47 protein-coding genes, 9 tRNA genes, 1 rRNA gene and 1 other RNA gene (2 of these 58 only partly in view) are annotated in these 57,671 nt (G+C 46.3%); 7 read left to right on the top strand and 51 right to left on the bottom strand.

The features are described 5' to 3' along the window. Both BS614_RS04000 and BS614_RS03995 read left to right on the top strand, forming a co-directional pair. A protein-coding gene (locus BS614_RS04000) for a hypothetical protein (RefSeq protein WP_074092974.1) crosses the window boundary here: on the top strand, nucleotides 1-16 show its final stretch. The gene continues 704 nt to the left of window position 1, outside the view; only the last 16 of its 720 coding nucleotides appear in the window; its start codon lies off the left edge, out of view; it ends in the stop codon at nucleotides 14-16. Between the two features lie 81 nt (nucleotides 17-97). Then, on the top strand, nucleotides 98-1,543 hold the full coding sequence (locus tag BS614_RS03995) for a recombinase family protein (RefSeq protein WP_074092973.1): 1,446 nt from the start codon (nucleotides 98-100) through the stop codon (nucleotides 1,541-1,543). A 63-nt stretch (nucleotides 1,544-1,606) separates the two neighbouring features. Here BS614_RS03995 and ssrA read toward each other — a convergent pair. The 4 genes from ssrA to secG all read right to left on the bottom strand — a co-directional run bounded on the left by ssrA (nucleotide 1,607) and on the right by secG (nucleotide 6,885). Beyond that, nucleotides 1,607-1,969: a transfer-messenger RNA gene (gene ssrA / locus BS614_RS03990) on the bottom strand. A 586-nt stretch (nucleotides 1,970-2,555) separates the two neighbouring features. Next, a complete protein-coding gene (gene smpB, locus BS614_RS03985) occupies nucleotides 2,556-3,038 on the bottom strand; it encodes an SsrA-binding protein SmpB (protein ID WP_036674736.1) in 483 nt (160 codons plus the stop codon). A gap of 261 nt (nucleotides 3,039-3,299) precedes the next feature. Continuing rightward, nucleotides 3,300-6,089 carry a ribonuclease R gene (rnr, locus tag BS614_RS03980; RefSeq protein WP_074092972.1) on the bottom strand — a complete coding sequence of 930 codons (2,790 nt, stop codon included), beginning with the start codon at nucleotides 6,087-6,089 and terminating at the stop codon, nucleotides 3,300-3,302. A gap of 562 nt (nucleotides 6,090-6,651) precedes the next feature. Then, nucleotides 6,652-6,885: a preprotein translocase subunit SecG gene (gene secG / locus BS614_RS03975; protein ID WP_036616231.1), complete on the bottom strand. Its 234-nt coding sequence runs from the start codon at nucleotides 6,883-6,885 to the stop codon at nucleotides 6,652-6,654. A 220-nt stretch (nucleotides 6,886-7,105) separates the two neighbouring features. Here secG and BS614_RS03970 point away from each other — a divergent pair, with 220 nt between their 5' ends. Both BS614_RS03970 and BS614_RS03965 read left to right on the top strand, forming a co-directional pair. Beyond that, on the top strand, nucleotides 7,106-7,906 hold the full coding sequence (locus BS614_RS03970; protein WP_074092971.1) for a helix-turn-helix domain-containing protein: 801 nt from the start codon (nucleotides 7,106-7,108) through the stop codon (nucleotides 7,904-7,906). A 98-nt stretch (nucleotides 7,907-8,004) separates the two neighbouring features. Then, on the top strand, nucleotides 8,005-8,373 hold the full coding sequence (locus BS614_RS03965; protein WP_167544375.1) for a DUF8051 family protein: 369 nt from the start codon (nucleotides 8,005-8,007) through the stop codon (nucleotides 8,371-8,373). Nucleotides 8,374-8,498: 125 nt separating this feature from the next. Here BS614_RS03965 and eno read toward each other — a convergent pair whose 3' ends face one another. From eno to BS614_RS03935, 6 genes are all read right to left on the bottom strand, one after another. Further along, entirely contained in the window at nucleotides 8,499-9,785 is a 1,287-nt protein-coding gene (eno, locus tag BS614_RS03960) for a phosphopyruvate hydratase (RefSeq protein WP_062837741.1), read from the bottom strand. A 240-nt stretch (nucleotides 9,786-10,025) separates the two neighbouring features. Further along, nucleotides 10,026-11,570: a 2,3-bisphosphoglycerate-independent phosphoglycerate mutase gene (gene gpmI / locus BS614_RS03955; protein ID WP_074092969.1), complete on the bottom strand. Its 1,545-nt coding sequence runs from the start codon at nucleotides 11,568-11,570 to the stop codon at nucleotides 10,026-10,028. A gap of 1 nt (nucleotide 11,571) precedes the next feature. Then, a complete protein-coding gene (tpiA, locus tag BS614_RS03950; RefSeq protein ID WP_036616221.1) occupies nucleotides 11,572-12,324 on the bottom strand; it encodes a triose-phosphate isomerase in 753 nt (250 codons plus the stop codon). Between the two features lie 36 nt (nucleotides 12,325-12,360). Further along, nucleotides 12,361-13,542 (bottom strand): phosphoglycerate kinase, encoded by a 1,182-nt coding sequence (locus tag BS614_RS03945; protein WP_036616219.1) that lies wholly within the window; start codon nucleotides 13,540-13,542, stop codon nucleotides 12,361-12,363. Between the two features lie 151 nt (nucleotides 13,543-13,693). Beyond that, on the bottom strand, nucleotides 13,694-14,701 hold the full coding sequence (gene gap, locus BS614_RS03940) for a type I glyceraldehyde-3-phosphate dehydrogenase (RefSeq protein ID WP_017691243.1): 1,008 nt from the start codon (nucleotides 14,699-14,701) through the stop codon (nucleotides 13,694-13,696). 106 nt (nucleotides 14,702-14,807) lie between these two features. Continuing rightward, nucleotides 14,808-15,833, bottom strand: coding sequence for a sugar-binding transcriptional regulator (locus BS614_RS03935; RefSeq protein ID WP_036616216.1), 1,026 nt, complete (start codon nucleotides 15,831-15,833; stop codon nucleotides 14,808-14,810). A gap of 459 nt (nucleotides 15,834-16,292) precedes the next feature. Here BS614_RS03935 and BS614_RS03930 point away from each other — a divergent pair. Next, a tRNA-Arg gene (locus tag BS614_RS03930) sits at nucleotides 16,293-16,367 on the top strand. 176 nt (nucleotides 16,368-16,543) lie between these two features. Then, on the top strand, nucleotides 16,544-17,140 hold the full coding sequence (clpP, locus tag BS614_RS03925; RefSeq protein WP_017691245.1) for an ATP-dependent Clp endopeptidase proteolytic subunit ClpP: 597 nt from the start codon (nucleotides 16,544-16,546) through the stop codon (nucleotides 17,138-17,140). Nucleotides 17,141-17,310: 170 nt separating this feature from the next. Here clpP and BS614_RS03920 read toward each other — a convergent pair whose 3' ends face one another. The 10 genes from BS614_RS03920 to BS614_RS03875 form a co-directional block, all read right to left on the bottom strand. Next, nucleotides 17,311-18,408, bottom strand: coding sequence for a stalk domain-containing protein (locus tag BS614_RS03920; protein WP_074092968.1), 1,098 nt, complete (start codon nucleotides 18,406-18,408; stop codon nucleotides 17,311-17,313). A 386-nt stretch (nucleotides 18,409-18,794) separates the two neighbouring features. Further along, on the bottom strand, nucleotides 18,795-19,547 hold the full coding sequence (locus tag BS614_RS03915; protein ID WP_074092967.1) for an SIMPL domain-containing protein: 753 nt from the start codon (nucleotides 19,545-19,547) through the stop codon (nucleotides 18,795-18,797). A gap of 156 nt (nucleotides 19,548-19,703) precedes the next feature. Then, nucleotides 19,704-19,973, bottom strand: a complete 270-nt coding sequence (locus BS614_RS03910) for an HPr family phosphocarrier protein (RefSeq protein WP_017691248.1) — start codon at nucleotides 19,971-19,973, stop codon at nucleotides 19,704-19,706. A 255-nt stretch (nucleotides 19,974-20,228) separates the two neighbouring features. Next, nucleotides 20,229-21,167 (bottom strand): DNA-binding protein WhiA, encoded by a 939-nt coding sequence (gene whiA, locus BS614_RS03905; RefSeq protein ID WP_036616210.1) that lies wholly within the window; start codon nucleotides 21,165-21,167, stop codon nucleotides 20,229-20,231. Between the two features lie 6 nt (nucleotides 21,168-21,173). Next, on the bottom strand, nucleotides 21,174-22,160 hold the full coding sequence (locus tag BS614_RS03900; protein ID WP_017691250.1) for a gluconeogenesis factor YvcK family protein: 987 nt from the start codon (nucleotides 22,158-22,160) through the stop codon (nucleotides 21,174-21,176). Nucleotides 22,161-22,173: 13 nt separating this feature from the next. Then, nucleotides 22,174-23,073 (bottom strand): RNase adapter RapZ, encoded by a 900-nt coding sequence (rapZ, locus tag BS614_RS03895; protein WP_017691251.1) that lies wholly within the window; start codon nucleotides 23,071-23,073, stop codon nucleotides 22,174-22,176. Between the two features lie 51 nt (nucleotides 23,074-23,124). Next, nucleotides 23,125-24,075 carry an ROK family glucokinase gene (locus BS614_RS03890; RefSeq protein WP_017691252.1) on the bottom strand — a complete coding sequence of 317 codons (951 nt, stop codon included), beginning with the start codon at nucleotides 24,073-24,075 and terminating at the stop codon, nucleotides 23,125-23,127. Nucleotides 24,076-24,520: 445 nt separating this feature from the next. Further along, nucleotides 24,521-25,456, bottom strand: a complete 936-nt coding sequence (locus BS614_RS03885; RefSeq protein WP_017691254.1) for an AI-2E family transporter — start codon at nucleotides 25,454-25,456, stop codon at nucleotides 24,521-24,523. Nucleotides 25,457-25,714: 258 nt separating this feature from the next. Beyond that, nucleotides 25,715-26,674: a thioredoxin-disulfide reductase gene (gene trxB / locus BS614_RS03880; protein WP_036674745.1), complete on the bottom strand. Its 960-nt coding sequence runs from the start codon at nucleotides 26,672-26,674 to the stop codon at nucleotides 25,715-25,717. Nucleotides 26,675-26,845: 171 nt separating this feature from the next. Further along, the gene (locus BS614_RS03875) at nucleotides 26,846-28,579 is read right to left on the bottom strand and encodes a tetratricopeptide repeat protein (protein WP_074092966.1); all 1,734 of its coding nucleotides are present in this window, start codon (nucleotides 28,577-28,579) and stop codon (nucleotides 26,846-26,848) included. Between the two features lie 432 nt (nucleotides 28,580-29,011). Between BS614_RS03875 and BS614_RS03870 the strand changes: the two genes are divergently transcribed. Further along, entirely contained in the window at nucleotides 29,012-29,464 is a 453-nt protein-coding gene (locus BS614_RS03870; RefSeq protein ID WP_074092965.1) for a hypothetical protein, read from the top strand. Nucleotides 29,465-29,610: 146 nt separating this feature from the next. Here BS614_RS03870 and BS614_RS03865 read toward each other — a convergent pair whose 3' ends face one another. From BS614_RS03865 to BS614_RS03715, 31 genes are all read right to left on the bottom strand, one after another. Then, nucleotides 29,611-31,362 carry a hypothetical protein gene (locus tag BS614_RS03865; RefSeq protein WP_074092964.1) on the bottom strand — a complete coding sequence of 584 codons (1,752 nt, stop codon included), beginning with the start codon at nucleotides 31,360-31,362 and terminating at the stop codon, nucleotides 29,611-29,613. Nucleotides 31,363-31,618: 256 nt separating this feature from the next. Continuing rightward, nucleotides 31,619-32,569, bottom strand: coding sequence for a sugar phosphate isomerase/epimerase family protein (locus BS614_RS03860; RefSeq protein WP_074092963.1), 951 nt, complete (start codon nucleotides 32,567-32,569; stop codon nucleotides 31,619-31,621). A 59-nt stretch (nucleotides 32,570-32,628) separates the two neighbouring features. Further along, on the bottom strand, nucleotides 32,629-33,501 hold the full coding sequence (locus BS614_RS03855; RefSeq protein WP_074092962.1) for a carbohydrate ABC transporter permease: 873 nt from the start codon (nucleotides 33,499-33,501) through the stop codon (nucleotides 32,629-32,631). A gap of 75 nt (nucleotides 33,502-33,576) precedes the next feature. Then, nucleotides 33,577-34,473, bottom strand: a complete 897-nt coding sequence (locus BS614_RS03850) for an ABC transporter permease (RefSeq protein ID WP_074092961.1) — start codon at nucleotides 34,471-34,473, stop codon at nucleotides 33,577-33,579. Nucleotides 34,474-34,575: 102 nt separating this feature from the next. Continuing rightward, on the bottom strand, nucleotides 34,576-36,162 hold the full coding sequence (locus BS614_RS03845; RefSeq protein ID WP_074092960.1) for an extracellular solute-binding protein: 1,587 nt from the start codon (nucleotides 36,160-36,162) through the stop codon (nucleotides 34,576-34,578). A gap of 425 nt (nucleotides 36,163-36,587) precedes the next feature. After that, on the bottom strand, nucleotides 36,588-38,846 hold the full coding sequence (locus tag BS614_RS03840; RefSeq protein WP_074092959.1) for an AraC family transcriptional regulator: 2,259 nt from the start codon (nucleotides 38,844-38,846) through the stop codon (nucleotides 36,588-36,590). 254 nt (nucleotides 38,847-39,100) lie between these two features. Beyond that, a complete protein-coding gene (locus BS614_RS03835) occupies nucleotides 39,101-40,048 on the bottom strand; it encodes a ribose-phosphate diphosphokinase (RefSeq protein WP_036616184.1) in 948 nt (315 codons plus the stop codon). Nucleotides 40,049-40,350: 302 nt separating this feature from the next. Continuing rightward, a complete protein-coding gene (hisJ, locus tag BS614_RS03830; RefSeq protein WP_074092958.1) occupies nucleotides 40,351-41,175 on the bottom strand; it encodes a histidinol-phosphatase HisJ in 825 nt (274 codons plus the stop codon). Between the two features lie 12 nt (nucleotides 41,176-41,187). Then, nucleotides 41,188-41,922 (bottom strand): bifunctional phosphoribosyl-AMP cyclohydrolase/phosphoribosyl-ATP diphosphatase HisIE, encoded by a 735-nt coding sequence (gene hisIE, locus BS614_RS03825; protein ID WP_074092957.1) that lies wholly within the window; start codon nucleotides 41,920-41,922, stop codon nucleotides 41,188-41,190. Then, on the bottom strand, nucleotides 41,915-42,676 hold the full coding sequence (gene hisF, locus BS614_RS03820) for an imidazole glycerol phosphate synthase subunit HisF (protein WP_017691268.1): 762 nt from the start codon (nucleotides 42,674-42,676) through the stop codon (nucleotides 41,915-41,917). The genes hisIE and hisF overlap by 8 nt, the downstream gene beginning before the upstream one ends. A 30-nt stretch (nucleotides 42,677-42,706) precedes the next feature. After that, nucleotides 42,707-43,441: a 1-(5-phosphoribosyl)-5-[(5-phosphoribosylamino)methylideneamino]imidazole-4-carboxamide isomerase gene (gene hisA / locus BS614_RS03815; RefSeq protein ID WP_047841450.1), complete on the bottom strand. Its 735-nt coding sequence runs from the start codon at nucleotides 43,439-43,441 to the stop codon at nucleotides 42,707-42,709. Between the two features lie 63 nt (nucleotides 43,442-43,504). Then, nucleotides 43,505-44,131 (bottom strand): imidazole glycerol phosphate synthase subunit HisH, encoded by a 627-nt coding sequence (gene hisH, locus BS614_RS03810; RefSeq protein ID WP_074092956.1) that lies wholly within the window; start codon nucleotides 44,129-44,131, stop codon nucleotides 43,505-43,507. A gap of 3 nt (nucleotides 44,132-44,134) precedes the next feature. Further along, complete coding sequence (hisB, locus tag BS614_RS03805) at nucleotides 44,135-44,764, bottom strand: imidazoleglycerol-phosphate dehydratase HisB (protein ID WP_036674766.1); 630 nt, start codon at nucleotides 44,762-44,764, stop codon at nucleotides 44,135-44,137. Beyond that, the gene (hisD, locus tag BS614_RS03800) at nucleotides 44,757-46,061 is read right to left on the bottom strand and encodes a histidinol dehydrogenase (protein WP_074092955.1); all 1,305 of its coding nucleotides are present in this window, start codon (nucleotides 46,059-46,061) and stop codon (nucleotides 44,757-44,759) included. Before hisD ends, hisB begins: the two co-directional genes overlap by 8 nt. Before the next feature lie 127 nt (nucleotides 46,062-46,188). After that, complete coding sequence (hisG, locus tag BS614_RS03795; RefSeq protein ID WP_036674770.1) at nucleotides 46,189-46,848, bottom strand: ATP phosphoribosyltransferase; 660 nt, start codon at nucleotides 46,846-46,848, stop codon at nucleotides 46,189-46,191. 1 nt (nucleotide 46,849) lies between these two features. Continuing rightward, on the bottom strand, nucleotides 46,850-48,049 hold the full coding sequence (locus tag BS614_RS03790; protein ID WP_036616165.1) for an ATP phosphoribosyltransferase regulatory subunit: 1,200 nt from the start codon (nucleotides 48,047-48,049) through the stop codon (nucleotides 46,850-46,852). Nucleotides 48,050-48,438: 389 nt separating this feature from the next. After that, the gene (locus tag BS614_RS03785) at nucleotides 48,439-48,981 is read right to left on the bottom strand and encodes an acyltransferase (protein WP_074092954.1); all 543 of its coding nucleotides are present in this window, start codon (nucleotides 48,979-48,981) and stop codon (nucleotides 48,439-48,441) included. Continuing rightward, nucleotides 48,978-49,634, bottom strand: coding sequence for a pyrophosphatase PpaX (gene ppaX, locus BS614_RS03780; protein WP_074092953.1), 657 nt, complete (start codon nucleotides 49,632-49,634; stop codon nucleotides 48,978-48,980). The genes BS614_RS03785 and ppaX overlap by 4 nt, the downstream gene beginning before the upstream one ends. 6 nt (nucleotides 49,635-49,640) lie before the next feature. Beyond that, nucleotides 49,641-50,666 carry a prolipoprotein diacylglyceryl transferase gene (lgt, locus tag BS614_RS03775; protein ID WP_036616160.1) on the bottom strand — a complete coding sequence of 342 codons (1,026 nt, stop codon included), beginning with the start codon at nucleotides 50,664-50,666 and terminating at the stop codon, nucleotides 49,641-49,643. A 121-nt stretch (nucleotides 50,667-50,787) separates the two neighbouring features. Continuing rightward, entirely contained in the window at nucleotides 50,788-51,726 is a 939-nt protein-coding gene (gene hprK, locus BS614_RS03770; RefSeq protein ID WP_017691278.1) for an HPr(Ser) kinase/phosphatase, read from the bottom strand. A gap of 418 nt (nucleotides 51,727-52,144) precedes the next feature. Further along, entirely contained in the window at nucleotides 52,145-53,272 is a 1,128-nt protein-coding gene (locus BS614_RS03765; protein WP_017691279.1) for an ABC transporter ATP-binding protein, read from the bottom strand. Nucleotides 53,273-53,375: 103 nt separating this feature from the next. Then, nucleotides 53,376-54,569 (bottom strand): PucR family transcriptional regulator, encoded by a 1,194-nt coding sequence (locus tag BS614_RS03760; RefSeq protein WP_167544374.1) that lies wholly within the window; start codon nucleotides 54,567-54,569, stop codon nucleotides 53,376-53,378. Nucleotides 54,570-54,712: 143 nt separating this feature from the next. Further along, a tRNA-Lys gene (locus BS614_RS03755) sits at nucleotides 54,713-54,785 on the bottom strand. 7 nt (nucleotides 54,786-54,792) lie between these two features. Then, nucleotides 54,793-54,878 (bottom strand) — tRNA-Tyr (locus BS614_RS03750). Between the two features lie 12 nt (nucleotides 54,879-54,890). Continuing rightward, nucleotides 54,891-54,963: transfer RNA gene (locus BS614_RS03745), tRNA-Phe, on the bottom strand. A 21-nt stretch (nucleotides 54,964-54,984) separates the two neighbouring features. Continuing rightward, a tRNA-Asp gene (locus BS614_RS03740) sits at nucleotides 54,985-55,062 on the bottom strand. Nucleotides 55,063-55,071: 9 nt separating this feature from the next. Further along, nucleotides 55,072-55,147: transfer RNA gene (locus tag BS614_RS03735), tRNA-Thr, on the bottom strand. 5 nt (nucleotides 55,148-55,152) lie between these two features. Beyond that, a tRNA-Val gene (locus tag BS614_RS03730) sits at nucleotides 55,153-55,228 on the bottom strand. Between the two features lie 9 nt (nucleotides 55,229-55,237). After that, nucleotides 55,238-55,314 (bottom strand) — tRNA-Met (locus BS614_RS03725). Between the two features lie 43 nt (nucleotides 55,315-55,357). Continuing rightward, nucleotides 55,358-55,449: transfer RNA gene (locus tag BS614_RS03720), tRNA-Ser, on the bottom strand. 81 nt (nucleotides 55,450-55,530) lie between these two features. Continuing rightward, nucleotides 55,531-57,671 (bottom strand): 23S ribosomal RNA (locus BS614_RS03715); it runs 785 nt beyond the window's last position.

Raw genomic sequence — 57,671 nt, 5'->3', positions numbered from 1 at the left:
TCAAAAAGTCCAATAATTAACTAACAACAGATAAGCCCTTCGGGGCTTTTCTTCACCGTAAATAACCGAACATACATTCTCAAAAGGAGCGAATAAGATGAAAGCAGCCCTATACATCCGCGTAAGTACAGACAGACAGAATGAAGAAGGGTTCTCCATGGAAGCTCAGCATGATTTACTTATGGAGCTGCTGGAGAAGAAAGGAATGGAGTTATACCGTGTCTATTCCGATCCAGGAATCAGTGGTAGAACAATTAAAAAGCGGCCAGGTATTCAAAGACTAATTGAAGATATGAAAGCTGGAAAGTTCGATGCTGTATTGATTCATAAGTTAGATCGACTCAGCCGCAACCTAGGAGACTTGTATGACTTTATTGCCATGATCAATAAGCTGAATAAGCGGTTCGTTGTAGCGTCTCTGGGGAGCGAGGAAATCGATACACAATCGCCAATGGGTAAAGCCTTCCTATATTTCAATGGGATATTCGCCGAAATCTACTCAGATAACCTCCGAGAAGAAACCCTGAAGGGCCTCACGAAGAAAATGGAGAATGGTGGACTGCACATGTCCAAGGCTCCGCTTGGATACGACATAGAGGTCATTGATGAAAAACGCCAGTTAGTCGTAAATGAATATGAGTCGGAGTTAATCAAAGAGGTATTCCGGCTGTACCTTGCTGGCAAAGGGGTTGTGTCCATAGCGAAACATATGAATGGGCACAGTCGCGGAAAAGAAGGTGGAGTATGGGACAGCAAGTATGTAAGGATCGTACTGCAGAACCATACTTACACCGGTCATAATCACTTCAAGCCGGTACTGTGGGAAGAATCCAAAAGGATCATCAAACCTGGGGAACATGAAGCAATTATTTCTATGGAGGATTTCCTTAAGGTACGTAAGATGATGGAGCGTCGCGGAGAGAATCACATGAGCAAACATAGTTATGATTATCCTTATGGAGGAATTGTTAAGTGTGGTTTGTGTGGAGCTACTTACATCGGTAATGCATCGAGACAGACACTTGCTGATAAAACAGTTCGAGTATATAGAAGCTATCGTTGCCGAAATCAATATTCTAATAAAACTTGTGACGCTCCTGGAATCTCAGAACCTCACCTGCAGCAACTCATTTTCGAACGATTGCAGATTACCAATAAAAAGCTTCAGGACAAAAAAACGAACGCTCAGGCCAAGAGTGACCAGCGCATGTTACAGAAAGAAATTGAGGTTTCCAATCGACGCCGGAAAAACTGGATGCTCGCCCTAGGTGATGGAAAACTGTCTCCTGATGATTATGCCAACTTGATTGACGACGAAGAAGCACGAATGAAGGCAATCACTGCTCAGTACGAAGAAAAAGAAGATTATTACATTAACGAGCTGTCCACAGAAGAGATTAAAGACATGATGGCCAACTTGAAAGATAACTGGGTACTGATCGAACCTGAGACGCAAAAGCTACTTGTGCAATCCATGTTCCGTCAGATTGTAATAAAAAAAGAATCAGATCGGTGGAACATCATTCAGATGCTCACCGTCTGATTCTTTTTTCTTGGAGATTTTCTCTAAACGCCTTCAACATGATACTTTTCATTAAGTACCATCTTGGAGGCGAGGGGAGTCGAACCCCTGTCCGAAGATAACGGCACATAAGCTTCTACGGGTGTAGTCACAGTTTTGATGTCACCCGAGTATCGCCCCGTAACCGGCTATACGTTGGGTCAGCCTGATTGTCTTCTTCAGCACACCACAGGCGGAGATGTGACAGCGTATCCCACTACTAGTTAGCCCCTATCCCTGTCACATGGGCGATGCAGGGTAGAAGCACGCACACAGTTTCTTAGGCTGCGAAAGCGTAGTTTGTTTGTTGTTTGCCGTTTAATAGGCTTTAGCGTTGATAAAGCGGACGCGTCCCCACTACCCGCTACCCATGCTCGAACTATCCCCGTCGAATCCATAAACGCCCCCTCATATAAGAAGGGCTCCAGGATTAATCCGTGAATACGGAGCAAAGGTGCTGCACATCTTTTTCCTCCAAGGTAAAAAGATGCTTCTTTCAAACTCGGCATTCCTGTCTGCTACATGAATAATCATAACACAGGACACATCACCGAAATAGTACAGATTGCTGGAAGACATTCCAGCAGGATGAGCATGTGTACAAGGTTACCCAATACAACAAGCTCAATCGTCTACATATTATACCGCGTCACCAATCGGAAGTAAAGTTTACCCAGATCGGCTCACGAACAACGGTACCTAAGTATCTTACCCACGTTTCAGGCAAACTACGCAAAGGCTACAAATTTAGATTCATCAACGCGCCAAGCTCCATGTTCCTACCGAATTCCCTTCAACACATATCAAAGGAAATCACCACACAATACACTTCACAGCAACTCACACCAAATCACCTTCCCCAAATACAAAAGCCTCAATCTTGCCCATTACAGGACAAACCTTGAGACTCCTTAACTCATACATCAATCTTCCTAGCTTCATCACAAAACTATCTTATACACCTAAACTAAAGCATTTACGCCCAGCGCTCCACTTAACGCGCAACCTTCTGCTTCTCGCGCAGTACCCGTTGGATATCACGTTGAGCATCGCGCTTCGCGGCAGTTTCACGTTTGTCGTATTGCTTCTTACCTTTACCCAGTCCAAGCAAGAGCTTTGCGTAACCGTTGCGGATATAAATTTTCAGCGGCACAATGCTGTACCCATCCTGTTTCGACAAACCGAGCAACTTGTGAATCTGCACTTTATGCATCAGCAACTTGCGCGTACGTGTTGGATCGAGCGGATTATTTCGGTTCCCTTGTTCAAAAGGACTAATATGCATATTGTGAATATGAATCTCACCGTTTCGAATCGTGGCAAATGCATCACCAATATTCGCACGGCCGTTACGAAGAGATTTGATCTCCGTTCCGGTAAGCACCATGCCCGCTTCATACGTATCTTCAATGAAGTAGTCATGGGAAGCCTTTTTATTCTGTGCGAGCACTTTACTCTGTCCATCATTCTTGCCCATGTCCTCACTCCTTCTCCGTAAAATAAGCCGGTACCATGCTCTATAGCAGCGCACCCAATGTTGCACCAAGGTACCACGTGCCAGACCCTAATTGTAGCAAGTACGGCTGTTAAAATCAAGAAAGAGGCGACCTCTGCCGCCCCTCCTCATTACATCACTTTCAGACTGTGCGAAACAACACACCAGCTGAAGTGACTATTTTCTCCAACGCTTGACCTGGAGGAACGAATTGTAATCCATCTCTCCAAAGTTACGTTAGCTTTATTTTTTCTTTTTCCGTACAAAAGCTGCCGTGCCGTTACCAGCTGCACCTTTGCTCTTCTTCCGCTTGCGTCGTGGTGCTCCGCCTTCCTGAGCGCCACCAGGAGTTGCATTCTCTCCAATAAATACGCCGCTTGGCGAAGTGTTTTTGCGTCCACTTCCGCCTTTGCCACCTTTACTGCCGCCCTTGCCAGACTTAAAGCTTCCTTCACCGCGACCGCTGCCGCTGTTCAGACCACTTCCTTGTCCACCGGTTGAACTACTATCCGAACCACCCGATGTAGAGCTATATCCGCCTTTACCTGAGCCAAAACCAAAGCTCACTGCGCCTTTACCCCGGCCAGTTGATCCACCAGCATCACTAGCACGACGCTCACCTTTTGGTTTGCCGCCGCCTTTACCTGCGTAGCCACCAGATGAACCTGCGCCCGCGCCTGCACTTGCTGCTCCACCGCCACGTCCACCTTTGCTGCTTTCTTCCGTTGATCTGCCACCACGGCTGACTCCAGCAGCGGATGAGCTGCCTTTGCCGCCACGCGAACCGCTGAATCCACCTGGTCCACCCTTGGCACCACCGCGTCCGCCGCCGCTACTAGGACGTCCACCTTTACCGCCACGTCCGCCACCGAAGCCGCCAGGACGTTCACCGCGAGGTTTCATATCGACCATTTCAAAATCAATCGTATACTCTTCCATGCTTACACGTGCCACACGGATCTTCACTTCATCACCGATGCGGAAGACTTTCGAGGTACGTTCACCAATCAGAGCCATATGCTGATCGTCAAAATGGTAATAGTCGTCCGTGAGTGCGCTCAGGCGAATCAGACCTTCAACCGTGTTCTCCAGTTCAATGAACATACCAAAGCTGGTCACACTGCTGATCATGCCTTCGAACTCTTCGCCTACTTTGTCGAGCATGTACTCGGCTTTTTTCATTTTCTCCGTATCCCGCTCAGCTTCTACCGCCACACGTTCACGTTCAGAAGACTGCTGCGCAATATCGGACATACGTGCTGCCAAATACTCCTGACGGTTCTCCGGCAAAGCACCATTATTTTCAATGACTTCGCGAATCACCCGGTGAATGACAAGATCGGGATAACGACGAATTGGAGACGTAAAGTGACTATAGAATTCTGCCGCGAGGCCAAAGTGACCCGACATTTCAGAATCATACTTCGCCTGTTTCATCGAACGGAGCATCATCGTACTAATCACGGTTTGTTCTTTCGTTTCTTTGATATCCTCAAGCAACGATTGAAGCGCACGTGGATGAATCGCATTGCCACGTCCTTTGACCTGGTGTCCAAAATTCGCCGCAAAGGCGAGGAAATTTTGCAGTTTTTCCTGATCGGGATCTTCGTGCACACGATAGATGAACGGAACCTTCAACCAGTGGAAATGCTCTGCCACTGTTTCGTTCGCTGCCAACATGAATTCCTCAATGATTTGCTCGGCAATCGAACGCTCCCGTTTCACGATATCTACCGGTTTGCATTCTGCGTCCACAATGATTTTGGATTCTTCAAAATCAAAGTCAACCGCACCACGGCGCATACGCATAGCACGCAGCTTCAAGGCAATCTCTTTCATCAAATGGAAATCATCTACCAGATCCTTATATCGCTCGAGCAATTCCGGCTCTTCACCTTCAAGGATTTTACGGACGTTGGAATACGTCATCCGCTCTTTGGTTTTGATTACACTTGTGAAAATGTCATGTTTTACAACCTTCATCTGGTCGTTAAACTCCATTTCACATGACAGGGTCAGGCGATCTACCTGTGGGTTTAAACTACAGATCCCGTTGGACAGACGCTGTGGCAACATCGGAATAACCCGATCCACCAGATACACACTGCATCCACGGTTGTAAGCTTCCTGATCAAGCTTGGAATTCTCCTGTACATAATAGCCAACGTCGGCAATATGAACACCCAGACGATAGTTACCATTAGGCAGCTTCTCTACGTTAACAGCATCATCCAGATCCTTGGCATCTTCGCCATCAATCGTGACAATGTTAAGTCCGCGCAGATCACGGCGACCCTGTTGTACAATCTCTTCATCCGTGATGGATTCAGGTGCTTTTTCCGCCTCTTCTACCACTTCATCGGGGAAAGCTTCAGGCAACTGATGCTTGCGAATGACGGACAAAATATCAATACCCGGCTCATCCTTATGACCGAGAATCTCGATCACTTCACCCTCGGCTGCCGCACGGCCCTCCGGATAGCTGACGATCTTTGCTACGACCTTTTGTCCATCAACCGCCCCAGCAAAGTTGGTACGTGGGATGAAAATATCGCGATTAATCCGTTTATCATCCGGAATGACAAATCCGTACACCTCATGGCTTTGGAACACACCAACGACTTGTGTCACAGCACGAGTAACAATACGGACAATCTCACCCTCCAGTCGACCACCTGAAGGTCCTTGAGATGTGACTTTAACCAATACCGTGTCACCATTCATCGCACTCTTCATATCATTGGCGTGAATGTACACATCCGGGTGCTCCCGATCCTCAGGGATAAGGAAAGCAAAACCTTTGGCGTGAGCCTGTAAACGTCCACGTACCAAATCCATGCGCTCTGGCATGCCATAGCGATTGTTACGGGTCAGCAAAACTTTACCGGATTCCTCCAGCGTATTAAGCATAATCAAAAAGGCTTTGAAATCAGCTGCATCTTCAATAGCGAAGTGCTGTTCCAACTCCTGATAAGTCATAGGTTTATAAGCGGTTTCCCGCATGAAGTCGAGCAATTGTTGTTCTGTTATCATTAATATATTCACCTCGGGAAACATAAAAGTGTAAGCAAGTCTCATCTCTTTATGTATCGGAATTCTTACCATTTTCATGCAATACAATATCACTGCTGTGAAGAGTGTAGTAGTGCAACCATACTATCTCATACCCTAGTATACACGAATTCAATCCGGCCCATCCGTACCTCGCAAAAAAACCGCGGTTGCCGGGCGCTCCTCTAAAATCACGCTTTCACGTATCTCTACAGACATTTTATGCGATACACGTGCTGTGCGCATCTGGAAAAGGACTACATCCGAAAATTTTCTGTACACATGACATTCATTATAGGGAGTGAGTTCGCGTAACGAATAAGCGAGGGACATACCATACATGATAGGGGTGTGTTGCATGTTAAGGAAGGAAAACCAAAACAGAAGTGAGAAGAAGACCAAAAATCATGGAGTCTATAGATTAGATTGTTGGAAAAGTTTGGACTCGTAAGAATTTATTAAAAAACCCCCGTTTCTTCACGAAACGAAGGTTCATCAATTAAGCCATTAGCTCAAGCTATTCATTGCTCAGCAATTCCAAGTCTTACTTGGAAACAACCGTAACAACAATAGACAAAATCATAAATCCTGCACCCAGTACCACCGTTGCACGTTGCAGGAAGAGATCCAATCCGCGCGCTTTCGTTTTACCGAAAAGATGTTCCGCACCACCGGAGATGGCACCCGCCAAACCAGCGCTTTTCCCGTGCTGCAGCAATACTACAGTGATTAGACCGATCGAGAAAACAACGAGCAGCAATTTCAAAGCAATATCCATTCTTTCCACCTCCTACCCATGTGGGCATACATCTCACCATAAAAACAGTTACTTTAATTGTAACATAGCTATGGTTGTACTACAAGTAGTGATACAAATGATAAGGAGCTACTAATCTCATCTGTAAGTCATGATAATATGGGCATATGGTTTTAATCACATTATGTTCTCATCCAAGATAAGGACTTACTTTAGAAGCATATGATTTAGGGAGGGCAAAATGATTCAAAGATTTCAAGCCACAGACGCCCTTAAAGGCATCATAGATTATATATGGATTGTAGAACAAGACAACCTCACCCCAATGAACAGACAAGACATCATTATGCCGTTAGGTCATATTAATATTATTTTCAATTATAGATCCCCCTACTACCTCATCGAGAGAAAAAAACGAATTCTCATACCCAATTCATCGGTCATCGGTCAGATTAAAAGAGCGAAGCATGTCAAGTATGGAAAAAACTTGTACCAAATTGGCATTTCATTAACTCCTGTGGGGTACATTCAATCTTTTGAGTACCCCATTTCTCGGCTCACCGAACAAATATGCTCAGTAGTCGACGTATCCTCTGGGCTAGATCAATTACGTACCCAACTCACCAATACCAGAGATAACGAATCGATCATTACAGCGATCAACGATTATTTCATTGAGAGAATCAAGTTGAACCCTTTGGATACGCAGCGTGCTGATCATATGCTTTCTTATGCGGAACAGCAATGCGGAAACCTCAATGTCTCCCACATGGCAGCATATTTTGGATTTTCCATCAGTACGCTGGAGCGTACATTTAAGCGATATACAGGACTTACCCCCAAAGTGTATGGAGATATCGTGAAGTTCCAAAAAGGTATTGTGAATGCAAATTGGCACACTGAAATATATGAACAATACTACGACCAGTCTCACTTCATTAAGACATGCAGAAAATTTGCCGGTAAAACTGTAAGTGAACTTGAGAAGTCGGCTGACGAACTAACCCTTCGTTATCTATGGCAAGCCAAAAACAAATTTTAAGCCCTTATTTGCATGCTTATTTTTTACAATACAGTCAGCCTTATGACCTGATATACTTTAGCCACAACGACGATGGAGAGAGGATGGCGTTCGTAACAATGATGCTTATAGCAAGTATAATCGTACTTTTAAATGTCACTTTACTGGCGATTTTGGTTCCGGGTGGCCCCATTGAAAATCGGGATTTCTCCAAGCTTAAGGGAATTGTATTCTGGGGATTTAATCTGTTTTTGATTTTGCTTGGAGCTGGATCTTATATTGCCAGTTATCTTCTGTTGATTTCTTCCCCTCATGCTTTGTGGATTGCTCAAGTAATTGCCATTCTGTACTTTATCGTGTATGCTGTTGATCTCGCTGGCATATTTCCAAAATCCCCAACAAAAATGAGCAAGCCATTACTGTTACTCGAAATTATCAATATCTCTATGGCTATTTATCTATTTCTCTTTGTCACAGCTATCAGTTAAGGTGCAATATACATCCCTCGAACAAGTCCAATTACAGCAACCAGTCAGGTTGCTGTTTTTCTATTTATCTATAACACAAAAAGACAGACCGATTTCGCGGTCTGTCTAAAATTTGTAAAAACAACTTATTTTTTAAGGTTGTAGAATCCTTTAAGACCATTGTATTGAGCCAGTTCACCCAGTTGATCCTCAATGCGGAGCAATTGGTTGTACTTCGCGATACGGTCTGTACGGGAAGGAGCACCCGTTTTGATTTGACCAGCGTTAGTTGCAACAGCGATGTCAGCGATTGTGCTGTCTTCGGACTCACCGGAACGGTGAGAGATTACAGCTGTGTATCCTGCGCGTTTAGCCATTTCAATAGCATCAAATGTTTCAGTCAATGTACCGATTTGGTTAACTTTGATCAGGATGGAGTTACCGATACCTTCGTCGATACCTCTGCCCAGACGCTCAGTGTTTGTTACGAACAGGTCATCACCAACGAGTTGTACTTTGTCTCCCAATTTCTCAGTGAGCAATTTCCAACCATCCCAGTCATCTTCGGACATACCGTCTTCGATTGTGATGATTGGGTATTTCTCAACCCATGAAGCCAGAAGGTCAACATACTCAGCGGAAGTGTAAGATTTACCTTCGCCAGCAAGTGTGTACTTACCATCTTTGTAGAACTCAGTGGAAGCTACGTCCATACCCAAGAATACGTCAACGCCTGGTTTGTAACCAGCTTTTTCAATAGCTTCGATGATTGTAGTGATTGCTTCTTCGTTCGAACCAAGGTTCGGTGCGAAACCACCTTCGTCACCTACAGCTGTGTTCAAGCCTTTTGAGCTCAATACGGATTTCAAGTTGTGGAAGATCTCTGCACCTACGCGAAGAGCTTCTTTGAAGCTTGGTGCTCCAACTGGAAGAACCATGAACTCTTGAACGTCGATGTTGTTGTCAGCATGCTCACCACCGTTGATGATGTTCATCATTGGTACTGGCAATGCTTTAGCGTTGAATCCGCCCAGGTAAACGTACAATGGCAGGTCCAGAGCGTCAGCAGCTGCGCGAGCTACTGCCATGGATACAGCCAGGATTGCGTTAGCACCCAGTTTACCTTTGTTTGGCGTACCATCCAAAGTGATCATCAATTTGTCGATACCCAGTTGATCCAATGCATCCATACCGATAACTTCTGGAGCGATTGTTTCGTTTACGTTTTTAACAGCTTGCAGAACGCCTTTACCGAGGTAACGGGATTTGTCACCATCGCGAAGCTCAACTGCTTCGTGGGCACCAGTGGATGCACCAGATGGAACGATTGCGCGTCCGATTGCGCCGGACTCCAGGTATACTTCAACTTCTACTGTAGGGTTACCGCGGGAGTCGAGGACTTCGCGAGCGTACACGTCAGAAATAATAGTCATTTGTGATAATCTCCTTTAAATTTAAATTTATTATAAATTAGGACCACTTGTGTTTTCCCTTTTCCACTACGTCAGCAGAATTGTCCTCTGATCGCTGTTATCCATGATTCCTTTGAACTTATTTTCATAAGTTGGAATCATGTGATAAAGGCGAACGCGTTGCTTCTTCGGACAATTTCTGCTTCCTTCGTTCTGGGGTAAACTCCAAACTTCCCAATTTCATATATGTTGTTGCGTAACTTATTTACGGGTAGCGATGACGGATGTACCTGTCATCTCAGCCGGTTTAGGCAATTGCATCAGGTCAAGGATCGTTGGCGCGATATCTGCCAGGATTCCGCCTTCACGCAAGGTTACATTGGCATCCGTAACGATGAATGGAACCGGGTTCGTTGTATGAGCTGTGAACGGACGTCCTTTCTCATCGAACACCATATCCGCGTTACCATGATCCGCAGTGATCAGTACAACGCCGCCTTTGGCAAGTACTGCATCCACAACACGGCCCATGCACTCATCTGTTACTTCAACCGCTTTGATGGTAGGCTCCAGCATGCCGGAGTGTCCAACCATGTCAGGATTAGCAAAGTTCAGAATGATGGCGTCATGTTTGTCTGCTTTGATCTCGCGAACACAAGCATCAGCTACTTCATACGCACTCATCTCCGGTTGCAGGTCATACGTTGCAACTTTTGGTGAGTTGATCAGTACGCGAGTTTCGCCCGGAAGCTCCACATCACGACCGCCGCTGAAGAAGAAGGTAACGTGCGGGTATTTCTCAGTTTCTGCAATACGCAGTTGTTTTTTATTGTTCTGTACCAGAACTTCACCCAGCGTGTTGTCGAGGTTCTTCGGCGAGTAAGCCACATAACCTTCAACTGTCTCGCTGAACAAAGTCAAGCATACAAAGTGCAAGCCCACAGGGAACTTCGGACCACGATCGAAACCGCGGAAATCCTGGTTTGTGAATACTTGCGACAACTGGATCGCACGGTCAGGACGGAAGTTGAGGAAGATAACGGAATCGCCGCTCTCAACCAAACCTACCGGCTCACCATCCGCTTTGACGATAACCGTTGGTTCAACGAATTCATCAAATACGGATTTCTCATACGATTCTTCAACCGCTTTGAGTGGGTCAGTGTATTTCGGTCCATCTCCATAAACGATGGCGCGGTATGATTTCTCAACCCGTTCCCAACGTTTATCACGGTCCATCGCGTAATAGCGACCTTGAACCGTTGCGATTTTACCTACTCCGACTTCTTCAATCTTGGCGATCAGCTTCTGCATGAAGTCTTTACCACTGTCTGGCATAACATCACGGCCATCCATGAAAGCATGAATATATACATCATTCATTCCTTCTTTTTTGGCCAGATCCAGCATAGCAAACAGGTGGTCGATGTGACTATGTACGCCGCCATCGGACAACAAACCGTAGAGATGAAGCTTTTTGCCGCTTTGTTTCGCTTCGCGAACCGCTTTGACAAGTGTTTCATTGTCGTAGAACTCGCCGTCACGAATGGATTTGGAGATACGGGTCAAATCCTGGTATACGATCCGGCCGGCACCAATGTTCAGGTGACCTACCTCGGAATTTCCCATTTGCCCTTCTGGCAAACCTACAGCTTCACCGCAAGCAGTGAGTGTTGTATGTGGGAATTGGCTCATGAAACGGTCGTAGTTCGGTTTTTTGGCTTGCGCTACCGCGTTGCCTTCCACCGTGTTACGCAGACCAAAGCCATCCATGATGATCAGTGCTACAGGTTTTGGAGCTGTCATCTTACTTCGCCCCCTCAACAAGCGCGATGAACGAAGCCGGCTGCAAGCTGGCACCGCCAACAAGCGCGCCGTCGATGTCGCTTTGTCCGAGGTATTCTGTTACGTTCTCCGGTTTAACACTGCCGCCGTATTGAATACGAACTGCATTAGCTACCGTCTCGTTGTACAGATCCTTCACCAGCGTACGGATGTAAGCAATAACTTCATTCGCATCTTGGGAAGTGGAGGATTTGCCTGTACCAATCGCCCAGATTGGCTCATAAGCGATAACAACTTGTGCCGCTTGCTCTGCAGACAGACCTGCAAAAGCAGCTACTGTTTGCACTTTGCATACGTCTTTTGTTTGGTTCGCTTCACGCTCTTCAAGCGTCTCACCAAGGCAGAAGATTGGAGTCAAACCGTGACGGAATGCTGCATGCAACTTTTTATTGACAGTCTCATCGGTTTCCGCAAAATATTGACGGCGCTCCGAGTGACCAATAATGACATAATCCACACCCAGGTCTTTCAGCATCACGCCGCTGATTTCACCTGTGAATGCACCGTTATCTTCAAAATGAAGATTTTGTGCACCAATTTTGATGTTTGTGCCTTTAACAGCTTCTACCAGGGATGGCAGATTTGTAAACGGTGCGCAGATTACAGTTTCCACGCCTTCAACTTCCGCTTTTCCTTTAACTTCCTGAATGAAGTCATTGGATTCGGAAACCGTTTTGAACATTTTCCAGTTACCTGCGATAATCGGTGTTCTCATGGGTTTCAACTCCTTCATGCTATAGGCTACTAAAACTTACTTGTCGTTCAATGCCACTACGCCTGGAAGTACTTTACCTTCCATGAACTCGAGCGATGCACCGCCACCTGTAGAGATGTGGTTCATCTTGTCAGCCAATTTGAACTTCTCAGCTGCTGCTGCGGAGTCACCGCCACCAATTACAGTGTAAGCTTCTGTCTCAGCGCAAGCTTCCGCTACTGCACGAGTACCGTGGGAGAATGGCTCGATTTCAAATACGCCCATTGGTCCGTTCCACACAACCAATTTGGAGTTTTTGATTACATCAGCATAGATCTCACGTGTTTTAGGACCGATGTCGATACCTTCCCAATCTGCTGGGATACCATCGATGTCAACGATTTGTGTGTTTGCTTTCGCACTGAAATCGTCAGACACTACGATATCTACCGGCAGGTAGAAGTTTTTACCCAGTTTTTTCGCTTTTTCGATAAAACCGAGAGCAACATCAAGTTTGGAATCATCCAGCAAGGATTGTCCAATTTCATGTCCTTGTGCTTTGAAGAACGTGTAAGTCAGACCGCCACCGATGATTACGTTGTCTGCAATGTTCAGCAGGTTGTCGATTACATCGATTTTGTCCTTAACTTTGGATCCACCAATGATAGCTGTAAAAGGACGCTCAGGGTTGGAGATTGCTTTACCCAACACTTCAAGTTCTTTCTCCATCAACAAACCGGACACTGCTGGAAGCAAGTGAGCGATTCCTTCAGTCGAAGCGTGTGCTCTGTGAGCCGCGCCAAACGCATCGTTAACGAAAACATCAGCCAGTTCAGCAAATTGTTTTGCCAGTTCCGGATCGTTTTTCTCTTCGCCTGCGTGGAAACGAACGTTTTCAAGCAACAATACGTCGCCGTTGTTCAGTTCAGCGATTTGAGCTTTAACAGCGTCACCAACAGAACCGTCAGCTTTAACAACTGTTTTACCAAGCAATTCAGACAAACGCTCAGCTGCTGGAGTCAAACGCAAGGATTCAACCACTTCGCCGTTAGGACGACCCATGTGGCTTGCCAAAATGACTTTAGCGCCTTTTTCAATCAAGAAGTTGATTGTAGGAAGCGTTGCACGAATACGTTTGTCATCTGTAATTTTACCATCTTCGAGCGGCACATTGAAATCTACACGGACAAAAGCCCGTTTTCCTGTCAATTCGATATCGCGTACACTTTTTTTGTTCATCTGTATTTCCTCCGCACCCATGTATTTGGTGGACCAATCAAGAGCTAAAATCCCTCGTCAATCCTGGTGTTTTTGAGAAATTTGCAAAATGTAGATATATAAAGAGCGGAAACAATATAGCATCTGTTTCCGCTCTATGTTATTACAGATATTACTTAATCATTTTTGCAAAGTGCTCCAAAGTGCGGACCAATTGTGCAGTGTAGGACATTTCATTGTCATACCAAGCTACAGTTTTAACCAATTGTTGGTCGCCAACAGTCAGAACTTTAGTTTGAGTTGCATCAAACAGGGAACCGAAAGTGATTCCTTGGATATCGGAAGATACGATTTCATCTTCTGTGTATCCGAAAGTTTCTGGATCGGAAGCTTCTTGCATAGCTGCGTTAACTTCTTCAGCAGTTACTTTTTTGTTCAGAACAGTTACGAGCTCAGTCAGGGAACCAGTAGCTACTGGTACACGTTGAGCTGCACCATCAAGGATGCCTTGCAGTTCTGGGATTACCAGACCGATTGCTTTAGCAGCACCAGTTGTGTTAGGGATGATGTTTTCAGCTGCTGCGCGAGCACGACGGAAGTCACCTTTAGGGTGTGGAGCATCCAACGTGTTTTGGTCGCCAGTGTAAGCGTGAATTGTAGTCATCAAACCTTGAACGATTCCGAATTTGTCTTGCAGTGTTTTTGCCATAGGTGCCAGGCAGTTTGTTGTGCAAGATGCGCCGGAGATTACAGTTTCAGTACCGTCGAGGATTTCATGGTTTACGTTGTAAACGATGGTTTTCATGTCGCCAGTAGCTGGTGCGGAGATAACAACTTTCTTAGCTCCACCTTTCAAGTGTTTCTCAGCTGCTTCTTTAGTTGTGAAGAAACCAGTACATTCCAGAACGATATCTACGCCCAGGTCGCCCCAAGGAAGTTCTTCCGGGTTACGGTTAGCCAATACTTTAACTTCTTTGCCGTTCACTTTGAAGAAGCCATCGTGTACTTCAACATCGCCATCGAAGCGACCTTGAGTTGTATCATATTTGAGCAAATGAGCGAGCATTTTAGCGTCAGTCAAGTCGTTGATTGCTACTACCTCGATGCCTGCTACATTTTGAATACGGCGGAATGCCAAGCGTCCAATACGTCCAAAACCGTTAATACCTACTTTAATCATGAGTAAGTTCCTCCCAAGTTTTGATTAATTTTTTATGAAACTTATATATTCAAGACAGACGGTGAAGTCCGTCAAGACAACAATAGTTGTGATGCAAAGTAAAACCTTATTCCATTTCAGCAACGATGACTTCGGCAGCAGCCTCATCAATAATCAGAATATCTTCCTGACCAAATCGTAACACGGAATGTATAGCAGCAGCTTTGCTTTTGCCACCTGCAATACCAATCACAACATCGGTTCGTTCAATATCCTGAAGTCGCATACCCAGTGTAAGCATGGTATGTACCACCTTACCCTGATCATTAAAGTAATAACCAAAAGATTCAGATACGGCTCCTTGCTCCTGAAGTTCATCTATAATCTCCGTCGCAAGTTTGCGTCTTTTGGCCATCTCTACGGCATCACCGATTCCATGAATAACAATCCGTGATTGCCTGATCAGCTGCAGAATCTCCTGAACACTAGGGTCCTGGATTAATGATTCATAGGCATGGTCACTGAGCAAATCCGGTACATGCAGGAGTTTGTATTGCGCCCCTACCCGTTTTGCCATTGTGGATGCGATCGTATTAGCCTGAATTTCAAGGCTTTCTCCAAGTCCACCGCGTGCTGGTACGAACCAGACACCTTTTAGCGATGTTGGCGGATTTAGTTGTTCTGCGACTTCGGCCGTTGTTGAACCGCCAGTAACGGCGACAACGTCGTTGTCACTCATGATATTGCCGAGAGCCTTCGCTCCGGCTCTGCCCAGTTCCCTTTTGGCAAATGGAGAAACGTCCGAATCACCAGGAACCACAACTACCTTTTGCAGACCGTAGGCTTGCTTGATGCGCTCTTCCAGCTCGGATAATCCGAACAGCTCTTTGGCTACGGGTTCTAACTGCTGCAGCAAATCATACCCTGCCTCGCTGATCTTCATTCCTGCACTGTCAATTTCAATAAGTCCCTGAGCCTTTAACAGATCGGTCTCAGCCCTCAGAACCCGCTCGGTCATCTGCATGGAATTAGCTAACGTTCTCCGTCCGATCACATCCGATAACATGATCTGTTGCAGAATCGTATACCTCTTTTTCAAGATATCCATGAGATCAGGCAGAAGCTGCTTTTGTACTTCTAAAATCGTTCGCATGCTTTCCACTCCCGCAAGTTCTCGTTCTAAGCTCTCTTTCGTGGCCCTAAAACGTCCCGGGTTAACTTTTTAAGTCCCACGTCTATTCTACCTAAAACTGACGTGACATGCAAGTGTTTCAACGTGTTATTTCGACACGCATGCAGCGTTTGTACGCGCCTATTTTCACAATCCTAGACTTCCATGATCTACGACTAGCTCACGCATACCATATATAGAAGAAACAAATGAATTCAATCTACATATCGCTCAGAATCACATTTCATACAGCATGTCCAAAACCTCTAATAGCATTTACTTAAATGCACTCTTTATCCACTCTTTCTTCATCATGATCATTTTTAGGTTAATCCAAACCAATACCACAACGAACTGCTTGCAATTAAATATTTCATGAGCTATAATCATTATTGCTGTCATATATTTAGAAAGCTACATAAATTGGTAGCAAAGTAATGTGCGCCCGTGGTCCAATGGATATGACGTAGGCCTCCGAAGCCTGAGATCCAAGTTCGATTCTTGGCGGGCGCGCCATTTTTATTTAACAGCTCATAACCCATTTAACCAATGAAACCGGAAAGGTTTCTTTTTTTTGCAAGTTAGTTTGACTTTCTTTGACTTTTTGTTTGGAATTGTTTATTATGTGGGTAATACGGTAACAGTTTAAGTATAAACACCAATAACTTTTACATTCCAAGGAGGTTTTTCACGTGAGTTTTATTCCAATGGTCGTTGAACAGAGCAACCGGGGTGAGCGCGCCTACGACATCTACTCCAGATTGCTGAAGGATCGTATTATTTTCCTTGGTAGCGATGTTAATGACGTAGTGGCTAATGCCATTATGGCACAGATGTTGTTCCTGGCTGCGGAAGATCCGGAGAAAGACATTCACTTATACATCAACAGCCCAGGCGGATCGATTACAGCCGGTATGGCGATTTACGATACAATGCAATTCATCAAACCGGATGTATCTACCATCTGTGTAGGTATGGCGGCTTCCATGGGTGCATTCTTGTTGAATGCCGGTGCAAAAGGTAAACGTTTTGCATTACCAAACAGTGAAATTATGATTCACCAACCACTTGGTGGTGCACAAGGTCAGGCTTCTGACATCGAAATCCGTGCTCGCCGCATTTTGAAAATGCGTGATACGTTGAACCGCATCATCTCTGAGCGTTCAGGTCAACCGCTGGAGCGGATTGAGAAAGATACAGATCGTGACTACTTCATGAGTGCTGCTGAAGCCGCCGATTACGGTATCATTGATAAAGTCATCGAAAACGTAGGATCACAAGGCATCTAAGTGTGACGTAGACCCCGGTCTACGAGTTAAACGTAATCAACACCTAACGTAAACAGCAACACTTCGTGTGTTGCCCATACGCAAAGAAGCCCTCATCATAATCATGATGAGGGCTTCTTTTTTTTCATTTTATAAGGAAGATAACTTAAAAGTGCATAATAATGATTTCTTTATTTGGTTATAGATACATTACTGAAAGGTTCTGTGCCTTTAGGGAGAAGCTCTTTGTACGTAAATGGCATTTCAGGGAAGCCTTCTGCGTACGCCGTATACTCATACAACTGGAAGAACACAACTACACCCGTTGGTGTCACATAGTAATCTTGATCTTTATTCAACCCTTTATAACCGTCGAGGTATCCACCGCGGGCTTTCAGTTGCTCACCCACTTTTTTACTCAACGTCTCGCGCATGGTTTTGTTATTTTGAAGCACATCATCTAACGTAAGCTCCTTGCCTGTGTCCAGTGCAAAGGTGTGGCCCGTACGGTATGTCATGCCATGAGCGCCGGCATAATCCTCATATCGTTGTGTAATGAGTCCCAGCACGCCTTTTTCGTTGTACGTCACTACATAAGAGCTCTCAAATGCATATGGACGGTTGGCTGTTGCACCGCCGAATTCAGATGTCTGTTTCTTGAAGTCAGCTACATAAGCATCCACTTCGTCTTTCAACACTTTGTTGATCGCTGCTTCAGCTTCTTTGCTGGCAAGTCCACTCACCTGTGGATATTGAACATCTACTTCAGCATTTTTCACAGTGGCATTAACTGTTGCCGCTTTAATTTTAACGTTATTTTGTTTCACCTTGCTGAGTGTCAAAGTTTTGGTTTTGCCATCCCAATTCCCCTGTACACCCAGATAATCTCTCATTGCCGAGAATGGGATATATAATCTGCCGTTGATCAGCTTTGCGTCCACTTGAGGGTAATAACCGTTAATGTAAACGTTTGGTTGTCCATCCATCAGGCTAACGGTCATCGCATTGTTGGCTGCTGTTACCGTATATGACTTGGTTTTCGCATCATATTTCAGCGTTCCACCTGCCACATCTTTAACTGCCGTAAGAGATACCCAAGTTGAACCACCTTGAAGAAGTCCTTTTTGAGTCAGTGTTTTTCCACCCGATCTCAGAGTTACCTCAGCCGGGGTTGTCACTTTTGAGGATACCGATGCTGCCTGAACCGAACTATCCTGCCATACCGAACCGCTACCTACAATAATTCCTGCTGCAAGCAATGCACTTGTCCATTTTTTCCATGATGTCATATATAAAACTCCTCTCTGAATTCACAATTAGGGATCATTGCGTATGTAATCCTGACCTGATCGCATATCTCATACGCTCACCTCTTTATTATAATTAACCCGATTTCGGAAAGGTTTACAGCTCGAGTTACAATGTTGATGAATATCAGTAGGAAAATATAAGGGGATATGACCTTTTTGTCACGAACAACTATACAAAAAAGATACCAATAACCAGCATTTCATGTTGCTAAAAAAAGGTACCCTTCAATATAACTTCATCAAAGTTTGCTTTTCCAACAAAAAAGACTCTGTCCACAGGACAAAGTCTTTGTCATTATTTCGTTGTACCCTTCAAATGACACTTAAAAAGGGTCTTGAGTTTACAATCCTTAGTTCGATCTTGTTTATTTCATTTCATACGTGATATTCAGGATTGTACTTACTTTAACCTGGCCTGTTTCAATCTCAGTACCACCTGCTGTATCTTGTGCTTTGGACATCAACGCCTCGCTTGCATAGAATACAGGCACATTGGCATCACCTTGGCTCACGGAAAGAACAGCACCCAGTTGACGTTTAACTGCTTTTGCAATGGCGCCCGCTTTCACATCTGCATTGGCAACAGCTTTTTCAATCACTTGGGATTCATAACTTTCCGGATTTTCTACAGTAAAGCGCACGTTTTCAATATTGTTAGCACCCGCACCCGAAGCAGCATCTAGCAACTCGCCAATCTTATCCATCTCACGATATGTGACTGTCAGCGTATGATGCGCTGTATATCCTTTAATTTGTTGTCCGTCTTTTTCGCTATACGTATAGTTGGGTTGTACAGAGAACTGACTCGTTTGAATGTCGTCTGCACTGATCTTCCACGTATTCTTCAGCAAGTTGGATACCTTTTGAACTTTGGCAGCATTCGCTTTTTGAGCAGATGCAGCTGTCTCTGCAGTACTGTTCACACCAATCGAAAGATAAGCGATATCAGGCTTCACCTGAATCTCACCTTTACCCACAACATTAATCACATTCTGTTGTACACCCTGAACCTCTGCAGCGTAAGCATAGTTACCTGGTGCAACCCATGCTGTTCCTCCAACAAGCAACGTACTTGCCACCAGCACCGCACCAAACGGTTTCATCCATTGTTTACCCATCACGATAGCCTCCTTATGTGTTAACATCTCAAACTTTAAACGATTTGATACCTTAACAGACGGGACAAATTCCATAATGTTGCACTTGACGATAGCATAAACGTGAAAAACACAAAAAAGCCCCTTTTGGGACTTCTTCATTAGATTGATCATATCTTATTGGTTTTCGAGTTCTTCCTTGCTTACCAGACTAACTAAAGCGTTTACAGCCTGTTCTGCATCCGCGCCTTCTGCACTAATCTGGATTTCCGTACCTGTGCTAATCGCAAGGCTCATGATCCCCATGATACTTTTTGCATTAACTTTTTTGTCGTCCTTCTCGACGAACACTTCAGACGAGTACTTATTCGCTTCTTGAACGAACAGTGCCGCAGGTCTGGCATGGAGACCCGTTTTCAAACGGACAACTACCGGGTGCTTTGTCATGGAAACTTACCCCCTATTATGAAATCTGGACATTAAATACACAATTATATTTATACAACATTATACCATTAACCCGTGCAGGACACTAGAAGAAAAAACTCAGGGTGCTTTGGAGGACGTTATCTTGCCCTAATTTCATCTTTTGCACAGCGCATCCAATGACCTAAGTAAGTTCCCTAGGTCCTTAACGGTTGACTTTCCCGGCCTTTCTGTTCAGCAGAAACAGCCGACCTTGTTACTTTACCCTACTCCGTCTTAACCATAACGTTCTGTGCGTACTTTCTCAGCCAGCTCATCAATTTTACGAAGCCGATGGTTCACTCCCGACTTGCTAACTGTACCTTTAAGGAGTTCGCCTACTTCTTTCAAATTGATATCTGGATGAGCCAGTCGAACCTCCGCCACCTCGCGAAGTTTCTCAGGCAACGATTCCAGACCAACTTCCTTTTGTAACAACCTGATATTATCGATTTGTCTTACCGCCGCTCCAATCGTTTTGTTCAGGTTGGCGGTCTCACAATTGACAATCCGGTTAACGGAGTTACGCATATCACGCATAATTCGTACATCTTCAAACTTGAATAAGGCCTGATGAGCACCAATGATGCTGAGCAGCTCAATGATTTTCTCGCCTTCCTTAATGTATAGGATGAATCCTTTTTTCCGTTCTATACACCGGGCATTCAGATGAAATTCATTGGCCAGGTCAACCAGTGCCTGACAGTGCTCTTCATACATAGACGCAATCTCCAGATGGTACGAGGAACCTTCCGGATTATTAACCGATCCACCGGCCAGAAATGCACCGCGAAGATAGGCCCGTTTACAACAGTTTTGCTGAAACAATTCCGTACTGATCCCTGGGGTAAAGAGAAAGCCCTCAGATACAATATGAAGACTATTGAGAATCTCCTGTACCATGGTTGGAATACGAACAATATATACATTGTTCTTTTTCAGCCGCATTTTTTTGCGGACCAGTAATTCCGTATGCACTTGAAAATGCTTTTTAAGCAGAGAGTATGCCCGTCTTGCAATGGCGGCATTCTCCGTCGAAATATCCAAGATCACTTTTTTATTCGATAACTGCACTGCACCAAGCATACGGATGAGGGCTGAAAGTTCCGCCTTTTCGCAGCACGGTTCGCTCTCGATCATGGTTAACTCTTTTTTGGTCTGTGCTGCAAACGACATGGGACTTCACCTCTTCCGTAACATCCAATTTTGTACCAATTGGTAGATGTGATGACTTAACTTGTCGGCATCATGACGCAGATAGGTTTTGAACAGAACAAGGGTATCTGCAACCACCTGATAACCGGCACTTTCGAGTACATTCATATCCAGTACAACCGGTTTTGCTCCTTTTTCCGCATACTTATTTTGCACTTGCAGCGGAATATCACCATTATTTACGATAACATAGTCGAAGAGCTGATGACCTATATGCTCGTGTACCGCCTTAAGGTGGTCACTTACCGTATAGTTATCTGTTTCTCCCGGCTGTGTCATCACATTACAGATAAACATCTTCACCGCATCAGCCTCTACCACAGCCTCTGCAAGCTTAGGTACGAGCAGATTGGGAAGGATGCTTGTATAGAGGCTGCCTGGCCCGATCAGAATGGCGTCAGCTTGACGAATGGCCTCTACTGCCTCTGGCAACGGCTCCACGTGATCCGGTTCAAGGAAAACACGTTTGATGCGTCCTCCCGCCTCAGGGATTTTGGACTCACCTGTAATAATTGTCCCATCTTCCATTTCGGCATGCAACACAACGGCCTGCCCTGCGGCTGGTAAAACCTCACCTCGAACGGCAAACACGCGGCTAAGCTCCCGCACTGCGGTCACAAAGTCGCCCGAAATATCCGTCATTGCAGCCAAAATCAAATTCCCCAAGCTGTGGCCTGCAAGCCCCGCGCCTGTATTGAAACGGTACTTCAACATATCTGAAAGCAATGGTTCTACATCAGCCAGTGCCGTAAGCACGTTGCGAATGTCGCCCGGAGGCGGCATCTGTAGCTCATTGCGCAGGATGCCTGAACTTCCACCGTCATCTGCAACTGTGACGATGGCCGTGATATCCAGCGGCTTCTCTTTCAAACCGCGCAACATCACGGATAATCCGGTTCCGCCGCCCATTACAACTATTCTCGGACGTTCTCTTCGTGGTCCGGCCTCTTTCATCCCTTCACCCTCTTCAATGACGGTCCCGGTCAGCGTCGCGATGGCTCACGGTAACAGCTTCTGTCTCGCTGCTTCCCAACATCTTGCCCAAATATTCCGATATTGCTACCGAACGATGCTTGCCTCCGGTACAGCCGATTCCAATAATAACCTGGCTTTTGCCTTCCTTCCGGTATTGCGGAATCAGGAAATGCAGCATATCCAGCAGCTTGGTCAGAAATGCCTGTGTCTCTGGCCACTTCATAACATATTCGTACACATCACTATTCTGTCCCGTATTCGGTCGCAAATGATCAATATAATGCGGATTCGGTAAAAAACGTACATCAAACACCAGATCAGCATCAATCGGAATGCCATACTTGAATCCAAACGACGTAATATTCACCGACAGCATTTGGCTCTCGAGATGAGAAAAGCGGGATATGATGCGTTCTTTCAGTTGAGCAGGCTTCATCGTACTTGTATTCAGTACCTGAGTCGCAGAGTTTTTGAGTTCCTCCAACATCTTGCGTTCCAGTCGGATGCCGTCCAGCGGCATGCCCTCAGGAGCCAGTGGATGTCTGCGCCTGCTTTCTTTGTAACGCTGAACAAGTACAGAATCTGTAGCATCCAGGAATAAAATTTCGCAATGAATGGTAAAATGATCTTTAATATAGTTCAAAGACTCGGACAGAGCCGTAAAGAATTCACGCCCGCGCAGATCGATAACCAATGCAACCTTACCAATCTTGCCATTTGACTGTTCAATTAGTTCCGCAAATTTCGGAATCAATACCGGCGGCAGATTATCCACACAGAAGAAACCCAGATCCTCCAGGCTTTGTACTGCAATGGTTTTACCTGCTCCGGACATGCCCGTAATGATAATGAGCGTGGCGCCTGTGCCTGGTGAGCCTTCACCTTCAAGCATAAATGTCCCCTCCTTATCATATTGCTGTCTTCATATATTGTTACGAGGTCACTAGGAACGCAAGAGAAGACCTGCTGCACCCACAATACCTGCATTATTACCAAGTGTAGCTTCCAGAATCTGAACCCCATCTTGCAACGGTTCTGGCGTCAGCTTAGCAAACACAGTACGGATTTCATCAAACAAGAAATTGCCCGCTTTGGATACGCCACCACCGATGATGAACATCTCCGGGTTAATGACAGCTGCTACAGTAGCCATGGACTTGCCCAGGTAAAAGGCCGCACGATTCACAATGCGCTGCGCCACTTCATCGCCTGCCTTGGCAGCATCAAATACTTCTTTGGCTGCAATCTTGTCGACGAGTGCCAGTGACGTATGATCACCGCGCTCTACGGCATCCTTCGCCATACGGATAATTCCTGTTGCAGAAGATACTGTTTCTACACATCCCATTTTACCACAACCACACTTGATGGCTTCCAGATCAGGTACAACACTGATATGACCCAGTTCTCCCGCCATACCGGAGAAACCCTGATAGATGTTGCCATTCAAGATCAAGCCTCCGCCAACACCCGTACCGAGTGTATAACATACGCAGTTGTCTACGCCTTTGCCGGCACCTGCCCATACTTCACCCAGTGCAGCCACGTTTGCATCGTTATCTATTTTGATTGGCTTGCCCAGACGTTCTTCCAGAATCGAACGAATGGCCACATTCCGAAATCCGATGTTAGGGGCATGAACGATAATTCCCTCGCGTACATTCGTGAAACCGGCCACTCCAGCACCTACACCCTCAAGCTGTTCCCAGCTGTAAGGTGATTCGGCTACGATATGTCGGACATACTTCTCGATGTTGGCGATGACCGTGTCTACGCCCTTATCCACTTCAGTCGGTCCTTCATACGTATGCATTAGCTGACCTTGTTCATCGCATATACCGACCTTGATTGCTGTTCCGCCGAGATCGACCCCAACGTAGATTTTCTCAGACATGCTGCAAGCCACCTTTATCTATCTAAAATAGTTTAAGTCCTACGTACCAACTATAATTGAAGGATACGCCTGGGTCAAGACGATAAGACCTTGCACGCATCATGCTTCACCAAGGTTGTGAACCACATCACACACCGTTTTTGAATACGTATACAATCTCATTACCTTCATTTATAAACGCACGCTTTATTCCTTCCTCCATAACAGAGGAAGCCTCAACTCATGATATTGCATCTTCACTCGTTCCATTCATAAAAGATCAACATCGTCCCCTCAGAGTGGTGACTCGTCTTATGCACCCCACCACCTGCCATTCTCATGCAGAAAGTTATCTAATGGCGGTATTGCCAACAAAAAAAGAGCCTTCCATCCACAGGAAGGCTCCCTTACTTTTATGAAAATCTGAAATTGTAGAAATTGGGCTGACTCAGTTGATTTTTCTACGTTATAACTTCGTTTCCACACGTACCGGCTCTTCCGTCTTCTCCATCTTGTTCACATCCAGAATATCGAGCAGGAAGACAAAGATCGGAATACCAATGATCAGTCCCCAGATCCCCAGGAAGTGTTGCGACAGAATTAGTACGATAAAGGTGTAGAACATTGGCAATTTGGTCTTGTGTGCCATCAGTTTTGGATTCAGGAAGTACGTCTCCAAAGCATGAATAACAATAATCATGATGATCACAATAATGCTTAATTTCAGTCCACCCATCTGATACCCAATCAGACAGAGCGGTACAAGTGAGATGATAACCCCCGCAACGGGAACCAGACTAAGCATGAACACCAGAATGGTCAGAGCGAACAGATACGGGAAACCCAGAATCCATAAGCCCAGTATCGTCAGCACCGTATTAAACACCGCAATAAGAAGCTGTGCCTCAATGACTTTACCAAAAGAAGATACGAACTTGTCTCCCAGATAAGCAACTTCATTGTAGAACCATCCAATTTTACTTGTTTTGAACTTGGACGTGAACTTGGATATCTCCTGCTTCTGCAACAAGAAGAACAGACTCAGAATGATGACGAGCAGAATAAACTCCAGCCATTTGCTCAAAGCGAAAATATATTTCAATGCATCATTGGTGTAATTTTTAATATCGAAGGATTGAAGATAACCCGCAATTTTGGATGCAAAATTATCACCGTCTGCACTATCCAGAAATTTCATAATCTCGTTCGTCAACTGGACGACCTGATCCACGATCCGTGGTGAATATCTGGAAATGCCAAGCACAATGACTGCGATCACAATCATATAGAGCAGGATGACCACAACTTTATAGTTGATTGGAAACAACCGATTCAAACCACCTGTAATGAAATGCTGTAACCTGTTCATGACATACGTCACCAGGAACAACAGCAGAATCATGTGCAGCATACTCCCCATACTGAACAAAATTAAACAGAACAAGAGCAGGATCAGAAATCGTCTCACTGTCGCATTCTGTAACCAATCTTTTATCATTTCCCCCAAAATCTTCACCTCACAGCTAATATGCCCTATATGTATACGATCTCATGCCCACTGTAGTTTCAAAAAAAGAGAAGCCTTCCGGCTTCTCTCATTTCATGAGACTTCCCGTTGTCTCTTATTCCCAGCATATGCCTAACCTCACGCATGTAATGCTTATTTATCCAACGTCTCGCTCCAATCATGGACAATGCTTCCTTCAAGGAACTTCTCACAATCCATCGCGGCCATACATCCTGATCCAGCTGCCGTAATGGCTTGACGATACTTCGTATCCTGAACATCACCACAGGCAAATACACCTGGAATATTGGTCTCCGTTGTTCCGGGTTTAACGACAACATAGCCATGTTCGTCCAGTGCAATCGCATTACCCAGGAATCCAGTATTCGGTGTGTGACCAATGGCAACGAATACGCCATCTGCTTCAAGCAACTCTTCCTGCCCCGTCTCGTTGTTGCGCACTTTCAGCCCTTTGACACCCAAAGCTTCTGGTACGACCTCGAGTGGAGTACGGTTCAGCGCCCACTTCACCTTTTCATTGCTGCGAGCCCGATCCTGCATAATCTTGGATGCACGTAATTCATCCCGGCGGTGAACCAATGTCACGTCTGTTGCAAAACGAGTCAGGAAACTCGCTTCCTCCATCGCGGAGTCTCCACCGCCCACGACCACGATTTTTTTGCCTCGGAAGAAGAAGCCGTCACATGTCGCGCATGTACTTACACCACGTCCCACATTTTCCTGCTCGCCCGGAATACCGAGATAACGAGCGGAAGCACCTGTGGAGATAATGATCGATTCAGCTTCCAGTTCACCGATTCCTCCAACTTTGACCTTGAAGGGCGGTTTGCTGAAATCAACCTCTTCCACCCAACCGTTTTTGAATTCCGCTCCAAAACGTTCAGCTTGCTTACGCATGTTGTCCATCAGTTCCGGACCCATGATACCTTGCGGGAAACCGGGGAAATTCTCAACTTCCGTTGTCGTCGTCAATTGACCACCCGGCTGAAGACCTTCGATAACCAGTGGTTTCAGATTAGCACGAGCCAGATATATCGCTGCTGTCAGACCCGCAGGTCCCGTTCCGATCACAATCGTTCTGTATTTAGACATATAGATACAGCCTCCTTAATTAAGGTGAGAATGTGTTGTACTAGCGATGAACTTGCCAAGATGATATCCTACAGGCGTTTACGAGGCCCATTCGTTAAGTTTACCCGTTTTCCCGGTTGTTGTATCCTTCACCTGATGATGTCTTTCTGAAAACGAGTTGAAGCGAACTTTCTATACTAGTGGTGGCTTGCTGTTACAAACCGAATGAATCTGTTTAGCATACTTGCTAACCGTTGATGCCGATATCCCGTACCGCTCAGCAACGCTTTGATAGGTAACGGGCCGACTGTGATTCTTCGCTGCCAAATATTCAAGTCCCGCAGCCCAACCCTCAATCTGCTTCGTACCCGGAACCTCCGGATGTACCCGGGATACATAATCCGTCCAGAGCCGTTCCATCTCTTGTTGCAACTCAGCCTTTGCTTCAGACATCTGTAACGCACAATCAACAACAGCCTGCCAATGGGAGGTTGAACCAGTGTCCGATTGCTCTGATGTGGATGGAACCTTTCCAATAGACTTCAAAGCTACAGGAGAAAAGGGTCGAACCACCTGAGAATTCCGATCCTCATGTTCAGCCGATTTCAATCCGTTCAGTACAGTTTGTGCTGCCTCAAGCAGATCCTGTTCTTCTCCAGGCTCTTCAATAAAGGATTGCAGAGCCTGCTGCACCTCATAGTCACCGATCATCCCAAGCGCATGAATAACCTGTAGCTTGGTTGCCCGATCACCATGACGCAATGCCCAGAAGAACGATGAGCGAATCAGTGGATCATTTTTCATTTCTTCAGGTATGCCACTACCATAGTTCTCCCACTGTCTGAACTGCTCATCAAATGGCAGATGATAGTGATAACTTAGCTTCTCTGGCTCTTGCTCGCCTTGTTTTACAGCCTCAAGACCTGACAGATAATACCGGGATACTTCGGAACCCGGATCAAGCTTGGACACATGATGCCATAAACGCTCAGCAGCATCATACCGTTCTGTATTATAAGCCGCCACTGCTGCATAGTGAGCAAGTGCCGGATCAGCAGCTGTCTCTTCGTCCTTGAGCAAACGACGGAAATGAACATAAGCCGTATCGTGTTGGCCCAAAATTCCCATCGTGGTAGCCAGTTTGTAGACTTGTTCATGCTGGAATGGCACGATGACACGCAATTTTTTGATCAGAAGCAGCACTTGGTCAGCCCGGTTCTCATTTTGATGGAAAATAGCCAGATTACAGAGTGCATGCAGATTACCGGGCTCCTGTTCAAGCACTTCGGCAATAGTCTCTTTTGCTTTGGGAAACAGACCCATATAATAGTAGGCGAGTGCCAGATTGTTACGGGCAGCCAAGTAATCAGGATAATCAGAAGACATGCCTTCGAGCAATTCAGCAGCCTGTGCAAATTTCCCTTCTTCCAGCAGTTCCCGTGCCTGATCGTGCTCCACTACACCTTTGCGTGATTTGATTCGATTCAGTTTGGTCGGACGATCCAGCTCATAATACAGAAGCTCCATCATCTCTTCGGCTTCCGTCATGAACTGACCTTGGGTGTCCTCCTCCAGATAGGTAACAAGTGCTTGCTCGGCTTCCTCAAACCGATCCATATTTGCATAATTGTTCGCCATATAAAAATAACATTCCGTCATCGACGGATCTACCACTTCCAGCACGTTAGCCAGAATGGCATTGGAGGCTTCGTAATCCCCCTTCTCCGATAATATACCCGCCATATTACAATGATTTACCGGATTTTCCGGTTCGTATTCAACAGCTTTGCGAAAATATTTTAATGCCTTGTCGACATGATTACGGTCCAGCGAGCGGACAGCTCTTTCAAAGAAGAAAGAAGCATCCAAGTGAATCGGTATAATATTGGCAAGGTGTCCCTCAGCCCGCACTAGCTTGCCCTTCATCTTCCAAGGCACCTCCTCTTTGCATTTCATTCATACTCTTCAGTATACCACATCTTAAGGCCCACTTCTCAATATGTAGTTTCATGTCGTTTATGAAAAAAATGCAAAAGAAGATGATATTCCATTTTGCGGAAACCTATCACCTTGGAGCATTGTTTATTCAAAGGAAAACCATGTTTATCTAGAGACTCCTACACTCACTTGCCACAGCTCTCTTTGCAGTATTGCATTAGTCTATTCTTGTCGCTTACGCGGCGTCTAATGGATTCGGTCCGGTTATAATAATACGAGTGTAGTCTATGGTATTATTATCCTTATTGTCCTTTTTAGTGGTTTATCTCCATTAAAAATCAAACAACGTATATTAGCTCTGACGGTCAGCCTCTTTTTCGCGTATGTAATAAAAAATAAATATTTTAAGGGGATGTTATATTGACGATCTCGAAGATAAAACCACTTATATTCATCTTAATATGCTTGTTTGCTTTGAATGGATGTTCAAAAGATATAGAAAACATAGAAAATAAGTTCACATTAGAGGATGTACTGAGAGCGCTCGAGTCTCAAGAACTGGATTTAGTGTCCTTTGGTATAACCGGGTATCCTTTGAAATTAGATGATGTTGTACCTGAGGTGTACTCCGTTGAAGTGCCCGTGGAAGAAGAACCCTATAGCCCTGAATTTATACATTTTTATATTTTCAATTCTGAAAAGGATCGCATCAACGGGACAAAAGAATTCAATAAACACATGGAAAGCGCCCAGTTTACAACATTCCCTTTTCTATATGAGAAAGGAAATGTTCTTATCGTTTACTGGAGCAAAACCAAAGATGATCCTCTGTTCACTAAACCAATCGAAACTGCGGTAGAGCAACTGAAATGATAATAGTTCATACATTACTGGACTGAGCTGGACAGTGGGAATATCATTTTAGAACGTTAATTGCAGTCATTCGTCATTCGTAAAAAAAGAAGACCAAGCATTTGGGCTCGGTCTTCTAACTATTATGGCTTAAATATCTAATAAATCTAGATCTTCGACGCCATCGAAGGAGAAAGTGAAATTTGAATGGTTTTATCAAACGGCGTCATGAAATTGACCAGCACAACCTTACACTTGTCCGGCAGTTTTGCCTCACGTACCGTTGCCGCCAGATGCCCCAGCTCGCCCCCGGTGATCTCCAGCCAGTCTTCTCCGCAGGTATAGCGTAATGTACCGCTTTTCCACAAATAGTGACCCTCACTCGTTTCAATCGCGTCCTCACAGGTCAGCTCACCTTCGCTTCCGAATACAAAGGATAACTGCATCATAATGTCCTCCGGTTCCTGTCCAGATAGATGCATGTTCCATCCGTTTTCCGTTGGCTGTAATTCTGCTCCTACACGGAATGTCTGCTCATGAGTAAGCTGACGACTCTGATGAGGTAACAAATACCATGGACTTATATCTGATGCAGCCGATTCTGGCAGCATGTTTGCAGGGATTGGGCCGTAGTAACCTTTTTTCTGCTCACCAGTTAGTCGATACCCTTCGGACAGCCTCGTCATTTGCTGCATAGGTACATACCCTGGATTAAAGTAAGAGGCCAGTTGCACGGCCAGCAGGCGCACCTTGCCATGACGAAGAGCGAAGAAAGAAGGAACTTCTGTCATCACAGTCACACTTGTAGCGCCATCCCGAATTCGGGCTACCGGAGCACCAAAATCCGTATGCATCCGACTGTGCGAAATACGACCGTGATGCCCTACTGCGTCCATCTGCTCCAGATATTCTCCCCGTACAAAATGTTCATTCAGCATGACCTCATACTGTTCTGGTAATGCATCACGTGTGTCATTGGTCTGTTGAAGCTCCGGCTCAAGCATTAATCGAATGAGCGTATTCACCGAACATACTCCCGGATCTGTCAATGTATCTCCAGCCCAGGCTGCCATACCGGCTAAGAGTGGATCACCGTCCAGCCGAGCCAAAATGGCATAAGGCAGATAATAAGGTGACAGATCATGAACACTGCCCAGATCCTGTCGCCCTGAATAATCCGTAACAATTTCACCCGTAGGATGGACCAGATACACCATCATGCGGAGATTGAGCCTCACTGGTTCCAGCAATTCAGGACGATTGAGCAGGCGCGCAGCATGAATTAACATGATGTCGCTAACTGCGCTGTATATCCCATTGCTCCGTTCTGTCCACTCCCCATCGGGTGTAATATCCATGCCTTCATCCATCCACTGCTCTGCGCGCTGCACAGCTTCCTCCAGATCAAATATTTCATGCAGGAAACCAAGCGCCGCGCATAGCACCCAGCGATGATTAGGCGTATGACAACCTCCCGTAAGCATGGTTGGGATTGTACGTTCCAGAAACAGCCTCATATTGTTTAATACGGGTTGAAGCGGCTCCCATTCTTGCTGCTGAAGAAGCTGATACAACTGTGAATACCCTACAACGACAAATGCAGTATCCGGAGGGGAATGGTAATTGGTCCAGCCAGGCGATATTGAACCATCTTCATGCTGGAAGCGGAGTACAAATTCCGTAGCTAACAGCAGTCGATTTAACAACGATTCATCCCGGTAATAGATAGAGTCCGGATTGGAGAGCGCAGCTCCCCAGTAACACATATCCGTGGGCGTTCCAGTCGTATGGTTGACCCAGGCAACACCTGTGAAGGGATCAATTGTCCCTCCATAGTAACGGCTTTCCGAGTCAAGCATCTGCCGGGATATTCCTCTTTCTACCGCTCTGTCATTACTGTCCACCAGTTGTTTGTACATGTGCAGTCCCCTCCATACCAATGCATTCTCCCGATGTGCGGAGTATGTTGCTTCAGTGCCTTCAATTCAGACCGGAAGCCTACTCATACCGCCCGTAGGTGAGTTCATTTTTCTCGTCAGTTATATATCATATTTCTACAAAAGTCGTTAGAAAATCTGTGCTTGTTTTACTACATTATTTATGGGTCACCGTCACTGAGGAAACAGTCATTAAACACATACTGTGAACATGCAAACTGTTCTCACATCACCGTGCCTACTCTGTCACTCCAAGCTTCTTCATTAGCAAGTCATGACTCTCATGAATCTCTTCTGCCTTACAGGCAGACTTCAACTCATACACCTTCACCTGTGCCCGGCGAATCATCGGCAGATAGGCATCATAGAAGTTCATATCTTTACTGTGTACATACGGGCACCAGTGATCCGAGAGACCAAGTGTCTCATGGATATGGACCCCTACGATATCATCCATCAGGCCTTGCATTTCTCCCACACTGTCATAAAGGCCCATTCGGTCCATCATGATGGCATGACCGGTATCGTACCAGATACCAACCGGAGCCCCTTTGAGGGCCCTGATGATGGTCTTGGCTTCGGCAAGGGTAGGAATCTGTTGTGGTCGGGATCTCGTCTCGATGCCAAAACGAACATCCAGACCTTTAGCTGCCGCCCGATTGCATACCTCATCCAGACTGGCGATAATTTTCTCCACATACCCTGAACTGAGGGCTTCCCGCCGCTCCATCAATTCAGCCCATTTGCTCCGATACTTCGGTGAATCCGGGCCTTCCTCGTTATAGATCTTTCCAAGGTCTTTGCTGATATCCTCAGGAAAAGGTACCTCTCCCGGGTGTACAACAACTGCTTCTCCACCATAACGTTGGGCATATTCAGCCGACTCTACCAGCAATTCGATCGCCCGCTTACGTTTCACTTCATCTTCGAAGCCGAGCAAGATGGAATCCGTACCGTAGTCTGGATCAGGGTCATGTGGAAAAGTGTTGTGGACACTAGAAATTCCGATCTCTCCACGCTCAATCATGGGCTCAATCGTCGTGAGCATCTCCTTCGTCACATTATAATTGAGCTCCACCCGACGAAAGCCGAGATCCGCAATCTCCCGAATCATATCTTCCCCTATGGGATGTTTCCTGATGTTCCAACATGTCGAGAATGAGTATTCGCCCTTGTCTTCTCCCTGCATATTCATTTCCTTCTCCTTCCCCTGATATCAGTTCTTGTGTGTACGGGGATCACCCAAAATTATCCTTTAACCGCTCCCAGCATCGCACCGCTGACGAAATACTTTTGCAACCATGGATATACCAGTAGGATAGGTACTGTTGCGAACACGACCGTTGCAGCCTTAAGACTCTCTGGAGTTAATCTGGTCCGGTTGGCACCTTCCATTAATGTAAGCTCACTAACCATGTTGTTCTGTACCATTTGATAGAGCTTTAGTTGAAGTGGATATAGCTTCGGATCCGTGATGTACATCAGGGAATCCTGAAAACCATTCCAGCGCCCAACCGCATAGAACAAACTGAGTGTAGCGATTACTGGCATGGATAATGGCAGAATAATTTTAAAGAGCGTGTGTACATGTGAGCTTCCGTCGATCTCAGCCGATTCTTCTAAGCTCTCCGGTATCCCACGGAAGAAGGAGATCAGGATAATCAAGTTAAACGGACTCACTAATCCTGGTAGAATCAAAGCCCAAACGGAATTCAGCAAATGCAGGTCACGAATCAGCAAATATTCGGGAATAATCCCTCCGCTGAAGAACATGGTGATTATGATGACGTACATAAACATTTTGCGACCTTTTAATTTTTTCTTCGTGAGCGGGTACGCTGCAGCAATGGTAAACAACATGCACAGCGCTGTCGTAGCTATCGTAAGAACCGTGGTGAAGCCTAGTGAATAGATCATGGAATGATCCGAAAATACTTGCCCATATGCATCCCAGTTAAATTCCTTTGGGAAGATGGTTACTTCACCTGATGTAATGGCCCGGTTCGAACTTAGCGATATCGCAATCGTGTGCAGAAACGGAGCAAGACAGAATATAACAAATAAGGTGATAAAGGAGACATTGACAATATCAAAAATCCGGTTCGAGGTGCGGTCACTCATCTGCGCACAACTCCTTTACTGATGGTCTATACGTTCAACAAACCAAATGTAACAAATTTCATTATTTTCCTAAAATTATAGTATTCCTTCACCGGTTGTTTTCTTCGAGATATAGTTTGAGCCGAGTACAAAGATCAATCCGACAACAGCCTGGAATAAGCCGACAACCGTTGCAAGTGTATACTGTCCAGACTGTATACCCATTCTGTATACAAAGGTACTGAGTACATCGGAATATTCACGAACAGCCGTATTACCAATAACATAAGGCCGGTCAAAACCGATGCTGACCATATTTCCGAGATTAAGGATAAGCAAGGTTACAATGGTTGGTTTAATACTTGGCAGTGTAATATGCCAGATTCTCTTCAGCCGCGTTGCACCATCAATCTCAGCTGCTTCGAACAATTCCTTGTTAACGCCGGTCAATGCAGCCAGATATAGAATGGTTCCCCACCCAGCACTTTGCCACACACCTGTGAACAGGTAAGTAACAAGCCAAGGGTTTTTCTCTGTCAAAAACGGAATTGAATTTAGGCCCATACTTTCCAGAATACCGTTTACCATACCGGATTGATTACCAAACAATTGGTATACAATTCCCCCGATGATAACCCAGGAGATAAAGTGAGGAATGTACAAAATGGTCTGTGAAATTTTCTTAAACCATTTAAACCTTACCTCATAGAGCATAATGGCCAGAATGATTGGAGCAGGGAATGAAACGATCAGATCAAGAAAATTCAGCATAAATGTGTTACGTAGCGTAGTGTAGAAGTCCGGCATTGCAAATACCTCGCGAAAAGCATCAAAACCGATCCATTCACTACCGTTAATACCTTGAAACAGGTTAAAGTCTTTAAAAGCGATCTGCACACCGTACATTGGTCCGTATCGGAAAATGATAAAATAAATAAGGGGTAGTGAAATTAGCGCATACAGTTGCCAGTATCTCTTCAAGTATGTGGTCATGTCTCTCTCTCCTCCTCACAAACGAAGAAACGCTATGCCGCCATCCAAGAGACGGCACAGGCTTCATCGAAACACTTCAATTTACACACATTTTGTTCAAACTTATTGTTCAGCAGCTTCCAATTCTTTTTTCAGCTCTGTTCCACCCAAGGACATGTAGTCAGCCATTTCTTTTTCAAATACAGCATCGAATTCTTCAGGTTTTGCCATCGCTGTTTTTACGATAATAACGTCCAATTTATCTGTCAGTGCTGTGCTATACTTCATCTCTGTCTGAATTGGCTTGCTGAAGACAATTGGTCCAACAGTATCTGTGTTTGCAACTTCAAGTGCTTTTTTCAAAATTTCCTGATTCGCTGGAGGGAATCCCATGATCCAAGCTTTTTCATTTTGTGCTTGATCACCAAGGTTTTTACCGTTCGAAATAATTGCGGTATCTCCTGCATTGAACAGACGATCTTTTGCTTCTTGAGTAGCGTCTGCTTTAGCAACCGGAATGCCGTCTACCAGATCATAGTTCTCGCCTTCCACACCATCATAAATGGCAGTGAGGTTTTTATCGGAAGCCATCCAATCCAGATATTTAATTGCTTCTGCCGCACGTTCGCTGCTCTTCGGAATCATGATGTACATACCATTCGAACCATAACGAGACTTGATATGTTTTCCATCAGCATTCGCATTGGTGTATGCATCCAACGGAGCCAAGTTGCTGTCCGGTTTGTTTGTTTTCAACAGATCATAAGATCCATCTGGCCAGAAAATAGAGTCCACATCTTCAGAGAAGAAACCAGTATTTCCATTTGCAACGTCTTTGTTTAACTGGGTTTTATCCTTATCCAAGCTGAAATCCTTACTGATCAATCCTTCGTTGTATAGCTTGTTCAAGAACTGCATGGATTCTTTGAAGCCTTCATGCAGAGGCAGTTCATAGCGTTGAGCATAAGTCTTATCACCAGCGATTGGCTTAATGAAAGAATAGATGAGTGGTTCATAGGAAGCTGGTGCAAGCGCAAAACCCATAGGAATGTTTTGACTTCCCACATTGCCAGGATCTTTTTCTTTAAAAGCTTTCACTGTGTTATACAACTCATCTGTTGTTTGAGGTGCTGGCATTCCCAGCTTATCTAACCAATCTTGACGAATGAAGGAGCTGTACCGCGCTGTAATCGCACGTTTACCCGGTATAGCAAACTGCTGTCCCTCCACTTGACCAAACTTTAATGTATCTTCGCCCAAAAACTTTTTCAGATTCGGTCCATACTGATTAATCAGATCACCTACATCTGTCAACCCGCCTTGTTGTGCATAGCGGTAAAACACGCTGGAGTCATAAACGAAGACAATATCCGGAACGTCCGAAGCACTAGCCATCAGGACATTCAGCTTGGTTACTTCCTCAGAACGTTGAACAGGTACGAACTGTACGTCAATGTTGTTCGGATCACCAAAGTTCTTTTGAATCATTTGAGAGATAAAGTTATTTGAGATCGTGTACTGAGAAGGTGTTTTACCACGGTCGAAAAGCTCCACCTTTAATGTGACGCGTTTTCCATCGCCAGATGCCCCACCTTCTGCTGATTTGTTATCAGCAGATGAGCACCCCGCAAGTAGTGAGACGCCCATTACTGCTGTAAGCGCCAAACCCATCAACTTCTTTAGACTCCCTTTTCTTGTCATTCCGTTCATCCCCTTTGGCTTTGCGTGAATGTTTTTGAAGCTTGCTCTGAGTATTCCACATCTCTCGTCTTTCTTACAATAAACTAGTTTCGTAAGCGTTTACATACGGATTGTGGTTTATACACTCTGATTATTATCGCAGACTGACTATTTTCCAACCCCTTGCTGCTAAAGGCTTTAGTGCTAGTCTGCCCCCTCTGACACAGAACACTCTGCTCATATTCGGATAAACCATTTTCACATACTGCTTATATTCGTAAATGTAAAAAAGTGGGAATATCCTTGTAATCTCGCACACAAGTAGTTACTTCCCTTTCAGTTTATAACTGAATAATACAAACAGGGTGAATCCCAGACTGTCCGCTCTCTCAGTGAAGAGCGACTGCCTAAAACTCACCCTGTATTTACTTAAGCCATGAACATCTATATTCTTGTCATTCTTCGAGATCAAGGTGTTCACGTTTCAAACGACGATAATCCCCTGGTGTAATACCCATCACCCGTTTAAACACACGGCCTAAAGTAATCCCGTTCGCGTATCCTACTTTCAAAGCAATGTCCTGCAAGGAATGATCCGTTTTTAACAGAAGCTGTTCGGCCTCCTTCATGCGAAGCTCTGTAACAAAATCAACAAACTTCATGTTGAATTCGGTCTTAAACAAATAACTCGCATGTTTGCCCGTAATCTGAAATCGATCACTCAGATGTTTCAATGAAAGATCTGGATTAGCAAACTGTTCTTCAATATAGGCTTTCATTTCGTTAACCATTGCTTTGTAACTCTTGGTTTCAGTGACCGCCACATAGGTTCTGAACAGATCCGTCAGATTATCAAACAGAAGGCCTTTGATATCCTCAAGTGTCTCTGCCTCTTCCATCAACTTGAGCCACTTGTTAATGTTCTCTTCTGACAGCTCTTCTTGCAGCTTCTCTGACATCATTGCGACTTCTCTACTGAGCATCTGTAACATCGCCTGGATGAGAGAGCGAATCTCGTCATCTGGCAGTTTATTTCGCTCAAATGCTGTGAAAATCTCTTCCAGTTGATCACGCCACTGAACACTCGACATGCGGAATCGTTTAACAAAGTCGGCAATCATCTGCAGGTAAGTGTAAGTATCCAGCAAAGGATGCTGATGCTCTCCGCACTCGGCTTGCCCCACGTCACCATTCATCAAAAGCTTGCGTTGCATTACCGTCTCGGCTGCTGCATAGGAATCCCGAATCGATCCTATGCCTTCAGCAATAGGCCCAATACCAAAGCTAAGGGAAATACGCAGATTCTGTTCCACCCAAGATTGACATTCCTCTGCCACAATGCGAATCTGCCCTGACATATCCGAGCTGTTACTGTCACTATCTTCTTTGGACAGAAAGAGTATCGCTACTCGATCTGCGCTGATCCATTCAGCCCAGCACTGCACTCCCATATTACGTGATAGTTCCTGCAGAACGTTCATCAAAGCAAACTTCAGCGTATTTTGTTCACCTCTCGTAAACCGTTCCTGGAACCCCTTTTCATACTTATTGATTTCTCCAACCACAACGGCAAAACGGGACGAGTCATGCACTTCATCAAAAGGAGACAGATCCTTCAATTGCTCTGAAACTTGATCCATATGTTCCCCAAGCAGTAAGGCATTAAACAGCCTGCTGCGTTGTAAAAGTGCGTTCTCTCTGCTCTTCTTATCATAGTCCATCATATGATTGATCAGATTCTCAAGAACACCATCAATCATCTTCATCTCATCGGTCCGAGTGCCTGAGTTTTCCAACGCACGGATTTGATGAGCTTCAATCCGGTTCATGATAATCTGAATAGGCTTATAGTTACGACGAGTAATATAGACTATATAAACGATCGCACAGATAACAGTCACCATTCCAATTACAATCCACACGTAGGAAACTACGGATACCCAGCCAAACAAGTTGCCCGCCTTAATTCCACTGGACAGGGTCCAGCCCAATCTGTCTAGCGGTAAATGGTTTAGCTCCTTTCCATTCACTGCGCCTTCATAATCGGAATGGGCATTATACACAATCTTGCCATCACGATCCGTAATCGTCAGAAAGGAAAGTTGCCCATTAACCATACTATCCACACTTTGCTCAATACTGCTCATCTTGATATTAATGACCAGTGTACCCTCGGAGCCAAAAGGTAAAGGCATGCCCTTATTCACTGTCAGTACCCGTACAGGTTGCTGAAAGTCCACCTCTATTTCCCGGACTGGTTGCCAGCCCGACCCGATTGGCCCGTTAACAATCCGATCAATCCACACCTTATCCGAGAAGCTGTCCGATTCTCTGGAGCCACTTACTGTCAAAACTCTGTCGTTTCTCTTGTCGTAGATATAGATGGATTGAATCCATGAAGAAGAACTGGACAGTTCGCGCAAATTCTGTGCAATTGAATAGACCGTGTCCGAGCTGGTCTGGACGGTGTTATTAAAATAAAGCTTGTAAGCTTGTGTATTCTGTACTGTTTCGGTCACAGATAGCTCAATATCCCGGATCGTACGATCCAGTGTAGACTCCAAGTAACTGGAGGAGATCCGATCTGCCTTTCTGGTCTCTTCCCTAGAGACGTCATTTATGAAAACAAATGCGATAAAAATAAGGATCGTCATGGTAAAAAAGAAAATAGGGAAATACGAAAACAACAGTCGATAATACCAAGTACGCGACAATAGACCCCACTCCTCACTCCACGATGCCAATGTTCTCAGCCGTGGTTCTACTGTTCAGCATCCATCTCACCTTAGGGGCTGAATACTATATGATAACGCTATCATAACTGATTTTATGTTATTATAGCACAAGCCTCTGAGCAGCAAAGCAAGAATTGAATTCAAAGAGCCAAAACAAAAAAACCGTGCTGAGCAGACAATAACTCAGACACGGAACAGTTCATCTGGCAGCACACCGTTATATCTTCGATGCTCTAAATACCAGAATCCTTAAACAATGTGGCCATGGAGCCACCATCCACAATAATGCGTACGGCGCGGGCCAGCATTGGCGCAACAGGTAACACTTTGAAGCATTCAGGGTGGTCATCTGGCAGTGCAATCGAGTCCGTAACTACCACCTCTTCAATTGACGGGTGATTCAATTTACTTACTGCCCCATCCGAGAACAATCCGTGTGTTGCACATACATATACATTTTTGGAGCCACGTTCCTTCAACCCTTCCACAACATTCAGAATGGTTGTTCCAGTGTCGATCAGATCCTCAATAATAATAGGTGTCCGTCCTTCTACATCACCAATGACATGGGTAATCACCGATTCATTATGGCTTGGACGTTTCTTGATCATAATGGCAAATGGAGAATCCAGACGGTTCGCCAGCTTCTCTGCCATCGATGCTCGTCCCGCATCCGGGGAGACGACAACAGGGTTCTCAATTCCTTTGCTTAACAGATAATCACTAATCAGATCCAGTGATGTCATATGGTCAACCGGAATGTTGAAGAATCCCTGAATGGCCGCTGCGTGCAGGTCGATCGTTACCACTCGATTGGCGCCAGCCGTAGTTAATACATCTGCTACCATCTTGGCCGAGATCGGTTCCCGTGGTGCGGATTTGCGCTCTTGACGAGCATAGCCGTAATACGGAACAATGATGTTCACAGTGCGCGCTGAAGCCCTCTTTGCGGCATCAATCATCACAAGCAACTCGACAAACAGCTCATTGATCGGATGAGACAACGACTGTACCAGAAACACATCACAATTACGGATCGTTTCTTCATAATGAACGTATATTTCTCCGCTCTTGAACCTGGACAGCTTGATCTTGCCCAGTTGTACACCCAGCTTGTCACATACCTGTTCTGCCAGCTTAGGGTTCGATGAACCGGAAAAAATACGTAACGAATGCTGCATAATGCCCTCCCGAGGGTTGAAATCCCTATATAATCCCTTATCTAAAAGCGAGTGTTCAAAAAGACCGGTTTTCAGTGCCGAGAAGATGGGATAAAGCTAGAAATGGAGTAGCGGAGCGTAGGCAAAACTACGTGAGCAACCACAATGTTTCCAGAGGAAACATACTTCGTAAGCATCCACCTATTTCGGCTGAATTCCAGCTTCGATGCTGAAGATGCCATTAGGCCTCCTTCGTAATCAAAGGCGGACTTTTTGAACTACCTCTAAAAGGTTATTTCTTACCCTCATTATACTCTAATGGCTTATACATTTAAAGGAATGAACGAGCGATGACGGCCTTCGAAAACAGCGACTTCTGTACAACCCAACTCATGTAAAAGTGCTTCAGCTTCAGGTAAATAATCGCCCAGCTTCATGGGGTCATGTGCATCAGAGCCCATGGTTAATGGAATACCCAAGCGAATGGCTTCTGTCAGCATTCTGCGACTAGGGAACATCTCGGCACAAGGCTTCGATAACCCGGAAGCATTCAGTTCCATGGCGCAGCCACTTTTGGCAATAGCCTGCAACGCTGCGTTCTCCAGTGAGATACGTTCTTCTGTTTGCTCTGTTGAAGGAACAAAACCGAAGCGTTTAATGACATCCGTATGGCCCATAATATCGTACATGCCCGTGGCGGCTGCCTTGCTTACGGCATCGTAGTACTGACGATATACCTCAAGGATGTCTTTGCCCTCCCAGTGATGGGTCTGGCGGAAATCCGTAATGTCCCATTCCCCGAGGAAATGAACAGAGCCAATCACATAATCCCATGGATAACGCTCAATGATCGCGCGGATCTCTGTTTCCCAGCCTTCAATATAGTCACCTTCCAGACCAACACGTACGTCAATCTGCCCACGGTAACGTTCTTTCAGGGAGAAACACTCCTCTACGTAACGCGGCAGTTCATCCATAGGCATCGCCATTTCCGGATAATATTGAGCCGGATCGACATGCAACAATGGCATGTGATCGGACAATCCAATTTGGGATAGTCCGATCTCCACACCACGCTGCACGTACTCTTCCAGTTTGCCCACGGCATGTCCACACCGCTCATGGTGTGTATGATAGTCTATACGCACGAAACTCGCCTCCTAATCGCGGCGAGGCCGTTCATGACGGCGGCTCAGCTCTGACATAATGTCGCCCAGCGGCAGCTTGCGTTCTTGTAACAGGACGAGCAGGTGATACATCAGGTCACTGACTTCCAGACGAAGCTCGTCATTATCTTTATTTTTGGCGGCGATGATTGTCTCGGACGCTTCTTCACCGATTTTTTTCAGTATTTTGTCTACACCTTTATCAAACAGATACGTTGTATATGCACCCTCAGGACGCTCACGTTCACGCTCTGCAATAACGGATTCCAGTTCAGCCAATACCTCAAAGCGACTTTCGGAACCGGAATTTGTAGAAGCAGATGCCGCACTCGCTTCATCCGAAGCCTTGTCTGCTGATTTCTCTGGCAAACCAATGATTTCATTATGGAAACAAGTTACCGCCCCTGTATGGCAAGCCGGACCGTTCGGTTTCACCTCAACCAACAAGGTATCGCCGTCACAATCATATTTTAGGGAAGTAATCGTCTGCACGTTGCCAGATGTTGCTCCTTTATGCCACAACTCCTGACGCGAGCGTGACCAGAACCACGTCTCACCGGATTCAAGCGACAACTTCAGAGATTCGCGATTCATATAAGCCATCATCAAGACTTCCCGAGTATCTACATCCTGCACAATGGCAGGAACCAATCCTTCACTCCAACGAATGTGCTCCACAACCTGTTCCAAGGACAACTGTTCCTTGATTTCATCACTTACTTTAGTCACGGATCTCCACCCCTTGTTCTCTCAAATGTTGTTTTAACGCCGGTACGGCGATTTCTTTGTAATGGAAAATCGTTGCGGCCAGCCCTGCGTCCGCTTTGCCTGTGGTAAATACATCATAGAAATGAGATTCCTTGCCCGCACCGCCTGATGCGATGACTGGAATACGCACAGATTCGGATACCGCTGCCGTCAGCTTCAGATCAAAGCCGTCTTTTGTTCCGTCCGCGTCCATACTTGTGAGAAGAATCTCCCCCGCGCCCAAGCTCTCAGCCTGTTTAACCCATTCCAGCGCCTTGATGCCGGAGGGTTTCCGTCCACCATGGGTATAGACTTCCCACTCGCCCCAAGCTTCGTTATACTTGGCATCAATCGCTACCACGATACACTGCGAGCCAAAGCGACGTGCACCATCTGCAATCAACTGCGGATTAAGTACCGCGGCTGTATTCACTGCAATTTTATCCGCTCCTGCACGGAGAATCCGCTTCATGTCCTCTACCTTGGAGATGCCGCCACCTACCGTAAAGGGAATAGCGATCTCGCCTGCCGTCTGCCGCACGACTTCTTCCATCGTTTCGCGACCTTCTACCGAAGCGGAGATATCGAGAAATACCAATTCATCCGCGCCCTCGCGGTCATATAGTGCCGCCAGCTCTACCGGATCACCCGCATCGCGGAGATTAACGAAGTTGACGCCTTTGACGACCCGGCCGTCCTTCACGTCCAGACAGGGGATGATTCTTTTTGCCAGCATGCTACCTCTTCCTCTCTAACCGGATATCCTTTACTTGTTTACCGCACGTACTGCTTCAGACAGATCGATACTCCCAGTATACAGTGCTTTACCCACGATCGCTCCACCAACACCATCATCCGCGTGGCGACTCAGACGAAGCAGATCATCCATTACACTCACACCGCCGGAAGCAATAACCGTCCGTCCGCTCGCCTTGGCTAGAGATACGATTGCTTCCACATTAGGACCCTGCATCATGCCATCACGGGAAATATCCGTAAAGATAAACGTTTCTGCCCCATACGCCGCCAATTCCTTTGCGAGTACCTCTGCCTGTACTTCCGATGTTTCAAGCCATCCGCGGGTTGCCACGTAACCATTACGTGCATCAATACCAATTGCCACTTTGTCACCGTAACGTCCCAGTACTTCCTCTGTAAAAGCACGATCCTCAATCGCTGCTGTTCCAATGATCAGCCGGCTAACACCCAGACCCAGCAAACGCTCTACATCCGCTACTGTGCGAAGTCCGCCACCCACCTGAACAGGTACGTTCACAGCCGAGGCAATCCGTCCGATCAGCTCATCGTTAACAGGATGACCTGCTTTCGCACCATCCAGATCGACTAGATGAACGTATGTACCGCCTTGCTTCTCCCAGGATAGAGCCACTTGAACCGGGTCATCGTTATACACGGTCTCCTGATTATAATCTCCCTGCACCAGTCTTACACATTTGCCGTCCCGGATATCAATCGCCGGATAAAGGATAAAAGATGACATACAAGGCCTCCTGATTATGAATTAGATTTGTACGCTTTCTATAGTTAAGAAGAGATGATGCTTTTACCTTTGTACAGGTGCTCCTGTCAGAGCCAAAAAGTTGCCGAGCAGCTTCATACCGAGCGCTCCACTTTTCTCCGGGTGGAATTGCATGCCGAAGTTGGATCCTCTGCCTACAATGGCTGTCACCGGATGTCCGTAATCCGTTACCGCCAGCAGATCGTCCCTGTTTTCAGTAAGCGCATGATAGGAATGGACAAAATAGACGTGACTTGCCTCAAGCCCCGCAAATAGCGGGTTTTCCGCGTGCAGGAATTCCAAACGGTTCCATCCCATATGAGGAACCTTCAGTTCTCCTGGGGCGAAACGCACCACTTTACCTGGCAAAATATCCAGTCCCTCATGTTCGCCATGCTCTTCACTTGAGCTGAACAACAACTGCATCCCCAGACAGATACCGAGCAGTGGTTTGGACCCGGCAGCGGCTTCCTTCACCACCATATCCAGTCCACTCTCCCGCAGATGAACCATCGCATCACCAAAAGCACCTACGCCTGGCAGAATGACACCATCTGCGCCAAGAATCTCTTCCCGGTCACCCGTGACCAGCGCTTCGTAGCCAAGACGTTCGACCGCTTTGCCGACGCTGTGCAGGTTACCCATACCGTAATCGACAATTGCAATCGCCATCGTCTACAGCACTCCCTTCGTGGAAGGCACACCCGTTACACGTGGATCAATCATCGTTGCTTCATCCAGAGCACGTCCCAATGCCTTAAAGATCGCTTCAATCATGTGGTGGGTGTTCTGACCATAGTGCACAATGACATGTAACGTAATCCGAGCTTCCAGCGCTAATTTCCACAGGAATTCATGTACCAGCTCCGTGGAGAAACTGCCAACCTGTTGGGAAGGGTATTCTGCACGATATTCAAAGTGAGGCCGATTGCTCACATCAATAATAACCTGAGCGAGTGCCTCGTCCATTGGTACAAAAACACTGGCGTAACGCTTAATTCCGCGTTTGTCACCCAACGCTTCTCGCAATGTCTGTCCCAGACAGATGCCGATGTCTTCAACCGTGTGATGATCGTCGATATCAATATCTCCACGGGCCTGCACGTTCAGGTCGAATTGTCCGTGCTTCGTGAACAGATCCAGCATATGGTTCAGGAAAGGTACATCTGTTTCAATCGTGGATTGTCCTGTTCCATCTACATTAAAGGCCAATTGGATATTGGTCTCGTTTGTTTTGCGGTCAACCTCTGCTTGGCGCACTGCACCTTTGTTTTCAAGTTCCACACCATTATTTTGCTTATCCATTGTCCGATTCCGCCTTTCCTTCCTGTTCTAACCGTACAGCGATTGCACGGGCATGCCCTTCAAGACCCTCATGGCGGGCCAACTCTATAATAGCCGCTCCATTCTGAAGCAGCGCTTCTTTACTATAATAGATCAGGCTCGATTTCTTGATAAAATCATCCACGTCCACTGGCGAACTGAATCGCGCAGTACCATTGGTCGGAATAATGTGATTGGGTCCTGCAAAATAATCACCTACCGGCTCCGAGCTGTACGGGCCGAGGAAGATCGCGCCGGCATTTTCGATCCGGCCAGCGTAAGCCATCGGCTCCTGCACCATGATCTCCAGATGCTCCGGTGCGAGCCGGTTCACCACGTCAATTCCCTCATCGATGGAATCAACCACAATAATAGCGCCATACTGCTCCACGGAAGCAGCAGCGATATCACGCCGCGGCAGCACTTCAAGCTGCCGCTGCACTTCGCCCTGCACGGCTTCCGCCAGCGTGGCCGAATTCGTGACGAGAATGGCCGATGCCATCTCGTCATGTTCCGCCTGCGACAACAGGTCGGCGGCGACATACACCGGATTCGCCGTATCATCGGCAAGCACCACAATCTCACTCGGCCCGGCGATACTATCGATATCGACTGCACCGTACACCTCACGCTTCGCGAGCGCCACGTAAATATTGCCCGGTCCACAGATCTTGTCGACCGGGGCAATACTCTCCGTGCCGTAAGCCAGGGCGGCGATAGCTTGAGCGCCGCCAACCCGGTACATCTCGCTCACGCCTGCTTCCGCAGCAGCAACGAGGATGTACGGGTTAATACCTTCGCCACCATTCGTAGACGGCGGCGTCACAAGAACAATCTCCGGCACGCCTGCCACCTGTGCCGGAATCACATTCATCAGCACAGACGATGGATACGCTGCTTTGCCGCCAGGTACATAGACGCCGACCCGCTTCAGCGGTCGGATGACCTGGCCCAGCAGGCTGCCGTCCGGCTGCCAATCCATCCACGAGTTGCGTTTCTGTTTCTCATGAAACGCACGAATGTTGGCGGCGGCTTGCCGAATCGCCGTCACAAAGGATGGCTCCACGGCTGCATAAGCCGCCTGCAGCTCTTCTTGCGGCACGCGCAACTCCGCGGCCGTCAGCTTCGTGCGGTCCAGCTGCTCCGTGTAACGTAGCAGGGCCGCATCACCCTCACGGCGAATGTCGCTGACAATACGCCGTACCGTTTCATTTTGCTCCGGCGTGCCATACTCCACTTCCCGCTTCAGATCAAACTCCCGTGCAGGTACAATTTTCATACGTACAACCTCCTCATCCTGTGTAATACCTGCCTTCATGTGGCCGATTTGCTTCTTTATTTTGTCTCTTACTCTTAATTTTGCTTCTGCTTTGTATGTTTCTCATCTATGTTTCCAACGCAGTAGCTTATCCCCGAAAGCTTCCCGCCGATATCTCATTCGATGCCGGTATGACCTGCTGAAGTGCATCACACAAAGCCTGGATTCGTGCATTTTTCATCCGATAACTTACCCGATTCGCGATAAGACGGCTCGTGATATCCAGAATGCCCGTCATCTCCACAAGTCCGTTCTCTCGCAGCGTCTGACCTGTCTCCACCAGATCGACGATCCGATCTGCCAGACCAATCAGGGGTGCCAGCTCAATGGAACCATTCAGCTTGATCACCTCGACCTGCTGTCCCTGCTCCCGGAAATACTGTGAAGCAATCCTCGGATACTTCGTTGCGACACGTTGCTGGATGCCTGGCTTCCAGTCTGGAAGTCCGATCACAGACATACGGCACTGGGCGATTCCCAGATTCAACAGTTCGTACACGTCCCGATCTTCCTCCAGCAGCACGTCTTTACCAACAATTCCGATATCGGCAACACCGTACTCCACATATGTTGGAACATCTACTGGCTTAGCCATAATGAATTCCATTCCCGCTTCCGGTACTTCGATGACCAATCTGCGTGTATCGTCCACGTCTTCTGGAATATCCAGCCCCGCTTCACGAAACAATTTGGAGGCTTTTTTATAGATTCGGCCCTTCGGCATGGCCACCTTCAGAATATCCGACATCTCAGCGTCCTCCTTCTTCAGATCCGTAAGTAATAACCTGCTCAGCGTGAGCGGTTCTTGCTTCAACCGATACGGCACTTGCCCCAGCCCCGTCTTCAGGAAGAAGGAGTGTCACTACATTTTGCCCCATACTGCGTAATCTTGCCGCTTCTGTTAGTGCCTCGGCCCGACGTTTCGGGGTATATTGGATAAGCACCGGTTTTTTCTCTTCAATCGTAATGCCATGAACACCGTCAATAATCCGGTTCGTTTTCAGTGCAAATCCTGTAGCTGGCAATGAACGACCAAACTGTTGTAAGAGATTATCATACCGTCCACCGCTACATACTGGAGATCCCAGTTCGGCTGCATACCCTTCAAAGGTCATGCCCGTATAATAGGAGAAATCACCGATCATCGTCAGATCAATCAGCACATGCTCGGATACACCGTACGCTTCCAACACTTCGAATACAGCACACAGATGTGCAATCGACTGTGCTGCTTCAGCACTTGAACTTAGCTCTACCGCATGTGTGCATACTTCCTTGCCACCACGCAGACGAAGGATCGCTTCAAGCTGTTCTTTCAGCTTAGGCTCCAGATTCAATGCTTCAATCGACTGGCGATAGCCGACATAATCACGTCCGAGCAGCCCTTCCTTCAATTGCTCCTGCTCAGCGGTCTGGCCTGGAATCACTTCCTCCAGTAATCCGTTCAGGAATCCCATATGGCCCATGGCTATTTTAAAAGAAGACACACCCGCTGCCTGCAAAGAGGCAATCGCAAGCGCAACAACTTCTGCATCCGCCTCAGGTGAGTCGTCTCCAACCAGCTCCACGCCCGTCTGGAAAAATTCAGCTTCACGTCCAGCTTCCTCTTCAATAGAACGGAATACGTTCGCATGATAGGACAGACGCAGCGGCAACTGCTCATCTTTGAGCATGGATGAGACGACGCGTGCAATCGGAGCCGTTAGATCCGATCTGAGTACCAGTGTGGTTCCCCTGCTGTTTAGCAATTTAAATAATTTACGATCTGATGTAGAGCTTGCCACACCTACCGTGTCGTAATATTCAATCGTTGGTGTGATGATCTGACGGTAACCCCAGCGTTCCATACATTCCAGTACATTGCGTTCAATCGTCCGCAGCTTGGATACTACATGTGGTGTATAATCGCGGAATCCGGTCGGTTTTTCAAAACCTTTTGGTTTGGACATTGGTAATATTCACCCCGAGTCAGTAATTTAAGAGTTGCACTCGTTCTATTTCAACAGGATTTATGTAGTGTAAATCCCCATTCTATCTTATAAACCTGAATCACAGTATTATCGTATAAGCCTTCAACTAATGGTTTAGTTCAACCCTTATCATGCTTTATTTTTCCAAGATTACTTTCACATGGTAAAGTGCTAACAAACTAAAGGATATGGGATATGATAACATGAAATCCGCACTACCGTCAACAATACCAAAGCTTGATTGCCCTTGGATCGACATATCGTTTTATATACACACCGTTACGCTCGCCAATCGGTATTTATATACGAAAAAAGCTGCCATAAGCAGCTTTTTACTTCAACCCATCTTCATTCATTACTTTATTGACTCAATGCACACTACCCTGAGAAGAATCATCCGTGTTAAAGATGGTTTCTTCCGTAGAAGCTGCCGCGCCGGATAAATCACGCAGTGGATTACCTCCAACAAAAGCTCCTGGTGCAACATCCTTATGTACGACTGCTCCAGCAGCCACAACGGCTCCATCTCCTATGGTTACCCCGGGCAGAATCGTTGTGTTAGCACCAATCAGTACATTTTCCCCGATAATCACCTCACCGAGTCTGTACTCCTTAATAAGATACTCATGAGCGAGAATCGTTGTGTTGTAACCGATGACCGAGTTTTCGCCGACCGTTATTTTCTCCGGAAAAAATACATCCACCATCACCATCAGGCCAAAGGCCGTATGTTTTCCCACCTTCATACCGAGCATTCGGCGGTAAATCCAATTCTTCACCGATAGGATCGGACAATAACGTGACAACTGGATCCAGATAAAATTACGAACGCCCTTCCACGGACTCACTGTCTTGTAGATATGCCAAAGTGCATTCTGGTCCTCTACCGGATAGCGGGTTACTTTTCTCATGAACGTCCCGTTTCAATACGGATGAGTTTCAACAAGTCTCTCATGTCATGCAACATATGATCGGGTCCATATCCGTTCAGGATTGTTTCCCCTTTAAGGGACCATGCAACCCCCGCCGAGAGTGCGCCCGCATTCTGTGCCGATTGGATATCCACTGGACTGTCACCCACCATTAACGTTTTGGCAGGATCTGCACCCAGTTCCGTCATCGCTTTCAGTACCGGTTCAGCGTGCGGCTTCGGATTCGTTACGTCAGTTACTGTTACAATCGTCTTCATATACTTCAATAGGTCAAAACGTTCTAGCACCTTTAATGTAGATGGACGAATCTTGGTTGTGACCACACCCATCACAATGCCCGCCTGATGCAGCGCCTCTACTACCTCAATAACATGTGGAAAAGGTCTAACCATCGCTTCATGATGGATATCATTATAAGCACGGTAACCTTTCACGTACTCGGAGACTTCCTCCTGGCCAGAGAAAGTGCGCATTTGCTGCTCCAGTGTGCCACCCATATGTGGAATGATCTGTTCCCGAGTCCATGGAGCTGAATGCTTCCATCCCCCCATGACATGCTGGAATGAGCTGATAATCAACTCATTGGTATCAATAATCGTTCCATCCAGATCAAACAATACCGTGTCAATCATGTTGCATTACTCCTTTTTATCATCAACTTGCTTGGATTCATCTTTGGCTGGAGGTGTTAACTTATTCTCTTTGCCAGCAACTGTTCCCGTATGCTCCATATCATCTGAGGTAACTTTGGACGATACAATCGGATCACTATAACGAACATCTGCTTTACCTGTCACTCTTCTCACCACAATGAATACAACAGCAACAATAATGATGCCAATCGCGAGCAGTTGCGAGATTCTTACGTTACCGTAAGCAGGATCAAGATATCCTTGTTCAAAGCCCATTGCAGTCATTGGAGACCACAGCCCGTTCACTAATGAAGCAACCCACTGCGGAGCCTGGAAGCCCAGACTGTCCGTACGTAGAGCTTCAATGAAGAAGCGACCGATAGAGTACCAGATGAAATAAGACATGAACAATTCACCTGAACGCAGAAACTTCTGACGACGCAGAACCAGCAGCAAGACTAGGCCAACGAGACTCCACATCGATTCATACAAAAATGCAGGATGGTGGAATACGCCCTCTACGTTCATTTGATTCACAATAAAGTCCGGCAGATGAAGCTTGTCTCTCAAAAATGATTCTTCCACAGGACCGCCGTAGGCTTCCTGATTCACAAAGTTCCCCCAGCGTCCGATCAACTGTCCAACGAGCAGTCCAGGCGCACAGATATCGGCCATACGCCAGAAGTTATATCCTTTACGACGGAAGAAAATAACTGCACAGATGATAGCACCAATAAGGGCACCATAGATGGCTATACCGCCATTCCATATTTTAAAGACATCCCAGAAATTATCCTTATAATCTTCCCACTTAAATGCGACGTAGTAGATGCGGGCACCAATGATGGCAGAAGGCACACCCAGCAGGACCATGTCCATGAACACTTCCTGTGGAATATTGTATCGTTTGCCCTCCCGGATCACGAGCAGGAGTCCTATAAGTGCCGCGGCACCAAGAATAAGCCCGTACCAGTGAACCTTTAACGCTCCAATAGAGAACGCAATCGGGTTCAACAGTAATAATGTATCCATTCATTCACACTCCTATTTATTCAATCAACCGCACGCATGACGAATGGTTGGCATACACTGCGCCTTAAGAGAAGCAGTACATGTCAACCATTTATCTTCATTTCCTTGTATAAAATGTTTCTTAATCCATGTCTTCCATATCTTCCGAGATGGTTGCTGTCAGCTTGTTCGTGAATTGCAGCGCAGCATTCAGACCCATCTGTTTCAGGCGATAGTTCATACCTGCCACTTCAATAATAACCGCCAAGTTCCGTCCCGGACGAACAGGGATTGTAACAAGAGGTACATCCGTATCAATGATACGTGTAGTCTCTTCATCCAGACCCAGACGATCATATTGTTTATCCTGCTGCCATGCTTCCAGACGTACAACCAAAGTAATCCGTTTGTTATTCCGAACCGCACCAGCTCCGAACAATGTCATGACGTTGATAATACCGACACCTCGAATTTCGAGCAAGTGGCGGATCAATTCTGGTGCAGTACCGTGCAGCTGAAAATCTGACGTTTGGCGGATCTCTACCGCATCATCGGCAATCAGTCGGTGTCCACGTTTCACCAGTTCAAGCGCTGTTTCACTCTTACCAATACCGCTGCTACCTGTGATCAGCATACCTACGCCATAGACATCACAAAGTACACCGTGAATGGTTGCTGTTGGTGCCAATTTCTTTTCCAGGAAACCCGTGATCCGGCTGGATAGAATCGTAGTAGCCATGTTGCTACGAAGTACAGCCAGATTCTGCTCTTCACTGATATCAATCAGCTCTTGCGGAACTTCCAGTCCACGCGTGACAACGATACAAGGCGTCTCTTCCGTACAAAGACGTTGCATACGATCGCGCCGCTCTTGCTCAGGTAACATTGCAAAGAAAGCTAACTCCGTTCTTCCAAGCAGCTGTACCCGTTCTTGTGGATGGTATTCAAAATAACCGGCCATTTCCAGACCAGGACGATTCAGGTCATCTACCGTAATGACTCTTTTCAATCCGTGAGATCCAGAAACAACCTCCAACTGAAATTGCTGCACCAGTTCAGATACTTTCACTTTTTTCGCCATTTGTCTCTTCCTTTCAGCATTAGCTGTCCCTCTATGTACATCAGATCGTGTATCAGTTATTTCCATTATTAGCGCATTCACAACATGGGGTACAGAATGCATACCCTTCCAACAGTCGATTCTCTCAAATAAATGAAGACAGACCTTCAAATAATCTTAAATGAATTCCGGGATGAATGCAATCGCAGCCTCCGACAACCATTAGTAAGAAAAGTCTTCTGATCGAAGCACCTTCTAGGATACTACATTCGTAGTTTAAGGGCTGTTTTTCTTACGATTATTAATCCTTCAACTCTGCCGAAACTTATAAATTCATTAATCTTAAAAAAGCCCCTTCCAGCAATAACGGAAGGGGCTCTCATTACAATGTATAATTGCGTTAACTGTCAGGTTCCATCGTCACCGAGGAATCCCAGTATTATTTGTCTTGAAGAAGTACGTTCACTTCAGTCTCTTTGTCAAAGATATGAACTTTGTTCATGTCGATGGCCATTTTAACTGTGGAACCATCACGAGTGTTAGAACGTCCGTCTACACGTGCGATCGTTGTATCATTACCAACACCGCTCAAGTAGAGGAGCATTTCGTGACCCAGGTTCTCTGTAACATCTACGTGTGTAGAGAATACAGAGTTCGGGGATGCTTCCAGGAATACTGGCTCTTCGTGAATGTCTTCTGGACGAACACCCAGAATCACTTCTTTACCAATGTATCCTCTAGATTTCAACACTTGTGCTTTACCTTGCGGGATTTCAACATCCACACCAGGAGCTATGAAATGCATGCTAGTACCTTGCTCAGCGAGTTTACCCGAGATAAAGTTCATTGTCGGGGAACCAATGAAACCAGCTACGAACAGGTTAGCCGGCAGGTTGTACAACTCTTCCGGAGAAGCTGCTTGTTGGATGATACCATCCTTCATAACAACGATCCGATCACCCATCGTCATAGCTTCGATCTGGTCATGCGTTACGTAGATAACAGTTGTTTCCAAACGTTTCGCAAGTTTAGTGATCTCAGCACGCATTTGACCACGCAGTTTGGCATCCAAGTTGGAGAGAGGCTCATCCATCAAGAACACTTGTGGATCACGGACAATCGCACGTCCCAAAGCGACACGTTGACGTTGACCACCGGACAATGCCTTAGGTTTACGCTCAAGCAAATGTTCGATATCCAGGATTTTAGCTGCTTCACGTACACGTTTGTCGATCTCATCTTTTTTAACCTTACGCAATTTCAAACCAAACGCCATGTTTTGATATACGCTCATATGTGGATACAAGGCATAGGATTGGAATACCATCGCGATATCGCGGTCTTTAGGTGCAACATCATTAACGACACGGTCACCGATATAGAGTTTACCTTCAGAAATTTCCTCAAGGCCTGCGATCATACGAAGTGTTGTTGATTTACCACAACCGGACGGACCTACTAGTACCAGAAATTCTTTATCTTTAATGTCCAGGTTAATGTCAACTACAGTTGCTTTATCAGAACCCGGGTATTTTTTGAAAATATGCTCTAAACGTACTCCAGCCATGATTGTTGCCTCCTCAGAGATCATTTTGTAATCGAATACAATTTGTATTTTTATAATACCCTATCTACGTGAGGTTTGACTATTCGCAAACTGCACAAAAATATCAATGCTTTTTCGTCACTTTGTACATTAGTAGTAAAAACTGCACTAGAACGGCACTTTCGAAGTGCCTCACATCATAGCCAATCTCCTGTTTGATCTTGTCCAGACGGTATACCAACGTATTACGATGAATGAAAAGTCGTTTCGCTGTCTCACTGACATTACAGTCCAGGCTAAAAAAAGTCTCCAGCGTAGCAAGTGTCTCACTGTCATTGAAGATTACCGTGTCTTTACCAGTTTCCTTTATAAAACGTATACGTTGATCATCTGGAATGCTCGCTACCAACCTCTCCAGGTGAAGATCCCATGGGAGATGAATATGCTGCGTAACATGGAATGCTCTCCCTAAGTGAACACTCTCTCTAAGAAGAGTTGCGACCGCTACAAGTTGTTGCGCAGGAATGCATGGCAGAGATGCAGACAGATGGAACACCCCAGCCCACTCACTGGCAACCAATTCATGTAACCCCAGACAAAAAGCGTTCAGTGAATCCTTTTTGGCTTCCGTTGTATCTTCTTCGGCTTCTTCAGTAACAATTTCTTTATCACCCATGAAAATCCACTCTTGCTCCCCCAAAGGAATCAAGACAATTTCCTCGCCAAAGTAACTCTCAAGCAACTTGTTGAGTTCCTTGGACCGTAAACGATGTGCATCCGGTGTATCGCCTTGCAGCAAGAAGAGAATCTTCTCAGCATTTAATCCTGCGGGCACCACAAAGCGATCAGGAACCACATCAGATTCCTGCTTGGTTGGTTCTTCGATCTGCTCTTTAAGCCAGAGACCCAATTCAGTCAAATACTGCTCCCTATCATTCTCATATACAACAGGTTGTACCTCATCGGGTAAAGCCGTGTTAGTACGGATCAAAAGCTCAATCAATTGTCGTGTTTCCATGGTAATTGATTTTGCAGGGCATCCCCAACACACGACGGTCTCTTCTTGCTCATTCATCCGAACCTTAAAAAATATACGCTTTCCCGTATTTAAACTGATCACATCGGATGAAATTGGAGATGCAGATTGATCAGATAACTCCTGACGCTCACCCTCATCACCAAAGGTCTCTGAATTTTCATGTCGACCAACCAGATTCGCAACGGATTGCATCCATTCTTCTATTGTAATTTCATATTCGTCCAAAGTTGTGCCTATAATGACTTCAATTTGCTGTTTTAGATCAGGTATGATCTTCATATAATGAACGTCACCACTCTGCATGTTTTCTATTAGTTTATCATATCTTGCCCAGCATTAATAAATATCCATATTGAGCTAAAATCACATAACAAAAAAGAGCGACTAATCAAATTAATGATTAATCACTCTTTTCTTAAAGATGAGTCATGAAGGGCTCGAACCTTCGACACCCTGATTAAAAGTCAGGTGCTCTACCAACTGAGCTAATGACTCATAAAACTGGTGGAGGATGATGGATTCGAACCACCGAACCCGTACGGGAGCAGATTTACAGTCTGATGCGTTTGGCCACTTCGCTAATCCTCCAGGGATTAAAGGTGGCTCGGGACGGAATCGAACCGCCGACACGAGGATTTTCAGTCCTCTGCTCTACCGACTGAGCTACCGAGCCATATTTAATTTTTAGGATTAATGGCGGAACCGACGGGATTCGAACCCGCGATCTCCTGCGTGACAGGCAGGCATGTTAGGCCAACTACACCACGGTTCCAGGCATTAATGGTGCCGGCGAGAGGACTTGAACCCCCAACCTACTGATTACAAGTCAGTTGCTCTACCAGTTGAGCTACACCGGCGTATATGGTGGAGGCTGAGGGGATCGAACCCCCGACCCTCTGCTTGTAAGGCAGATGCTCTCCCAGCTGAGCTAAGCCTCCTGGGTAATATGGTAGCGGCGGAGGGGATCGAACCCCCGACCTTACGGGTATGAACCGTACGCTCTAGCCAGCTGAGCTACACCGCCATATTAATTGTGTCTTGATTGCTTGTCCATCTTTAGGTAAAGATGGCGGAGAGAGAGGGATTCGAACCCTCGCACCGCTTACGCAGTCTAACCCCTTAGCAGAGGGTCCCCTTATAGCCACTTGGGTATCTCTCCAAATAACAATCTTCAACATCATTCAAGGATTGCTCCCTGAAAACTAGATTCGAAACGAAACATGCGAATTATCACTTGCTATTGGATAAGCCCTCGACCGATTAGTACTGGTCAGCTCCATGCATTGCTGCACTTCCACCCCCAGCCTATCTACCTCGTCGTCTTCAAGGGGTCTTACATACTGGGAAATCTCATCTTGAGGGGGGCTTCACGCTTAGATGCTTTCAGCGTTTATCCCGTCCGTACATAGCTACCCAGCGGTGCTCCTGGCGGAACAACTGGTACACCAGCGGTACGTCCATCCCGGTCCTCTCGTACTAAGGACAGCTCCTCTCAAATTTCCTACGCCCACGACAGATAGGGACCGAACTGTCTCACGACGTTCTGAACCCAGCTCGCGTACCGCTTTAATGGGCGAACAGCCCAACCCTTGGGACCTACTTCAGCCCCAGGATGCGATGAGCCGACATCGAGGTGCCAAACCTCCCCGTCGATGTGGACTCTTGGGGGAGATAAGCCTGTTATCCCCAGGGTAGCTTTTATCCGTTGAGCGATGGCCCTTCCATGCGGTACCACCGGATCACTAAGCCCGACTTTCGTCCCTGCTCGACTTGTAGGTCTCGCAGTCAAGCTCCCTTATGCCTTTGCACTCTTCGAATGATTTCCAACCATTCTGAGGGAACCTTTGGGCGCCTCCGTTACTCTTTAGGAGGCGACCGCCCCAGTCAAACTGCCCACCTGACACTGTCCCCGCACCGGATTACGGTACCAGGTTAGGACCTAGATACGATCAGGGTGGTATCCCAACGTTGCCTCCACGCAAGCTGGCGCTCACACTTCAAAGGCTCCCACCTATCCTGTACAGATCGTACCCAAATTCAATATCAAGCTGCAGTAAAGCTCCATGGGGTCTTTCCGTCTTGTCGCGGGTAACCTGCATCTTCACAGGTATTAAAATTTCACCGGATCTCTCGTTGAGACAGCGCCCAAGTCGTTACGCCATTCGTGCGGGTCAGAATTTACCTGACAAGGAATTTCGCTACCTTAGGACCGTTATAGTTACGGCCGCCGTTTACTGGGGCTTCGGTTCACAGCTTCGGATTGCTCCTAACCACTCCCCTTAACCTTCCAGCACCGGGCAGGCGTCAGCCCGTATACTTCGCCTTACGGCTTCGCACAGACCTGTGTTTTTGCTAAACAGTCGCTTGGGCCTTTTCACTGCGGCCCCCTCGTGCTATTCACACTACCGGGGCACCCCTTCTCCCGAAGTTACGGGGTCATTTTGCCGAGTTCCTTAACGAGAGTTCTTCCGCGCGCCTTAGAATACTCTTCTCGCCTACCTGTGTCGGTTTGCGGTACGGGCACCTTCACCTGGCTAGAGGCTTTTCTTGGCAGTGTGAGATCATGACCTTCGCTACTATAATTTTCGCTCCCCATCACAGCTCAGCCTTACAATGTGCGGATTTGCCTACACATCAGCCTTACTGCTTAGACGGACATCCATCAGTCCGCGTCACTACCCTACTGCGTCCCCCCATTGCTCATAACGGCTTACGGTGGTACAGGAATTTCGACCTGTTGTCCTTCGACTACGCCTTTCGGCCTCGCCTTAGGTCCCGACTTACCCTGAGCGGACGAGCCTTCCTCAGGAACCCTTAGGCTTTCGGCGGATCAGATTCTCACTGATCTTTTCGTTACTCATACCGGCATTCTCACTTGTATAATGTCCAGCGCTCCTTACGGTACACCTTCAACCCTTATACAACGCTCCCCTACCCCTGATGCAAAGCATCAAGCCATAGCTTCGGTGGTGTGTTTAGCCCCGTTACATTTTCGGCGCAGAGTCACTCGACCAGTGAGCTATTACGCACTCTTTAAATGATGGCTGCTTCTAAGCCAACATCCTGGTTGTCTGTGCAACTCCACATCCTTTCCCACTTAACACACACTTGGGGACCTTAGCTGATGGTCTGGGCTGTTTCCCTTTTGACAATGGATCTTAGCACTCACTGTCTGACTCCCGGAAGTAAGTCTATGGCATTCGGAGTTTGACTGAGCTTGGTAACCCTTGCGGGCCCCGCACCCAATCAGTGCTCTACCTCCACGACTCTGTTTTCCGAGGCTAGCCCTAAAGCTATTTCGGGGAGAACCAGCTATCTCCGAGTTCGATTGGAATTTCTCCGCTACCCCCACCTCATCCCCGCATTTTTCAACATGCGTGG

Origin of the sequence: Paenibacillus xylanexedens (assembly GCF_001908275.1) — a bacterium.
GTDB lineage: Bacteria > Bacillota > Bacilli > Paenibacillales > Paenibacillaceae > Paenibacillus > Paenibacillus xylanexedens_A.
This window is presented reverse-complemented; position numbering and strand designations above follow the sequence as displayed.

Excerpts from the sequence above, each read along its gene's own strand:
- BS614_RS03995 (WP_074092973.1), top strand. The coding sequence starts at position 98 with ATGAAAGCAGCCCTATACATCCGCGTAAGTACAGACAGACAGAATGAA.
- smpB (WP_036674736.1), bottom strand. The coding sequence starts at position 3,038 with ATGGGCAAGAATGATGGACAGAGTAAAGTGCTCGCACAGAATAAAAAG.
- rnr (WP_074092972.1), bottom strand. The coding sequence starts at position 6,089 with ATGATAACAGAACAACAATTGCTCGACTTCATGCGGGAAACCGCTTAT.
- secG (WP_036616231.1), bottom strand. The coding sequence starts at position 6,885 with ATGGATATTGCTTTGAAATTGCTGCTCGTTGTTTTCTCGATCGGTCTA.
- BS614_RS03970 (WP_074092971.1), top strand. The coding sequence starts at position 7,106 with ATGATTCAAAGATTTCAAGCCACAGACGCCCTTAAAGGCATCATAGAT.
- BS614_RS03965 (WP_167544375.1), top strand. The coding sequence starts at position 8,005 with ATGATGCTTATAGCAAGTATAATCGTACTTTTAAATGTCACTTTACTG.
- eno (WP_062837741.1), bottom strand. The coding sequence starts at position 9,785 with ATGACTATTATTTCTGACGTGTACGCTCGCGAAGTCCTCGACTCCCGC.
- gpmI (WP_074092969.1), bottom strand. The coding sequence starts at position 11,570 with ATGACAGCTCCAAAACCTGTAGCACTGATCATCATGGATGGCTTTGGT.
- tpiA (WP_036616221.1), bottom strand. The coding sequence starts at position 12,324 with ATGAGAACACCGATTATCGCAGGTAACTGGAAAATGTTCAAAACGGTT.
- BS614_RS03945 (WP_036616219.1), bottom strand. The coding sequence starts at position 13,542 with ATGAACAAAAAAAGTGTACGCGATATCGAATTGACAGGAAAACGGGCT.
- gap (WP_017691243.1), bottom strand. The coding sequence starts at position 14,701 with ATGATTAAAGTAGGTATTAACGGTTTTGGACGTATTGGACGCTTGGCA.
- BS614_RS03935 (WP_036616216.1), bottom strand. The coding sequence starts at position 15,833 with ATGCGAACGATTTTAGAAGTACAAAAGCAGCTTCTGCCTGATCTCATG.
- BS614_RS03920 (WP_074092968.1), bottom strand. The coding sequence starts at position 18,408 with ATGACATCATGGAAAAAATGGACAAGTGCATTGCTTGCAGCAGGAATT.
- BS614_RS03915 (WP_074092967.1), bottom strand. The coding sequence starts at position 19,547 with ATGGGTAAACAATGGATGAAACCGTTTGGTGCGGTGCTGGTGGCAAGT.
- BS614_RS03910 (WP_017691248.1), bottom strand. The coding sequence starts at position 19,973 with ATGACAAAGCACCCGGTAGTTGTCCGTTTGAAAACGGGTCTCCATGCC.
- whiA (WP_036616210.1), bottom strand. The coding sequence starts at position 21,167 with ATGTCGTTTGCAGCACAGACCAAAAAAGAGTTAACCATGATCGAGAGC.
- BS614_RS03900 (WP_017691250.1), bottom strand. The coding sequence starts at position 22,160 with ATGAAAGAGGCCGGACCACGAAGAGAACGTCCGAGAATAGTTGTAATG.
- rapZ (WP_017691251.1), bottom strand. The coding sequence starts at position 23,073 with ATGCTTGAAGGTGAAGGCTCACCAGGCACAGGCGCCACGCTCATTATC.
- BS614_RS03890 (WP_017691252.1), bottom strand. The coding sequence starts at position 24,075 with ATGTCTGAGAAAATCTACGTTGGGGTCGATCTCGGCGGAACAGCAATC.
- BS614_RS03885 (WP_017691254.1), bottom strand. The coding sequence starts at position 25,456 with ATGATTCTGCTGTTGTTCCTGGTGACGTATGTCATGAACAGGTTACAG.
- trxB (WP_036674745.1), bottom strand. The coding sequence starts at position 26,674 with ATGTCTAAATACAGAACGATTGTGATCGGAACGGGACCTGCGGGTCTG.
- BS614_RS03875 (WP_074092966.1), bottom strand. The coding sequence starts at position 28,579 with ATGAAGGGCAAGCTAGTGCGGGCTGAGGGACACCTTGCCAATATTATA.
- BS614_RS03865 (WP_074092964.1), bottom strand. The coding sequence starts at position 31,362 with ATGTACAAACAACTGGTGGACAGTAATGACAGAGCGGTAGAAAGAGGA.
- BS614_RS03860 (WP_074092963.1), bottom strand. The coding sequence starts at position 32,569 with ATGCAGGGAGAAGACAAGGGCGAATACTCATTCTCGACATGTTGGAAC.
- BS614_RS03855 (WP_074092962.1), bottom strand. The coding sequence starts at position 33,501 with ATGAGTGACCGCACCTCGAACCGGATTTTTGATATTGTCAATGTCTCC.
- BS614_RS03850 (WP_074092961.1), bottom strand. The coding sequence starts at position 34,473 with ATGACCACATACTTGAAGAGATACTGGCAACTGTATGCGCTAATTTCA.
- BS614_RS03845 (WP_074092960.1), bottom strand. The coding sequence starts at position 36,162 with ATGAACGGAATGACAAGAAAAGGGAGTCTAAAGAAGTTGATGGGTTTG.
- BS614_RS03835 (WP_036616184.1), bottom strand. The coding sequence starts at position 40,048 with ATGCAGCATTCGTTACGTATTTTTTCCGGTTCATCGAACCCTAAGCTG.
- hisF (WP_017691268.1), bottom strand. The coding sequence starts at position 42,676 with ATGCTGGCAAAAAGAATCATCCCCTGTCTGGACGTGAAGGACGGCCGG.
- hisA (WP_047841450.1), bottom strand. The coding sequence starts at position 43,441 with ATGTCATCTTTTATCCTTTATCCGGCGATTGATATCCGGGACGGCAAA.
- hisH (WP_074092956.1), bottom strand. The coding sequence starts at position 44,131 with ATGGCGATTGCAATTGTCGATTACGGTATGGGTAACCTGCACAGCGTC.
- hisB (WP_036674766.1), bottom strand. The coding sequence starts at position 44,764 with ATGGATAAGCAAAATAATGGTGTGGAACTTGAAAACAAAGGTGCAGTG.
- hisD (WP_074092955.1), bottom strand. The coding sequence starts at position 46,061 with ATGAAAATTGTACCTGCACGGGAGTTTGATCTGAAGCGGGAAGTGGAG.
- hisG (WP_036674770.1), bottom strand. The coding sequence starts at position 46,848 with ATGTCGGATATTCTGAAGGTGGCCATGCCGAAGGGCCGAATCTATAAA.
- BS614_RS03790 (WP_036616165.1), bottom strand. The coding sequence starts at position 48,049 with ATGTCCAAACCAAAAGGTTTTGAAAAACCGACCGGATTCCGCGATTAT.
- BS614_RS03785 (WP_074092954.1), bottom strand. The coding sequence starts at position 48,981 with ATGAGAAAAGTAACCCGCTATCCGGTAGAGGACCAGAATGCACTTTGG.
- ppaX (WP_074092953.1), bottom strand. The coding sequence starts at position 49,634 with ATGATTGACACGGTATTGTTTGATCTGGATGGAACGATTATTGATACC.
- lgt (WP_036616160.1), bottom strand. The coding sequence starts at position 50,666 with ATGGATACATTATTACTGTTGAACCCGATTGCGTTCTCTATTGGAGCG.
- hprK (WP_017691278.1), bottom strand. The coding sequence starts at position 51,726 with ATGGCGAAAAAAGTGAAAGTATCTGAACTGGTGCAGCAATTTCAGTTG.
- BS614_RS03765 (WP_017691279.1), bottom strand. The coding sequence starts at position 53,272 with ATGGCTGGAGTACGTTTAGAGCATATTTTCAAAAAATACCCGGGTTCT.
- BS614_RS03760 (WP_167544374.1), bottom strand. The coding sequence starts at position 54,569 with ATGAAGATCATACCTGATCTAAAACAGCAAATTGAAGTCATTATAGGC.